Source organism: Bacillus sp. UMB0893, from assembly GCF_002858905.1.
GTDB lineage: Bacteria > Bacillota > Bacilli > Bacillales > Bacillaceae > Bacillus_P.
Window position 1 is genome coordinate 102310 of the sequence record NZ_PKLB01000001.1, and the last position, 44924, is coordinate 147233.

General features: G+C 40.4%; 48 protein-coding genes, 1 pseudogene and 2 riboswitches. Of the genes and pseudogenes, 32 read left to right on the plus strand and 17 right to left on the minus strand.

Annotation, left to right across the window (positions count from 1 at the left end; all coding sequences use genetic code 11):
* The coding region (locus tag CYJ36_RS00465) for a CYTH domain-containing protein (RefSeq protein ID WP_101563772.1) at nt 1-580 on the minus strand (580 nt) is incomplete at its 3' end.
* Between the two features lie 403 nt (nt 581-983).
* Here CYJ36_RS00465 and CYJ36_RS00470 point away from each other — a divergent pair.
* Genes CYJ36_RS00470 through CYJ36_RS00485 form a run of 4 tightly spaced genes read left to right on the plus strand, consistent with a single transcriptional unit; the run spans nt 984 to nt 3778 of the window.
* Entirely contained in the window at nt 984-1367 is a 384-nt protein-coding gene (locus CYJ36_RS00470) for a hypothetical protein (RefSeq protein ID WP_101563773.1), read from the plus strand.
* A gap of 40 nt (nt 1368-1407) precedes the next feature.
* Nucleotides 1408-2043 carry a GTP pyrophosphokinase gene (locus tag CYJ36_RS00475; protein ID WP_101563776.1) on the plus strand — a complete coding sequence of 212 codons (636 nt, stop codon included), beginning with the start codon at nt 1408-1410 and terminating at the stop codon, nt 2041-2043.
* Between the two features lie 21 nt (nt 2044-2064).
* Entirely contained in the window at nt 2065-2859 is a 795-nt protein-coding gene (locus CYJ36_RS00480; protein ID WP_101563778.1) for an NAD kinase, read from the plus strand.
* 28 nt (nt 2860-2887) lie between these two features.
* Nucleotides 2888-3778: an RluA family pseudouridine synthase gene (locus CYJ36_RS00485; RefSeq protein ID WP_180849974.1), complete on the plus strand. Its 891-nt coding sequence runs from the start codon at nt 2888-2890 to the stop codon at nt 3776-3778.
* 24 nt (nt 3779-3802) lie between these two features.
* Here the strand turns inward: CYJ36_RS00485 and prpE are convergent, their stop codons facing one another.
* Together prpE and CYJ36_RS00495 are read right to left on the minus strand one after the other, a co-directional pair.
* Complete coding sequence (gene prpE / locus CYJ36_RS00490; protein WP_101565561.1) at nt 3803-4540, minus strand: bis(5'-nucleosyl)-tetraphosphatase PrpE; 738 nt, start codon at nt 4538-4540, stop codon at nt 3803-3805.
* Between the two features lie 683 nt (nt 4541-5223).
* Nucleotides 5224-6399 (minus strand): FtsW/RodA/SpoVE family cell cycle protein, encoded by a 1176-nt coding sequence (locus tag CYJ36_RS00495; RefSeq protein ID WP_101563782.1) that lies wholly within the window; start codon nt 6397-6399, stop codon nt 5224-5226.
* A gap of 256 nt (nt 6400-6655) precedes the next feature.
* On the opposite strand from CYJ36_RS00495, the gene mgtE reads away from it, so the two are divergent.
* The 12 genes from mgtE (at nt 6656) to CYJ36_RS00555 (ending at nt 17864) form a co-directional block, all read left to right on the plus strand.
* Entirely contained in the window at nt 6656-8023 is a 1368-nt protein-coding gene (mgtE, locus tag CYJ36_RS00500; RefSeq protein ID WP_101563784.1) for a magnesium transporter, read from the plus strand.
* A 19-nt stretch (nt 8024-8042) separates the two neighbouring features.
* Nucleotides 8043-9899: a monovalent cation:proton antiporter family protein gene (locus CYJ36_RS00505; RefSeq protein ID WP_224773448.1), complete on the plus strand. Its 1857-nt coding sequence runs from the start codon at nt 8043-8045 to the stop codon at nt 9897-9899.
* Between the two features lie 67 nt (nt 9900-9966).
* Nucleotides 9967-10076, plus strand: a riboswitch (TPP riboswitch).
* A 71-nt stretch (nt 10077-10147) separates the two neighbouring features.
* On the plus strand, nt 10148-10834 hold the full coding sequence (gene tenA, locus CYJ36_RS00510; RefSeq protein ID WP_101563786.1) for a thiaminase II: 687 nt from the start codon (nt 10148-10150) through the stop codon (nt 10832-10834).
* Complete coding sequence (tenI, locus tag CYJ36_RS00515; RefSeq protein ID WP_101563787.1) at nt 10798-11430, plus strand: thiazole tautomerase TenI; 633 nt, start codon at nt 10798-10800, stop codon at nt 11428-11430. The genes tenA and tenI overlap by 37 nt, the downstream gene beginning before the upstream one ends.
* Before the next feature lie 3 nt (nt 11431-11433).
* Entirely contained in the window at nt 11434-12540 is a 1107-nt protein-coding gene (thiO, locus tag CYJ36_RS00520; protein WP_101563788.1) for a glycine oxidase ThiO, read from the plus strand.
* 4 nt (nt 12541-12544) lie between these two features.
* Nucleotides 12545-12748, plus strand: a complete 204-nt coding sequence (gene thiS / locus CYJ36_RS00525) for a sulfur carrier protein ThiS (RefSeq protein WP_101563789.1) — start codon at nt 12545-12547, stop codon at nt 12746-12748.
* A 3-nt stretch (nt 12749-12751) separates the two neighbouring features.
* Entirely contained in the window at nt 12752-13519 is a 768-nt protein-coding gene (locus CYJ36_RS00530) for a thiazole synthase (RefSeq protein WP_101563791.1), read from the plus strand.
* A complete protein-coding gene (locus CYJ36_RS00535; RefSeq protein WP_101563793.1) occupies nt 13520-14536 on the plus strand; it encodes a thiazole biosynthesis adenylyltransferase ThiF in 1017 nt (338 codons plus the stop codon).
* Nucleotides 14537-14668: 132 nt separating this feature from the next.
* Entirely contained in the window at nt 14669-15904 is a 1236-nt protein-coding gene (locus CYJ36_RS00540; RefSeq protein WP_101563794.1) for a DUF445 domain-containing protein, read from the plus strand.
* A gap of 108 nt (nt 15905-16012) precedes the next feature.
* Nucleotides 16013-16786 carry an enoyl-ACP reductase FabI gene (fabI, locus tag CYJ36_RS00545; RefSeq protein WP_101563796.1) on the plus strand — a complete coding sequence of 258 codons (774 nt, stop codon included), beginning with the start codon at nt 16013-16015 and terminating at the stop codon, nt 16784-16786.
* 154 nt (nt 16787-16940) lie between these two features.
* On the plus strand, nt 16941-17393 hold the full coding sequence (locus tag CYJ36_RS00550) for an SRPBCC family protein (RefSeq protein ID WP_101563797.1): 453 nt from the start codon (nt 16941-16943) through the stop codon (nt 17391-17393).
* A gap of 57 nt (nt 17394-17450) precedes the next feature.
* Nucleotides 17451-17864: a CotO family spore coat protein gene (locus tag CYJ36_RS00555; protein ID WP_101563799.1), complete on the plus strand. Its 414-nt coding sequence runs from the start codon at nt 17451-17453 to the stop codon at nt 17862-17864.
* A gap of 215 nt (nt 17865-18079) precedes the next feature.
* Here the strand turns inward: CYJ36_RS00555 and CYJ36_RS00560 are convergent, their stop codons facing one another.
* Nucleotides 18080-19336: a CotS family spore coat protein gene (locus CYJ36_RS00560; protein WP_257962349.1), complete on the minus strand. Its 1257-nt coding sequence runs from the start codon at nt 19334-19336 to the stop codon at nt 18080-18082.
* Nucleotides 19337-19504: 168 nt separating this feature from the next.
* Here CYJ36_RS00560 and CYJ36_RS00565 point away from each other — a divergent pair, with 168 nt between their 5' ends.
* From CYJ36_RS00565 to CYJ36_RS00575, 3 genes are read left to right on the plus strand one after another with little or no spacing between them, the layout of a single operon-like run.
* Nucleotides 19505-20638 carry a glycosyltransferase family 4 protein gene (locus CYJ36_RS00565; RefSeq protein WP_101563801.1) on the plus strand — a complete coding sequence of 378 codons (1134 nt, stop codon included), beginning with the start codon at nt 19505-19507 and terminating at the stop codon, nt 20636-20638.
* 48 nt (nt 20639-20686) lie between these two features.
* Nucleotides 20687-21754 carry a CotS family spore coat protein gene (locus CYJ36_RS00570; protein ID WP_101565566.1) on the plus strand — a complete coding sequence of 356 codons (1068 nt, stop codon included), beginning with the start codon at nt 20687-20689 and terminating at the stop codon, nt 21752-21754.
* A gap of 15 nt (nt 21755-21769) precedes the next feature.
* Nucleotides 21770-22288, plus strand: a complete 519-nt coding sequence (locus tag CYJ36_RS00575; RefSeq protein WP_101563803.1) for a hypothetical protein — start codon at nt 21770-21772, stop codon at nt 22286-22288.
* A gap of 133 nt (nt 22289-22421) precedes the next feature.
* On the opposite strand, the gene CYJ36_RS00580 is transcribed toward CYJ36_RS00575, so the two are convergent.
* The 3 genes and pseudogenes from CYJ36_RS00580 to CYJ36_RS00590 form a co-directional block, all read right to left on the minus strand.
* Nucleotides 22422-23552: a glycosyltransferase family 4 protein gene (locus CYJ36_RS00580; RefSeq protein WP_101563805.1), complete on the minus strand. Its 1131-nt coding sequence runs from the start codon at nt 23550-23552 to the stop codon at nt 22422-22424.
* Nucleotides 23549-24505, minus strand: a complete 957-nt coding sequence (locus CYJ36_RS00585; RefSeq protein ID WP_101563807.1) for an NAD-dependent epimerase/dehydratase family protein — start codon at nt 24503-24505, stop codon at nt 23549-23551. The genes CYJ36_RS00580 and CYJ36_RS00585 overlap by 4 nt, the downstream gene beginning before the upstream one ends.
* Nucleotides 24502-25791, minus strand: a pseudogene (locus CYJ36_RS00590) (UDP-glucose dehydrogenase family protein); the annotation flags it as partial. The gene CYJ36_RS00585 and the pseudogene CYJ36_RS00590, both read right to left, overlap by 4 nt.
* Before the next feature lie 208 nt (nt 25792-25999).
* Here CYJ36_RS00590 and CYJ36_RS00595 point away from each other — a divergent pair.
* The gene (locus CYJ36_RS00595; protein WP_257962350.1) at nt 26000-27100 is read left to right on the plus strand and encodes a glycosyltransferase; all 1101 of its coding nucleotides are present in this window, start codon (nt 26000-26002) and stop codon (nt 27098-27100) included.
* 25 nt (nt 27101-27125) lie between these two features.
* Here CYJ36_RS00595 and CYJ36_RS23945 read toward each other — a convergent pair whose 3' ends face one another.
* The 3 genes from CYJ36_RS23945 to CYJ36_RS00605 form a co-directional block, all read right to left on the minus strand.
* Nucleotides 27126-27290, minus strand: a complete 165-nt coding sequence (locus CYJ36_RS23945; RefSeq protein WP_219621049.1) for a hypothetical protein — start codon at nt 27288-27290, stop codon at nt 27126-27128.
* Nucleotides 27291-27837: 547 nt separating this feature from the next.
* Nucleotides 27838-28629 (minus strand): HipA family kinase, encoded by a 792-nt coding sequence (locus CYJ36_RS00600; RefSeq protein ID WP_101563811.1) that lies wholly within the window; start codon nt 28627-28629, stop codon nt 27838-27840.
* A gap of 47 nt (nt 28630-28676) precedes the next feature.
* Complete coding sequence (locus CYJ36_RS00605; RefSeq protein ID WP_101563813.1) at nt 28677-28949, minus strand: hypothetical protein; 273 nt, start codon at nt 28947-28949, stop codon at nt 28677-28679.
* A 137-nt stretch (nt 28950-29086) separates the two neighbouring features.
* On the opposite strand from CYJ36_RS00605, the gene CYJ36_RS00610 reads away from it, so the two are divergent.
* The gene (locus tag CYJ36_RS00610; protein ID WP_374702775.1) at nt 29087-29443 is read left to right on the plus strand and encodes a DUF1360 domain-containing protein; all 357 of its coding nucleotides are present in this window, start codon (nt 29087-29089) and stop codon (nt 29441-29443) included.
* A gap of 198 nt (nt 29444-29641) precedes the next feature.
* Here CYJ36_RS00610 and CYJ36_RS00615 read toward each other — a convergent pair whose 3' ends face one another.
* Both CYJ36_RS00615 and CYJ36_RS00620 read right to left on the minus strand, forming a co-directional pair.
* The gene (locus CYJ36_RS00615) at nt 29642-30439 is read right to left on the minus strand and encodes a hypothetical protein (RefSeq protein ID WP_101563817.1); all 798 of its coding nucleotides are present in this window, start codon (nt 30437-30439) and stop codon (nt 29642-29644) included.
* A gap of 128 nt (nt 30440-30567) precedes the next feature.
* A complete protein-coding gene (locus CYJ36_RS00620; RefSeq protein ID WP_224773334.1) occupies nt 30568-31281 on the minus strand; it encodes a hypothetical protein in 714 nt (237 codons plus the stop codon).
* 214 nt (nt 31282-31495) lie between these two features.
* On the opposite strand from CYJ36_RS00620, the gene CYJ36_RS00625 reads away from it, so the two are divergent.
* The 5 genes from CYJ36_RS00625 (at nt 31496) to CYJ36_RS00640 (ending at nt 33348) form a co-directional block, all read left to right on the plus strand.
* Nucleotides 31496-31819 carry a hypothetical protein gene (locus CYJ36_RS00625; protein ID WP_101563819.1) on the plus strand — a complete coding sequence of 108 codons (324 nt, stop codon included), beginning with the start codon at nt 31496-31498 and terminating at the stop codon, nt 31817-31819.
* A gap of 272 nt (nt 31820-32091) precedes the next feature.
* A complete protein-coding gene (locus CYJ36_RS23470) occupies nt 32092-32232 on the plus strand; it encodes a hypothetical protein (protein ID WP_180849976.1) in 141 nt (46 codons plus the stop codon).
* A 205-nt stretch (nt 32233-32437) separates the two neighbouring features.
* Entirely contained in the window at nt 32438-32650 is a 213-nt protein-coding gene (locus tag CYJ36_RS00630) for a hypothetical protein (protein ID WP_101563821.1), read from the plus strand.
* 93 nt (nt 32651-32743) lie between these two features.
* Nucleotides 32744-32872 (plus strand): YjcZ family sporulation protein, encoded by a 129-nt coding sequence (locus tag CYJ36_RS00635; protein ID WP_101563823.1) that lies wholly within the window; start codon nt 32744-32746, stop codon nt 32870-32872.
* A gap of 221 nt (nt 32873-33093) precedes the next feature.
* Nucleotides 33094-33348 (plus strand): stage VI sporulation protein F, encoded by a 255-nt coding sequence (locus CYJ36_RS00640; protein ID WP_101563825.1) that lies wholly within the window; start codon nt 33094-33096, stop codon nt 33346-33348.
* 50 nt (nt 33349-33398) lie between these two features.
* Here CYJ36_RS00640 and CYJ36_RS00645 read toward each other — a convergent pair whose 3' ends face one another.
* Complete coding sequence (locus CYJ36_RS00645; RefSeq protein ID WP_224773333.1) at nt 33399-35660, minus strand: ATP-dependent helicase; 2262 nt, start codon at nt 35658-35660, stop codon at nt 33399-33401.
* Between the two features lie 155 nt (nt 35661-35815).
* On the opposite strand from CYJ36_RS00645, the gene CYJ36_RS00650 reads away from it, so the two are divergent.
* Both CYJ36_RS00650 and CYJ36_RS00655 read left to right on the plus strand, forming a co-directional pair.
* Nucleotides 35816-36058, plus strand: coding sequence for a hypothetical protein (locus CYJ36_RS00650; RefSeq protein ID WP_101563829.1), 243 nt, complete (start codon nt 35816-35818; stop codon nt 36056-36058).
* A 246-nt stretch (nt 36059-36304) separates the two neighbouring features.
* Nucleotides 36305-37192, plus strand: coding sequence for an MBL fold metallo-hydrolase (locus CYJ36_RS00655; protein WP_101563831.1), 888 nt, complete (start codon nt 36305-36307; stop codon nt 37190-37192).
* Here CYJ36_RS00655 and CYJ36_RS00660 read toward each other — a convergent pair.
* Nucleotides 37189-37866, minus strand: coding sequence for a DUF421 domain-containing protein (locus CYJ36_RS00660; RefSeq protein ID WP_101563833.1), 678 nt, complete (start codon nt 37864-37866; stop codon nt 37189-37191). The two genes, CYJ36_RS00655 and CYJ36_RS00660, sit on opposite strands and share 4 nt — an antisense overlap.
* 287 nt (nt 37867-38153) lie before the next feature.
* Here CYJ36_RS00660 and CYJ36_RS23950 point away from each other — a divergent pair, with 287 nt between their 5' ends.
* Complete coding sequence (locus tag CYJ36_RS23950) at nt 38154-38453, plus strand: hypothetical protein (protein WP_219621050.1); 300 nt, start codon at nt 38154-38156, stop codon at nt 38451-38453.
* A 7-nt stretch (nt 38454-38460) separates the two neighbouring features.
* On the opposite strand, the gene CYJ36_RS00670 is transcribed toward CYJ36_RS23950, so the two are convergent.
* The 3 genes from CYJ36_RS00670 to CYJ36_RS00680 all read right to left on the minus strand — a co-directional run bounded on the left by CYJ36_RS00670 (nt 38461) and on the right by CYJ36_RS00680 (nt 40205).
* Nucleotides 38461-38889 (minus strand): GNAT family N-acetyltransferase, encoded by a 429-nt coding sequence (locus tag CYJ36_RS00670; protein WP_101563837.1) that lies wholly within the window; start codon nt 38887-38889, stop codon nt 38461-38463.
* Nucleotides 38890-39411 carry a YjcG family protein gene (locus CYJ36_RS00675; protein ID WP_101563839.1) on the minus strand — a complete coding sequence of 174 codons (522 nt, stop codon included), beginning with the start codon at nt 39409-39411 and terminating at the stop codon, nt 38890-38892.
* Between the two features lie 71 nt (nt 39412-39482).
* Nucleotides 39483-40205 (minus strand): alpha/beta hydrolase, encoded by a 723-nt coding sequence (locus CYJ36_RS00680; protein ID WP_101563842.1) that lies wholly within the window; start codon nt 40203-40205, stop codon nt 39483-39485.
* Between the two features lie 222 nt (nt 40206-40427).
* Between CYJ36_RS00680 and CYJ36_RS00685 the strand changes: the two genes are divergently transcribed.
* The 3 genes from CYJ36_RS00685 to metC all read left to right on the plus strand — a co-directional run bounded on the left by CYJ36_RS00685 (nt 40428) and on the right by metC (nt 43940).
* Entirely contained in the window at nt 40428-41321 is an 894-nt protein-coding gene (locus tag CYJ36_RS00685; RefSeq protein ID WP_101563844.1) for a DMT family transporter, read from the plus strand.
* Nucleotides 41322-41391: 70 nt separating this feature from the next.
* Nucleotides 41392-41519: riboswitch (SAM riboswitch) on the plus strand.
* A 125-nt stretch (nt 41520-41644) separates the two neighbouring features.
* Nucleotides 41645-42769 carry a methionine biosynthesis PLP-dependent protein gene (locus tag CYJ36_RS00690; protein ID WP_101563845.1) on the plus strand — a complete coding sequence of 375 codons (1125 nt, stop codon included), beginning with the start codon at nt 41645-41647 and terminating at the stop codon, nt 42767-42769.
* Complete coding sequence (metC, locus tag CYJ36_RS00695) at nt 42756-43940, plus strand: cystathionine beta-lyase (RefSeq protein WP_101563846.1); 1185 nt, start codon at nt 42756-42758, stop codon at nt 43938-43940. The genes CYJ36_RS00690 and metC overlap by 14 nt, the downstream gene beginning before the upstream one ends.
* Nucleotides 43941-44924: the final 984 nt, after the last annotated feature.

A 44924-nucleotide genomic window follows, 5' to 3' on the forward strand; every position in this document is an offset into this window, starting at 1 on the left:
TGCATTTATATTTTTGATTATAAAAACGCTTGATTTTGTTTGGTGTTTCACGTATAGGAATGTGGAGGGCCGAGAGCAGCTCATGAAAGATCGCTAAGCCTGATTCAGCATTTGAAACCTCATATTCGATCTCATAATCCTCCCTGTTTAAATATCGGCTATGATCAAGAACAATTAACCCTTCTTTGTATTTTTTTTCTGAGCGATTTGTAGATAATGTTCCAAAGAAGGTGATGCTTTCACCGTCAATGCCAAGTGATTGTAAACGGTCCATAATTTGTCCTGCTGGAATGCAGGCAGCAGAAGACAGAATTTGATCTGCATGTTTCCTGTTTAATATCTGATGCGTTTCTAATAGTCCAACAGGTGCAGGTTCTTTTAATGTCAAAATATATTGATTGTTTTTATTCCGAATCCTCAATGCTGAACCCATTTCTTTTAATTGAAAGTCCGGTGTATCAAAGTAGTGATTCTCTTGGAGGCTGAAATCATCTTTTGTTATATGAAAGAAGCCGGCAAGTCGCAGAAATTCTTCTTCCGTCAGCAAATTTTTAAATTCTATTTCAATTTCTTGAGTCATTTTTTAAAAAATCCTTTCAGAATTACAAGATGGCTATTTATAATTTATTGGGCACCACGTTTCTTGTTGTCCCGCTGAAGCACCTGGCTCACTGTGAAAAAGACAATTTCCCAGAAAAGGCAAAAAGCGCCTTCCCTGTGAAATTCCTATTTTCTTCGCAGCTGACCGAGGCGCTTCCGCATTTCTTATTGTCCCGCTGCAGCGCCTAGCTCACTGTGAAAAAGACAATTTCCCAGAGAAGGCAAAAAGCGCCTTCCCTGTGAAATTCCTATTTTCTTCGCGAGCTGACCGAGGCGCTTCCGCATTTCTTATTATCTCTTGTTAAAAAGCAGATTTCAATGTTTATCATGAAGCGATCTTATATGATAAAATAGACGGGGAATTGATTTGGAAGGAGCTTACTATGAAACGAAGAATTGAAGTAAAAGAAGCAGTACTTGAGAAGGGCCGCCTCATATTAAAAGCGCAGCCATTTGAAGATGACAATTTAAAAGACATACAAGCAAAGGGCCAAATGCTGGTAGATTCTGATCAGATGGCGTTTATTTACATAATGGATCTTAACGAAGATTTCGTATACACGAATTTGCCATCAGAAGTTTGGCCTCAGCTAAAAACTGGACTCGATAAGCAATTGCCAATCGATTTAAGTGTAAATGGCATAATAGTTGAACTAATTGATATTCATGATGAGCTTTCATATTTGCTTGAGAATATTAAAGATAACGCAAATTATGGCGAAGCAATGGAAAAGAAAGTCGTTGAGGCCTTTAACTTAAATGACTAATACATAATCATAAGTTTGTTTACGGACGGGGTGTAAGGCTATGATCGGCAGGAAGTGGGAAGTGTTTTTGGCCCCTTATCGGCAGGCAGTTGATGAGCTGAAAGTGAAGCTCAGAGGGACAAGGGCACAATACGAATTAGAAAATACACATTCTCCAATTGAATTTGTAACTGGAAGAGTAAAACCAATTGCAAGTATTCTTGATAAAGCAAGACGAAAAAAAATTGCGCTCGATGCATTGGAAACAGAAATGCAAGACATCGCAGGAATTCGTATGATGTGTCAATTTGTTGATGATATTATGCTTGTGGTAGAAATGCTGAGACAGCGCAATGATTTCGAAATACTGGAAGAACGCGATTACATTACGCAAAAAAAAGCGAGCGGATACAGATCATATCATGTTGTTGCAAAATATCCGGTGCAAACGGTATCTGGTGAAAAAATCATTCTCGTAGAGATCCAAATTCGAACTTTGGCCATGAACTTTTGGGCAACAGTTGAACACTCGCTTAATTATAAATACAGCGGCAATTTCCCGGAAGACATTAAAATCAGGCTGAAGAGAGCAGCAGAAGCGGCTTTTCTTTTAGATGAAGAAATGTCACAGATACGCGGAGAAATCAGGGATGCACAAGTCATTTTTTCAAGGAAAACAGAAGCACAAGATAAATGATGAATAGAGGGGCATGCTGTTATGAAATTTGCGGTTACATCTAAAGGAGATACAGTTTCAAATACGTTAATGCACAAGATGAAGGCATATTTGATGGACTTTCAGCTGGAGTATGATGAGGATAAGCCGGATATCGTAATTTCTGTCGGAGGAGATGGAACGCTGTTATATGCATTCCATCGCTATCGCAGCAGACTTGATAAAACAGCGTTTGTAGGAGTGCATACAGGGCATCTTGGATTTTATGCAGACTGGGTGCCTGATGAAATCGAGAAGTTAGTGATTGCCATTGCAAAAACACCCTATCAAGTTGTTGAATATCCTTTGCTTGAAGTGATCATCAGACATAATCACGGAGGAAGGGAAGCGCGTTATCTTGCCTTGAATGAATGTACGGTTAAAGCGATTGAAGGTTCTCTTGTAATGGATGTTGAAATCAAAGGCCAAATTTTTGAAACGTTCCGAGGTGATGGCCTCTGCATGTCTACACCATCAGGCAGTACTGCTTATAACAAGGCTTTGGGCGGTGCGATTCTGCATCCCTCCATTCCAGCTATACAGGTTGCAGAAATGGCCTCCATCAATAACCGGGTATTTCGTACAGTCGGTTCACCGCTTGTTTTGCCAGACCATCATACGTGTTTGTTAAAACCTGTGAACGATGTTGATTTTCAGATCACAATCGATCACTTAACGTTACTGCATAAAGATGTAAAATCGATTCAATGCAGGGTTGCCAATGAAAAAATCAGATTTGCAAGATTCCGCCCATTTCCTTTTTGGAAGAGGGTTCGTGACTCTTTTATTGCCGAGTAGGTACGGGAACACTGAAAGGAAGATTGTGTTGAATACATTTCAGCTGAAATGGGCAATTCTAGAAACAGAAGATGGGATGCTTTTACGTGATTTTCTTAAAGAAAAGAAAATTTCAAAACGGGCATTAACAGATATTAAATTTGGCGGCGGGCGTATTTTAGTAAATGATGAACATGCAACGGTCAGGTGCACATTAAAAACTGGAGACGCAGTTGTGGTTATCTTTCCTTCAGAAAAGCCAAGTGAAGGAATGCTTCCGCAAAAAATCGATTTAGAAATCGTATATGAGGATGACTGGTGTCTAGTCATCAATAAACCGCCTTTTATTCCAGTTATTCCGTCACGCGAGCATCCTGAAGGGACACTGGCAAATGGGCTGCTTGAGTATTATTTAGAAAAAGGGATTGCTGCAACAATACACATTGTCAATCGTTTGGACAAAGATACATCAGGATTGATGCTTGTTGCTAAGCACCGTTTTGCTCATTCTTTATTTTCAGCACTGCAAAAACAGAGTGGAATTCACCGCACTTACTATGCATTAGTTGAAGGAGCTGTAAATGAGCCGCAGGGAGTCATAAATGCACCAATAGGCAGGAAAGATGACAGCATTATTGAACGCACTGTCAGGGAAGATGGACAGATGGCAGTCACTCATTTTCATGTGGTTAAATCTTTTAAAGATAATACTCTTGTTTCTTTAAAGCTTGAAACAGGCAGAACCCATCAAATTCGTGTGCACATGGCTTATATCGGCCATCCCCTTTGCGGAGACAGTCTCTATGGAGGCAGTCACAAGCTGTTAAGCAGACAAGCCTTGCACAGTTCTGAGCTGTCTTTCGTGCATCCGTTTCTCGAAAAAGAAATGCATTTTGCCATTGCACTGCCGCCAGATATGAAATCAATCGTAGAAGAGTAAAACTCATGCTGTCACGCATGAGTTTTATTCAATTTCACGAAACCTTGATTCATCAAGAGGCATCGAAGATTTAACAGATACAATCTCTTTTTCAGGATATCTGAGTGCTGTTAAATGACCTCCGAAAACGGCTCCTGTATCAATATTAACTGTATTGCCGACAAAGCGGGCTTCACGCACAGGAGTATGTCCGTACACAATGAATGCTTTTCCGTTATAAAATTTGGCCCAATCGCGCCTTACCGGTGTTCCATCAGGATTTGTCTGGCCTGTTATATCTCCATACAACACAAATTCTTTCACCTTTTTATGGGTTTTTCCTATGTAATCTTCACGGATTCCAGCATGTGCAATCACAAGGCGGCCCTGATCGAGAACATGGTAAAGGGGAGATTGATCGTAAAGCTCCATGAAGCGTTCATAGAGGCGGCGGCGCTGATCTTCGTCTAATGATTCAAGTTCAGCAGCTGTCGTTTCTAATCCGTGTGCCACCTGCACCTTGTTTCCAAGCATGTAACGATAAAGTTTGTTGCAGTGATTGCCCGGGACATAGTAACCAGCTTTATTTTCGATGGTTTTAATAACTGCTTCAATGACTTTAATAGATTGTGGCCCGCGGTCAGCCAAGTCTCCAACAAAAGCAAGCTTCCGATTGCTGCGATGAATCGGATATCCGTTATGCCATTCATAATCGAGCTTCTGAGTTAAGTCATAAAATTCCTGAAAACAGCCGTGGATATCTCCTATAACATCAATTTTCATCATACTCGTCCTCATTTATCTCTTTTTATATGGCTATTTTCTAATACTTTGTTGTTTCTGCAATTGTAATTAGATCCTCTAATCGATATGCAAGGGTGCTTTTATTAGAAAAGAGCACGAAACCCTGATAACAAACGTGAATGAGTTCTAATACGAAAAACAACAATGCGATCACAGCCTTTTATAAGATGATAGCAGAAATATCCTCAGAATCAAAAAGTTCAATTTTCCTTGTTTATATGTAGGATCGAATAGCGCTTATTTAGTAAAGCAGCTCTTTCATAGTTTTCCGGTTTTTAAATTGGGAGAGTGCTCAAAAAATGCACGAAAAAAACCGTTCACTTTTAAAGGAACGGTCTTTCTAATTTAGATAAGCGAGTATAAAACCTTGTGTATTGGTGTCTGGAGCTCCATTACCCAGAACAAATCTGTCATGCCTGAACTAGTGTTTGCGCTTTTCTTATCGTTTAGGAAAATATAAAAGGTAATAGGTTGAAGATTATGAAATAAAGTTATCTACGGCAAGCTCCGGTGCCTAGCTCACTGTGAAAAAGACAATTGCTCAGGAGAAGGCAAAAAGCGCCTTCTCCGGTTTAATGACACTTGATTCTCAGGTGCGTCATTTAACCCGGGTCAATTCCTATTTTCTTCGCGAGCTGACCAAGGCGCCTGCGCTTTTGTTCTTAATCAAACATATATTTTCTTGTTCTAGACCTGACATTTAGGACAATTCCGATCGCAATCATATAGGTTGCAAGTGAACTACCTCCATAACTGATGAAAGGAAGAGGGAGGCCGGTGATCGGCAGTAATCCGACAGTCATGCCTACATTTTGAAATACCTGAAAAGTAATCATGCCAATGACTCCTGCACAAAGGAAGCTTCCAAATGGATCATTGCTTTCAAGGGCAATGTGAATCATTCGGTAAATAAGCAGGAAAAACAATGAAATAACAACACTTCCGCCTATAAAACCAAATTGTTCAGAAATGATGGCGAAGATAAAGTCGGTATGTCCCTCAGGCAAATAGACCTCAAGCTGCTGATATCCTTTTCCATAAAGCTCGCCTGATCCGATTGCCAAGAGTGATTTAATCAGCTGGAACCCTTGTTCACTTGAATACTCATATGGATTCAGCCAACCGTAAAAACGATCTAGCTTATAAGAGGAAGAATCCATAATGTATTTGCTGAAGAAATCCGGAAATGCGAAAAAGGTAAATACGATTACCGACGCAGCCAGCAGTCCGCTTAGAACGAAACTCGCTATAATTTTCCATTTCACTCCTGATACAATGATAAGGGATCCGATAATGGCACAAAACACCATTGTCATCCCTGTATCAGGCTGTCTCAGCAAGAGGAGTATGGGAGGCGCCGAGGCTGCAAATACTTTACCTAGCAGGAAAAGATCGTCTCGAACTGTGTTATTTACATACTTTTCACGATGATCGGTTATGATTTTGCTTAGCACGATAATCATAAATATTTTCATAAGTTCTGATGGCTGGAAATTTCCGATTCCAGGCAGACTATACCAGCTTGTCGCACCCTTAATGGGTTCAACAATTGGCGGCGGAATGACCTCAAGTCCCAATAACAAAACCATTCCAAATCCATATAAATACCATGAGAGCTGTTTAAAACGGTCAAAATCAATGACCATTGTTCCAATAACCGCAATTATACCAATGATGTACCACCTTAGCTGGAGGAAGGCAAAGTTTATATTCTGCAATTTTTCGGGTAGAGTAGGTTGGGCGCTGCTTATCGCAATGGCACTGGTCAGCGCCATTAAAAACATGATAAAGATAAGTGTGTAGTCTAACTGCTGATGTGGGGATTTATCTGTATTCATTGTGTATCCCTTTCTATTAGAAAACTAAATGTGTAAACAAAATTCATCTTTATCAATCTTAGCGAAATTTGATGAATTTGCAAAGGATTCATTTGTAAATCAACGCAAAACATGCTACCTTATCACAAGGAAAATGTGAACAAATGCTATTCTAATGCATGTTTTTCGCATCTTATATAAAATGTATCACAATTTGATGACATTTTGATGACTGGAAGAAATTACAGTAACTTTCTTGGGGGAAGGAGGAGACTCAATGATAGATGAAAGAGAAAAAATAGAAATTGAAACAGAAAAGCTGTTAAATGCTTTAGAGAGAGAAGATTTCGACGAGTTTCGCTCTATGTTTTTGGAGCAGCATCCGTATGATCAGGCTAAAATCTTTGTGAAATTAGAACAAGAGGATCGAACGAAACTTTATCATTATTTGTCTCCTGAAGAGATGGCGGCTCTTTTTGAAAATATTGAAGACGATGAAGACAATTACGAAACATTTTTATCAGAAATGGATCCTCGCTTTGCATCACAAATGCTTGAGCAAATGTATGCGGACGATGCAGTAGACGTTCTGAATGAATTAGATAAAGATCAGGTGGCAAGCTACTTAACGATCATGAACGATGAAGCAGCGCAGGAAATCCGTGAGCTTCTTCACTATGAGGAATTCACGGCAGGAAGCATTATGACGACAGAGTTCATTGCGATCATTGCCAATCAAACTGTGAAGTCCGCCATGCATATTTTAAAACATGAGGCACCTGATGCTGAAACGATTTATTATCTTTATGTGATTGATGAAGAAAAGCAGCTGGTTGGCGTCATTTCGCTTCGCGATTTGATTGTGAGTGATGATGATCTGATGATTGGCGAAATCATGAGCGAAAGAGTCTTTTCCGTTTCCGTTAGTGAAGATCAGGAAGAGGTTGCAAGGAAAATGAGAGATTACAATTTCCTTGCCCTGCCTGTCGTTGATTTTCAAAATCACCTGCTTGGTATTATTACAGTTGATGATATTGTAGATGTTATCGATGAGGAAGCATCTGATGATTATTCAAAGCTTGCAGCGGTATCAGATGTAGATTCTATCGACAGGGGACCGTTGTCAGCAGCTAAAAAGAGATTGCCCTGGTTAGTCATTCTTCTCTTTCTTGGAATGATGACCGCAAGTTTAATAGGTCGTTTTGAAGAGACGCTTGATAAAGTGGCGATTCTTGCAGTATTTATTCCGCTGATTGCCGGAATGGCCGGGAATACAGGGACACAGGCTTTGGCTGTTGCTGTTAGAAGGATTGCAATGGGGGATCTGGAAGAAGGCGGAAACTGGAAAATTATCGTAAGAGAAGCGGGCACAGGCCTTATAAATGGAGCGGTCTGCGGTGTGTTAGTAACCGGTATTGTCTATTTTTGGCAGCATGATTTGTTTTTGGGGCTTCTAGTGGGTATTTCCGTTCTTGCAACGCTTACCGTTGCAACGATAGCAGGTGCTTTTGTTCCGCTTGTGATGCATCGTCTGAAGGTAGATCCTGCAGTTGCTTCAGGTCCATTTATCACCACAATTAACGACATTATTTCGATTCTTATTTACTTTGGAATGGCCACTTTATTCATGCAATATTTAATCTAGAATCAGAAATGGAGGAACTATTGTGCATGGAGCTTCCTTTTCATCACTTGTCATTGTTTTATTAGCAGCATTTATCACTCCGATCTTGCTTCATCGCCTGAAAATAAAAGTGATGCCTGTCGTAGTGGCAGAAATCATAATGGGAATTATTATTGGGAAAAGCGGGTTCAACCTTGTTCAGGAAGATATGTGGCTTGAAACGCTTTCCCTGTTAGGCTTTATCTTTCTCATGTTTTTAAGCGGACTTGAAATTGATTTCACGGCTTTTATTGGGGGAAAGAAAAAAGAAATTCTCCCAAGCGGAAAAGAAGCTCCAAATACTTTTGTTGTTTCTTTTCTGATCTTTATAGGGATTTTCATTTTATCTTTGCTTCTTTCCTATTTGTTTGTGCTGTTAGGTTTTATCGAGAATGTGTTTTTAATGACCTTGATTATTTCCACCATCTCGCTCGGAGTTGTCGTTCCTACTCTAAAAGATGCAGGCATTATGAAATCGAATATTGGGCAAATCATCTTACTTGTCGCAGTTATTGCGGATTTGGTGACGATGATTCTGCTTGCTGTGTTTGCTTCAATTTATGGAGGAGAAAATACAAATACGTGGCTGTTGCTTCTATTATTCGGCGCTGGTGTATGCTTATATTTCCTAGGAAAAACATTCCAAAGCAGGTCGTTTATTGAGACGATGTCCAAAGGGACGATCCAAATTGGGACAAGGGCTATATTTACATTAATCATCGTCTTAGTGGCGCTCTCAGAAACGATTGGCGCTGAAAATATATTAGGCGCATTTTTAGCGGGAGTTCTCGTATCTTTGTTATCTCCCAACAAGGAAATGGTTCAAAAAATGGATTCGTTTGGCTACGGCTTCTTGATTCCGATCTTCTTCGTTATGGTAGGAGTTGATCTCGATGTATGGTCGCTGTTTAAAGATCCGAAAATCTTAATGCTGATTCCATTGTTGTTTATTGCTCTGCTTATTTCAAAAATAGTGCCGATTTACTTGCTGAAAAGATGGTATGACACAAAAACGACTCTCGCTGCAGGTTTTCTTTTAACCTCAACACTCTCGCTTGTCATTGCTGCAGCAACCATTGGAGAAAGAGTCAATGTGATTGACGCCCAGATGTCTGGCGCTCTCATTTTGACTGCTGTCTTAACCAGTATTTTCACACCTATTGGGTTTAAGAAATTATTTCCTGAGCAGCTATCTTCGCAGAAGAAGCTAAAAGTGGCATTTATCGGTGCCAATCAGATGACGCTGCCTGTCACTCGTGAATTAAATACTAGGCTGTATGATACAACCGTGTATCATACGCATGTTGATAAAAATGAGCAGCAGATTGCCGAATCTCTGTTTCAAATACAGGAACTTGATGATTATTCACTTGATACGCTTCAGTCTAAGGGTGTATTTGAGGCAGACATCCTGATTGTTGCTACTGGAGACGAGGATACAAATGCCGAAATCGCATTATTTGCACAAGAGCTGGAAGTTGACCGTGTCATTGCGGCAATCTCTTCGCCGCTGTTAGATGAGCAGCTAAGGGCGAAGAATATCGATGTATTTTCAGTCCTGCTCTCTACAAAAACCATGCTCAGAGCACTAATAGAAGCACCAGGCATTATGAAAATACTGACGAACAACGATTCAGCGCTTTATCAGATAAAAATGAACAATAGGCGCTACGACGGCATGATGCTCCGCAGCTTTCCTTTCACAGGAGATGTCATCTTTGTGCGTATTTTCAGAGAAAATGAGTCGATCGTTCCTCATGGAGATACAGAGCTGAAAAGGGGAGACTTGCTGATATTGACTGGATCAGAAGAATATGTCGATGAACTTAGGCAAGAGCTGGAGTTTCATAAAAGCTGAAAATTGCGGCTTGAAAGATTTTCACAGCATGTTATGATAAAAGTGTAAAATTTAAAAAATTCATATTAATAACCGCTAGGGGAGCCCTTATAGAAGGGCTGAGATTGAAGTTTGCCTTCAAGACCCTCAGAACCTGATCTGGCTAAAACCAGCGTAGGGAAGTGGTGTACAGGTCTATTCATACACCACTTTTCTATGCGAAAAGTGGTTTTTTGCGTTTTGATTTTACTAAAAGGGAGGAAACAAACATGTCATTTTCAAAAGAATGCCGAGAATATGCAAACAAATGGTGGGAGGGAAGCTTTGAGCACCCTTTCGTAAAAGGTATTGGCGAAGGCAGTCTTTCAAAGGATAAATTTAAATATTATGTAATGCAGGATTCATATTATTTAACACACTTTGCAAAAGTGCAGTCTTTCGCAGGGGCAATGGCTCCTGATTTGCACACGACATACCGGATGGCCGTTCATTCGCAAGGGACATATGAAGCGGAACTTTCACTTCATCAGCAATTTTCGGTTATGCTCGGCATCACGGATGAGGAACGCAAGATGTTTAAGCCTGCTCCAACTGCCTATGCCTATACATCACACATGTACCGCTCTGTCGCAACTGGAAATATTGGTGAAGTCATTGCTGCATTACTGCCTTGTTATTGGCTTTACTATGAAGTTGGCGAGCATTTGAAAGAGTGCAAGCCAGGGGATGAAGTATATGAAAAATGGATTGCGACTTATCATGGTGACTGGTTTAAAGAACTGGTTGAGGAACAAATCAATCGACTGGATGAAATCGCTGCCCGTTCAAGTGAGCGCGAGAGAAAAATGATGAAAGAAAACTTCCTCATTAGCTCGATGTACGAATACCGTTTTTGGGAAATGGCAGAGACAATGGAGGCATGGGAACAAAACGAATCCATACTGATCCAAAAATGAAATTGCACCTCATAACTGATGGAGAAAAGAGCATTGCAGAGCTCGTTCGAGTGATTACGAATGTACATACAGCAGCTGATGCGATCCATATTAGAGAAAAAAAGAAAACGGCAGGGGAACTTGTCGTATTAATTGAAGAGCTGCATCAAAACGGAGTGCCCAAATCAAAGCTGATCATCAATGATCGTATTGACGCAGCCATTATGACGGGTGTGAATCAAGTCCAGCTTCCAGCCCATAGTTTTGATGTGAAGCTTGTTAAACAGCATTTCCCGGAGCTTGAAGTCGGCTGTTCCATTCATTCAGCAGCTGAAGCGGTAATTTGTGAAGAAAATGGAGCAGACCGCTTGCTGTACGGGCATGTGTTTCAAACGTCTTCAAAACCAGGCTTAAAAGCAAGGGGAGTTCAGGAAGCTTGGGAAATTGCAGGATCTGTGAGAATTCCTGTTTTTGTTATTGGAGGAATTGTTCCATCTTCTATCTCTGAAATAAGACATTTGAAAATAGATGGAGTCGCTGTTATGTCATATGTATTTTCAGCAGAAGACCCGCTCCAGGCTGTACTGGAATTAACAAAACAGTTAAAAGGGGTGTAAGCTATGAAACCATTATATGACGCGGGAATTATCGGCGGAGGAGTGATTGGGCTTTCCACTGCCTACTATTTATCGAAGTCTGGTCTGAGGGTGGCCGTCTTTGAAAGCGGAAAGACTGGCAGCGGTTCATCAAGAGCGGCGGCTGGCATGCTGGGTGCTCATACAGAAACTGAAGAAAATGATGCTTTTTTTAATTTTGCAAAAGAAAGTCAGGCCCTCTACCCAGAGTTAGCTCAAGATTTACTTTTGGAAAGCGGCATAGATATTCAGCTTCAATACAATGGGATGTACAAACTGGCGATGACAGCTGAGGAGGCGATGTCTTTGAAAAAAAGAGCAGAGCTGGAACCTGATGTTGAATGGCACTCCAAAGAATACGTGCTCAAAAATGAGCCTGATTTAAATGCAACCATTCATGGAGCTCTTAGGATTGATAAAGATGGCCAGGTTTCGCCTGTTTTATTATGTGAGGCTCTCAAACAAGCAATTCTGCAAATGAATGGAAAAATCTATGAAAATACACCTGTATACAAAATAAACCGTTTTAATATATCTAACTATGAAATTAAAACGGCTCAAGGTGATTATTTATGCGAATCTCTTGTTCTTGCAAATGGGGCTTGGAGCAGCTGCATTTTAGATGATTTCGCGCGAAATGCTGCTGTTCATCCTGTAAAAGGAGAGTGTCTTTCTGTTTCGTTGCAGGGAAGCAAGCTTTCATCTACTGTTTTTCATGAGTCCTGTTATCTTGTTCCAAAGCTTGATGGGAAAATCGTTATTGGCGCAACAATGGAAAATGGAAATTGGAATCAGGAGCCCACAATAAAAGGCATTTCGGCTCTCATGGAAAAAGCGAAAAAAATCATGCCTGTGATCGAACATGCCCATTTTCATAAAGCATGGGCTGGATTGAGACCTGGTTCCATTGATGGAAAACCGTATATTGGCAGACTTTCATCCATGCCGAATCTTTTTGTGGCTGCCGGGCATTATCGGAATGGCATTCTGCTTGCTCCAAGAACGGGTGTTATGATTCGAGATTTATTTTTAAATAGAACGATAGACTCCGAGTTTATCCATGCGTTTCAAATAAACCGTTCAGAGAGGTGAGACCTTGAGAGTAAAAGTGAATGGCAGCAGCATCGATATGCAGTCTTCTGTAAAAACAGTTGAAGACATGCTGGCTTTTTATGAAGTAAGCACCAAAATCGTCATCGTCGAGCGTAATTCTGAAATAATCGCTAAAGAAAATTACGGGAAAACAGCGATCTCAAATGGTGATGTTTTTGAGATTGTCCATTTTGTAGGAGGAGGCTGAAACATGTTAACAATTGCCGGAATATCATTTCAATCGAGACTGCTGCTTGGGACTGGCAAGTATCCTTCTTTTGAGATTCAAAAAGAAGCGGTACATGCTGCTGAAGCAGACATTTTGACATTTGCTGTGAGAAGGATGAATATTTTTGAACCCTCTTTGCCTAATTTTCTTGAGCAGCTTGATCTTGAACGCTACACATTGCTGCCAAATACAGCGGGAGCGAAAACGGCTGAAGAAGCAGTCAGAATTGCAAGGCTGGCTAAAGCTTCCGGGTTATGTGATATGATAAAAGTAGAAGTTATCGGATGCGCTAAAACGCTGCTTCCAGATCCTATTGAAACGTTAAAAGCAAGTGAGGAGCTTGTTAAGGAAGGATTCATTGTTCTTCCTTACACGTCTGATGATGTTGTGCTGGCAAGAAGACTTGAAGAAGCAGGGGTTCATGCCATCATGCCTGGTGCTTCACCGATTGGATCAGGACGAGGAATAATCAACCCTCTGAATCTCTCATTTATTATTGAACAAACAAATTTACCGGTTATTATCGATGCTGGAATCGGATCAGCTGCAGATGCAGCAAAAGCGATGGAGCTAGGTGCAGACGGCGTGCTGTTAAACACAGCTGTCTCATCAGCAGACAATCCGGTCAAAATGGCAGAGGCAATGAAGCTTGCAATAGAAGCAGGAAGACTAAGCTATGAAGCAGGCAGAATTCCAGTAAAAGCGTATGCTTCTGCAAGCAGCCCGGAAGAAGGAATGATCACATCCTAAATGGAACGCTACTCTAGACAAATTTTATTTTCTCCTATTGGAGAAGCTGGACAGAAGAAAATCCGGAATGGTCATGTATTAATTATCGGTGCTGGTGCTCTGGGGACCGCAAATGCAGAGATGCTCGTACGTGCTGGAGTTGGCACGCTGACAATTGTGGACCGTGATTACGTAGAATGGAGCAATTTGCAGCGTCAGCAGCTATACACTGAAGAAGATGCAAAACAGCGGCTGCCTAAAGCTGTTGCTTCGAAACAGAGACTTGGTGAAATTAATCACGAGGTTAAAGTGAACGCAATGATCGAAGATGTGACCGCTGAAAATATTTGCGATTTTTCAAAACTTGCAGACGTCATTGTTGACGCTACAGATAATTTTGAAACAAGGCTTGTTATAAATGATGCAGCACTTAAACAAAAGATTCCTTGGATATATGGGGCATGTGTCGGCAGCTACGGCCTGACTTATACTGTAATACCTGGACTGACGCCTTGTTTGAATTGTCTGCTGAAGCAAATTCCAATGGAAGGCCAAACGTGTGATACAGTTGGAATTATCAGTCCTGCGGTACAAATGGTAGCATCTTACCAAACAGGTGAAGTGCTCAAGCTGCTGACCGGGGCAGAGGATCAAGTACGGAAAGAACTGCTCTCTTTTGATATTTGGCGGAATCAATTTTCTCAAATAAAAGTCAATGCCTTAAAAAATACAGGCTGTCCATCATGCGGCGATCACCCAATCTATCCTTTTTTATCTCAGGACAATAGTGTTAAAACGTCGGTTCTTTGCGGCAGAGATACTGTTCAAATCAGGCCTGCTGTATCGAAGGAAATGAATTTTAAGGAGCTTGCTAAAACACTGGGCAGAGCTGTTGATGAGATTACAGCAAATCCGTATCTGCTCTCTTTTCAAACTGGCCATCACAGAATTGTTGTATTCCGGGACGGGCGCGCTTTGATTCATGGGACGAAAGATATGGCAGAAGCAAAGGGGATTTATCAGCGTTATTTGGGATAAAATACAGTAAATAAAACTGGCCGTGAAATCGGCCGGTTTTTTTCTGTGAAATAATTGGATTTATTTCTCTTTTTAGACTAGCATTAATAAAAAGAAACATATTTTTAAATTTAGAAAGATTGAGGGTTCGTCATGTCTAATAAATCAAAACATTTAGCTGGGATTTCACTTGCTGTTATGGGAACGGGGTTTGCAGCAACGATCCCTTTTCAAGGAACAATTGCCGGAGAATTTCTGCAAGGAGGATTTGAAGCAGGGCTTGTTGGGGGGTTGGCAGATTGGTTTGCCGTGACTGCGTTATTCAGACACCCATTTGGCATTCCTATTCCCCATACAGCTTTACTTCCTAAAAATCGGAGCAGAATGATAAAAGCTCTCGTTCATACAATAGAAAATGATTGGCTGTCAAAGGAGAGCATTCAAACAAAATTAACACAAATAAATATGACAGAAAAACTGATGCCTATACTAGAAAAAGAACTGCAGTCCGATTCTTTCAAAAAAACAATGAAATCGCTCATCATCCAAATGATCGAAAGTGTGGATTTGGAAAAACTGGCTCCTCTTATCCAGAAGCAGCTAAAAGGATATCTAACGGCTGATGAAATAATGAAACTGCTTCAAGCTCTCATTAAGCAAGTGCTTGAGCGAAAGTATGATGAAAAGAGCTTTGATTATCTGCTTGTTAAGATTGAGGAATGGGCATCAAGACATGATCAAAGAGAGGAATTTGGCAGATTCGCCATGCGGGCAATCGATAATGGCGAGGCAGATGGGTTTTTACAATTTGCGATAAAATCCTTTCGAAATATGATAAATGAAGAAAAACTTGGAAAGATTCTTCAAGATATTATTCTTAACGTTATTCGCGGTTTGCGAAGACCTGATAGTGAATATCGTCAGGCAATCCTTGGCCGCATTCGAAAAGAATTGCTCGGGATCCAGGAAAATCATGCTTTATTAGAGGAAATAGACCGCTTGATTTTAGAGTGGGACCCTTCTGAAAAACTCATGACAATCTTAAAGAAAACACAAGATAAAGCTTTAGCCTACGTTGAAGAAGGTACAGTTATTGATGATCATCTAATGCCTTTTGCCGCCAGGTTCCTTGAAAATATCAGGAGAGATCAGGAAAAAACAGATGCAATCGAGAATAAAATACAAGAACAAATTGCTCTTTTTATTGAAAAAAACCATTCGAAAATCGGAAAACTTGTAGAAGAGAATTTAAACAAGCTTGATGATGAAAAATTAATTGATATGATTGAAAATAATGTAGGGAAAGATTTACAGTGGATACGGGTGAACGGAGCCGTGTGCGGCTTTTTCATTGGTATCGTCTTAACTGGAGTTAAAATGCTCTTTTAATTTGCATGCAGCATACTTGAAAATGGGATGCAGTCTAGAAAAACAGAAAAGAGCGTGCTATAATTATAACCAGGTACTAATAACATGTATTAATTAGGAGGATTCCATATGAATTTATCATTAGCTGGGCGCAATGTAGTCGTGATGGGCGTCGCAAATAAACGAAGCATTGCCTGGGGAATAGCCCGTTCTCTTCATGATGCCGGAGCACGTCTTATATTTACATACGCAGGGGAACGTCTTGAAAAATCAGTCCGTGACCTAGTTGAAACGCTTGATCGCAATGATTCAATCGTTCTTCCTTGTGACGTAACAAATGATGTTGAAATCGATACTTGTTTTGAAGCCATTAAAAACGAAGTTGGCATCATTCATGGCGTTGCCCATTGCATCGCTTTTGCACATAAAGAAGAATTGAGCGGAGAGTACTTAAATACGACACGTGACGGATTCTTGCTAGCGCACAATATCAGCTCTTATTCACTGACAGCTGTCGCAAAAGCTGCAAGAGGATTAATGACAGAGGGCGGAAGCATTGTCACTCTTACGTATCTTGGCGGTGAAAGAGTTCTTCCGAATTACAATGTAATGGGAGTTGCAAAAGCTTCACTTGATGCAAGTGTCAGATATTTGGCAAGCGATTTAGGAAAAGACGGGATTCGGGTCAACTCTATTTCAGCAGGTCCGATTCGTACACTATCTGCTAAAGGAATCAGCGATTTCAACTCTATCTTAAAGGATATCGAAGAACGCGCACCGCTGCGCCGTACGACAACTCCTGAAGAAGTGGGAGATACAGCCTTATTCTTATTCAGCGATCTTGCAAGAGGAATGACTGGAGAGAATCTGCATGTAGACTCTGGATATCATATTTTAGGTTAAAAATGGATTGCCGGCTCTTAACCAGAGCCGGTTTTTTTATGAGGCCAGAAAATTTTTCTATTATGATAAATAGGTTTTGATTTTGATAAAATAAATACAAGCTCTTTTTTTGCTGCCAAACAGCAGAGCATAAAGATTGAAAGGGGATTGGAAGATGAGTGAATTTCAAGATCAAGTCACTGTAGATGTACCCATTCAAGAAGCGTTTCAATTTGCATCAACGGTAGAAAACGCACCTCTTTTTATGAAAAATGTGAAAAAGGTTGAGAAATTGACAGAAGGACCTGTAGGAGCTGGAACGAAATACAAGGAAACACGTGAGATTAGGGGAAGAGAGGCTTCAGCTGTTATTGAATTCATTGATTATGTACCAAATGCAAAATACTCTGTAAAAAGTGAAATGAAAGGAATGGAAGCCATTTATCATTATTCCTTTACATCCTCAGGGAGCCAGACAAATATCCATTTCGAATGCGAAATTATCGCTCATAAATTCTCAATGAAAATCATAAAACCTGTTTTTGTGAAAATCATGAAAAAGGAAGATGGCGATCATCTTCATCATATGAAGGAAGCTTTGGAAAAGCACGCTTCTTTGAACTCATAAATCTATTTTAAAGGGCATATACTTCCTTGTAGATATTTGATATGAGGAGGGACTTCTGTGAAAAAACATCAATCTGTCAAAAATCCTCCGCTGCTGTATATCGTTCAGCCGGATTTTGAACCTGTCTTAACGTCGATGCAGAAAACCTATATTGTGAGAAGAGATCAGTCCGCTCAAGCAGCAGCATTACCGGAAGAACCAGTTTTAAGCGAAGAGGTAAAGCAGGATTCCCTGCAAAAAGAACCGAAATTAACCAAACCGCTCCATTCATTCAATGATTTATCCATTCCTGAAAAAATTCAGCTCCTGTTGAATTTACCCGAGCGGCTCTCCAGTTTAAACTGCAGTATTTCTACCAATGTTAAAACGCACATTGGAAAAATAGCTGAATTTAAGGAAGATTGTATCACAATCAACGGTGAAAAAGTTCCGCTAAAAGAAATCCAGGCTATTTCATTAAAAGGCTTATGAAAAGTGTCCGTGAAGGGCACTTTTTTATTTAAATAAATACAGTAAACGATGTTAGGCTGCGCTGGTCATATTTACATCGAATTAAATTAGAATGACCGCATATTAAATTAGAAAGCTCGTCAATTTTTTCCATAAGGCCGCGAATTAAATTGATAAGCGCGCGGAGTATCTAAGAAACGAAAAAACCCATACACTGTATGAGTTTTCTCTAAATATTATTTGGATTTAATCATGGAATTTAATTTAGCTTCTTTGATTCTTTCATATTCAAACGCCTGTGCCAGTTCTTCGGCAAACATATCTGTTTTGCGGACAAATTTTTCGCGGGCGATATCATACATTTCATAAGGGAAGAGCATATCGATATACATCACTTCTTTTTGTTCTGGAGTTAATGGATTGATGCTTTCATACGAATTCATCATTAATTGGAATCTGGCTTCATCCCATTCTCCGGTTGTATCCAATAAAGGAATGATCATTTTGCGCAAATCACGGATCGGCAAGTCATATGAGACAGTATCTAAGTCAATGACCCATATCTTTCCATCGTTTCCGAGCACTGTATTTCCAGCCCCATAATCTTGATGACAAAGCGTAGGATTAGCAGACTGTGCTTCAACCCATGGTACATATTGCGATTGCATCAGCCGATCAAGCGTTTGCCGGCCCTGCTCAATAAAATAATCGATTTCCTGTAAATACAATTGGGAAAACGGGTTATCAGGTGTGCTTTGTGCTATAAGCTTCCAAGATTCCATTTGCTGACAGCGCTTTATATAGTGGTTAGGCCAGCGCCCCAATTTTTTGAAAACAGGAATTCCTTCTGGCGGATGATAGCCTTCAGACCAGAGGTGGAATTCCGCGAGCCCTTTCATGACAAATTCAAGATCTGGATCAACGGCTAAATCAAACACGCCCCCTTCAATCCAATCGTAGAGCACGAATAAAAAAGGCCCTTGTTTTGTAAATAGATCATTGTTTTTGTTTCGAAGAATTCCTGGTACTCTTCCGCCTTTTTCTGCTAAGTAATTTTGGGCATTGATGGAGAACAGAGCTTTCTTCTCAGGTCGGTGAATCCTTTTTAAGCAAACGGGCCCATTGTTTGTGTGTATTTTCCAGACGAGTGCCATTTGTCCGCCTTGAATGACTTCAATGCGTTCTACAGCAATATCCCAGCTAGTGATAATGTATTCAGCAAGCTTCACGAGCTTTGCTTCTTCTTCAGGTGTAAGCACAAATCCAATTTCTTCTTCATTATCTTCTTTTTTTTCTTCTTTAGCCTTTTTTTCAACTTTAGCCTTTTTTTTAACTTTCTTTTTTTCTCTCAGAAAATCATATTTATTTGGTGTTTTCTGTTCCTTAAGTGCTGGGGTTTCAATAAATTCTGTTTCCATCTCGTCTGCAGAATCGAAGGAACTGAAGATTATTTTTCCGGCCAATATCGTCACCATCCCATCCTTTTTCTTCATAGATTATGAAAATAGGTTGTTTTTTGTCCTAGAATAATGCAAGTCGAGGGAAAAAAGATGACAATTAATGAATTCGCCTTTTTTTAAATAGTTTCTATAGTGAAAGCACACCATTCCGCTTTTTACCGTATTTTAAGTAAAGGCTTTATAGACGAATGGAGGTAACGTATGAAGATTGCATTAATAGCAACAGAAAAACTGCCTGTTCCCGCAATTAAAGGAGGAGCCATCCAAATTTATCTTGATTCAATTGCACCCCTTCTTGCACAAAAGCACGAAGTGACCATCCTCTCTATTCAGCATCCGGATCTCCCTGAGACAGAAACTCGGAATGGCGTTCATTATATTCGATTTGCAGTTAGCGACTATCTTTCACTATTGGCTGAGCATATAAAAAATACACAGTATGATGTGATTCACCTGTGCAACAGACCTGCATGGATTCCTCCTCTGCATGCACATTCTCCAAATTCAAGATGGATTTTGAGCGTTCATAATGAGATGTTCGCCAACGATAAAATGACGAATGAAGAGGGCAGAGCATGCATCGCAGCTGTGGCTCAGATCGTAACGGTCAGCGATTTTATCGGCCGAACCATTACTGACAGATTCCCTGAGGCACGCGATAAAGTGAGGACGGTTTATTCAGGTGTAGACCTGCAAACTTATTTTCCTGACTGGACTTCAGAGGGAAAACAGCTAAAAGAACGTGTACGTTCAGAGTTAAATTTAAAAAATCAAAAGGTTATTTTATTTGTTGGCCGTTTAAGTAAAGTGAAAGGCCCTCATATTCTCCTGCAGGCGATGCCTGAAATTCTGGAAAGACATCCTGATACAGTCATGGTTTTTATTGGGTCAAAATGGTTTGGGGACAATGAAGTCAACAACTATGTCAGACATTTATATACTCTTGGTGCGATGTATCCAGATAACGTTCAGTTCATTCAATTCGTTCAGCCGAAAAATATTCCTACGCTTTATGCCATGTCAGACATTTTCGTATGTTCATCACAATGGCAAGAACCTCTGGCACGTGTTCATTACGAAGCGATGGCTTGCGGGCTTCCGATTATCACAAGCAACCGCGGCGGAAATCCGGAAGTCATTGATGAGGGCAGAAATGGAAGAGTCATCAAAAATTTTGAAGATCCGCTTGCTTATGCGGAAGCCATCAACTCAATGCTTGACAGCTCAGGAAAACGAGAAGAAATGGGCAGATACGGAAGATCCAAAGCAGAGCGTGAATTCAGCTGGAATACTGTTGCCGGAAATCTGCTTAGAGTGTATGAAAATGGAAGATAGAGAGGGTGAAGCATTTTGGAAACAGAACTAAGACAGCATGAACTTCAGATGAATATTTTAAGCTTGTACCCATTTGATGTGCAGTCAATAACCCTTTTAACAAATAAAAGCGGAAGAACGACTTGGCGTGTAGAAACGGATCAAGGCGTAAAAATTTTAAAAAGAGTGGTTATGAAGCCTTCGAGAATGCTGCTGATTGCAGAAGGACATGAGCATTTGCAGGTAAACGGCCTGCCAATTGCAGACATTCATCGCACAAAATCAGGTGCAATTTGTGTGGGAGCTGATCACTCAGCCTATGTCTTGTATGATCTCCAAGAGGGAAAAGAAGTTCTCTACTATAATAAAAAGCAGCTGCTGCAGATTATGGAGTACATTGGTAAATTTCATCAGCTCTCAGCTGGGTATATGCCTGACGAAATGAGCAAAAAAAGAAGCCGTCTTGGCAAATGGCATAAATTATTCCGCTGGAAACTGCAGGAGCTTGAAGGAAATAAAATGCTTGCTTTGAAATCGAATAAAGAAAATAACCTGCCAGCTCCAGCTGTTATTGATCCCGATATGGAACCAACCTGGATGAAGGACCAATTTGCAAAAATGGTCATTGATTCGATTGATGAAATGATTCTCCGCGGAAAGCAAGCTTTGGCAGAATTAGATGAAGGGCATTATGAGAATTGGACACTTCAATGCCTGGACTCCAGAATGTTTTGTCAGCAGGACTTTACACTGGCACGTTTTATTGAGACTGAAGATGGGCTTGCTATGAAAGAGCTGCATTCCATTACATCCGATCTGCCTTCCAGGGATTTGAGGGTTATTTTAAATAAAGTGATGAAAAAAATGTCAGTCTGGGATAATGATCTTGTCATCGAACTTTTAAAGACTTATGACAAAACGAATCCTCTTACAAAAGATCAATACCGAGTTTTATGGACAGATTTGAAGTTTCCTCATCTATTTTGTTCGATCGTCCATAAATACTTTCTGGGCCAAAAAGTCTCATGGTCAGATGAAAAATACATTTGGGCATTACAAAACATTATTGCGGTAGAACAATCGAAGCAGAAATTTTTAACTGATTTTGAAGAGTTTTATTCTAAAATAAAAGGATAAGGGAGGGAGTACAAGATGAGTGAATCAAAAAAAGAATTTAATGAGATTCCTATTGTAAAGTTAACAAATTATTCTTTTTCTCCCCCTGGACCAATGGGGTGGAGCTCTGCAGAATATACGGCAATGCTTGAGGATCCTGAAGCTTTCCTGTCATCATACAAAATAAAGCATCCTGAACCACAGCTTGAAAACGTTACGCTGATTGAATTGCCTGTAAAAAACCGCCGTCATTTGGAAATGAATCAATCTGTAAAGAATGTTGTTAAAAGGGAAATTGCTGCAGAAGAAAAGAAACCTGTTGCAGAAGAAAAGAAACCTCTTTTAGAAGCCGCTCCAATTATGAGGGCTGAACTTGAGCCTGCTCCAATAGAAGCTGTCCAGGATGATCATTTTGAAGATAATTATGATAAATCGATGGATCATTTTCTTGATAGCGATGCTGATATACATGAAACAGATATTTTTATAGGGGGAAGAAAGAGGAAATCGGAAACGTATTCTTCAAAACGCTCAAACCGGGTTATTTTTTACTAGCTAATCATACTATTTTCGGAGACCACAGCTATTGCGGCTGTGGTTTTTTCGATGTCTGTATCCCGAGTGAGAGTGACCAATGTATTCGAAATCATTGAAAAGTCCGGCGTTATGCATCAGCCAGCCGGTCTTTTCAAGAGTTTAAATGGATGTGTTCAAGTGTCTTAGCAGTATTCAAGAATGAAAAGTTTTTTTCTGCATATCTTCTTCCTTGTCTTCCCAGCTTTGCAGCAAGGCTCTCATCTTGCAGAAGACGGATAATGTAGGCAATGAACACGTCTCTCTGATCATACTCTTTTATGACATAGCCATTTAGGTCATTAAAAATGACTTCAGCGTTTCCTCCTCGATCGGTGGTAAGGATGGGCAAACCTGCTGCCATGGCTTCGTAATGAATTCGGGCGAGCGGCTCATGCCATTGTGAACTGCAAACGAGAAGGTCCCCCATCAGCAGGATTTTTGGAATTTCAGGTGCAGGGATATATTTTGTGAATATGACTCTGTTTTTAAGGGGCTCTGCTGTATCGTACAGGTGTCTGACATAATCATTCAAACCGTCTTCACTGAACCATTTTCCCCCAACGATAACCAAAGTGGCATTTGGTTCGTGTTTGATGATATCGTGCATGGCTTTTATCAGCAGGTCAGGGCCTTTTGTTTTGCTTAACCTGCCAATAAAAAGAATGACTTTATTATGCTTCAATCCGTACTTTTCTTTCCACTGAGCTCTTATTTCCTGTCCCTTTGGTGACCAGATTGGGTGAAATTTAGTGAAGTCTACCCCAGAGTATAAGACGTGGGTTTTTGCTTCAGCTTGAGGATATCGTATGGTAACGGTGCGTTTAATGTATTCACTTACTGTTGTGATGCTATCGCAGCAATTAATGATTTCACAAGCTTCATCGCGGCTCAGCTTTCTCGTTGTAAACATATCATTGTGAAGACTTAAAATAATTTTGCTTTCAGGTGCAGCTTGTTTGTATCTGCATACTTCATTTGGACGATTGAAAATATGGATGTGAGTGAAAGATTTGTCCTTTATATCCATAGCGACGTTCTCTGAAAATCCAATTCTCGGAAAGCGGATGTAGGTAATTCCATTTTCTATGTTTCTCTCTGGCAGAATGGGATCGGTAATCGAATAGACGGTTACATGATGATTCCGGCTGAAGTAAGGAGAGATTCCATCAAGCATAAGCTGAATGGCTCCGCCTTTTACAGCAGGCGCCGGCAATTTTTCGGTGCAGATAAAAGCGAGATTCATATTGATTCTCCTTTTAGAATGACCTTCATATATTCAATCTCTTTTTTCAGTCCATCGTCAAGGGAGATGTCTGGTGAATAGCCTAACAGTTCCTGTGCAAGCGAAATATCAGCATGTGTATGCTTCGGTTCGCCAGTCGCTGCATCCAAGTAGTGAATTACGGCTTTCTTGCCTGTAAGCTGTTCAAGTTTTCTAATAATCTCATTGATGGCTGCTCTTTCTTTTCCGCCAATATTGAATACTTTCCCTGCCGTATTTTTTGCATGAATAACAGATGCCGTTCCCTTCACACAATCGTCTATATACGTAAAGTCACGGGATTGAGTGCCATCTCCAAACAAAGTAAGCGGCTGATCAAGAAGAATTTGTTTAATAAAACGGTGAAAAGCCATATCTGGCCTTTGTCTTGGACCATACACTGTAAAATAGCGCAAAATTGTGACAGGGACATCAAAATTTTTATGATAAACAGCGCATAAATGCTCCCCTGCAAGCTTTGTAACCCCATAAGGCGAAAGGGGTTCAGGCATAGCACCTTCTGAGACCATTCCGTGTTTATACCCATAAATTGAAGAAGTTGAAGCGTAAATAAATTTTGTTAATTTGGCAGATTTGGCTGCTTCCAGCAGACGCTGTGTTGCAAGAATATTATTCTCTGTATATGGGAGAAAATCCTTTCCCCAGCTTGCTCTGACGCCGGGTATGCCTGCGAGGTGGTATACGACATCTGCCTTTTGCAAAAGCTTTTCACAGTCCATATTCATTAAACTTTCCTGCAGCAGCTGAAAGCGGGGATGCTGAAGCAATTTTTTCAGGTTTTGCCTTTTTAATAAAGGAGAAGTTGGCCCGATAAAACAATCGACGCCGATGATTTCGTTTTCCTCCTGCTGCAATAATTTTTCACACAAATGAGAGCCAATAAAACCAGCACATCCTGTTACAATAATCCTCATAGGCGGCCAACCCCAATGTAATCCAAACCTGCGGTTCTAATTTTGTTTTGATCAAGGCAATTTCTTGCGTCAATCACAGTGCGCCCTCTCATGAGCCGGTGCACCTGACTCCAGTCCAGGTCAATCATTTCTTTCCAATCTGTTGTAATGATTGTTATATCTGCTTCATTCAATGCATCATAAGGATTTTCAGACTGTTCGATCATTTCCAGCTCAGCTGGTAAAAATGCTTTTGGATCAAAAGCACGCATCGAACATCCGAAATCATTAAGTTTCTTAATTAAAGCAACTGCAGGAGATTCACGGATATCGTCTGTATTCGGTTTAAATGCAATGCCAAGCACTGCAATTTTCATAGATGATAGATTAGGAAATAGCGTTTTAATTTTTTCAAAATAGATGTCGATTTGTGAGGTGTTGACAGATTGCACAGCATCTAATAAGTGAGGCTTCAATCCTTTTTCTTTGGCTGAAAAACTTAGTGATTTTAAGTCTTTCGGAAAACATGATCCTCCGTATCCAAGCCCAGCCTGCAAAAATGCCTTCCCAATTCGCGAATCTGTTCCGATTCCCTTTGCAACATGAGTAATATCCGCATCGAAAAACTCACAGATACGTGCCATTTCATTAATAAAGCTGATTTTAGCTGCTAAAAAAGCATTTGAAGCGTATTTAATCAGCTCTGCACCTGCATAATTTGTCACGATAACAGGAGCTTCAATACCTCTGTATAATTCATTCAGTTTAATAAGCAATGCTTTATTTTCATTTTCTAGACCATACACGATGCGATCAGGGTGCTTCATATCATAAAGGGCTGATCCCTCCCGTAAAAATTCCGGATTTGAAACGAGATCAAATAAAGCAGGCGGATAACCCTTTTCCTTCAGCGATGCCAGGATAGCGCCATTTGTACCTGGTGGAACGGTACTTTTGACCACAATGATTTTATACGATGTAAGCAAATCCATTACATCTGATACCGCTTTATTAAGATAGCTCAAGTTCGAGCTTCCATCTGGCAAGGAAGGCGTGCCTACTGCCAAAATAATGATTTCTGCTGTATTTAAGCCTGAAGAAAGATCGTTTGTAAAGCGGAGCCTGCTTTTATTTTTAGTAATACAATCTTCCAAGTCAGGTTCGAAGATAGGAATAAAGCCGTTCTGCAGCGATTCAATTTTTTTTGTGTCCTGATCGATGCATGTAACGTGATGACCGATTTCTGAGAGGAATGCTGCAGCTGTTAAACCAACATAGCCAGCGCCAATCACGCAAACATTCATAGTGGAAACCCCTTTCTAACACCATCTCCCATAGCCTATTATGAAACAAGTCTGAAAGGTTACAGCTTTTGAAGAAAAACTGGGAAAAAGAACATTTTTCATGGACAAAATGCTTTTATTACATATGATGAATAGGCTAGTGCAGAGAAAATGAACTGATATCAGATGGGTTTTTGGAACCATATTTTATATAGAGGAGTGAATCTTCTCAGTGGAAACAATCGCACATTATTTAATGGAAGATGTAAAAGTAAATCAGCGGTTTATTTATAATCAAATGATTTATCAAGGCCTTTATCGTACAATTGTCATTGGTCCATTTCAAAAAAAATCAGATACTGATTTTCCTTTTGAATCGTTTTATAATATGAACGAAATTACAGACCTGGATGCCTTTTTTAAAGAGCAAAATGTCGCAGCAATCCATGCACATCACGGAAAGCATGCGATTGATATCTTTCCAATTGCTATGCAGCATAAAATTCCCTTTATTGTGAGCATTCGAGGTTCAGATGGATCCGCTCAAAGTGAAATCCTGTATAATAAGAATTTTTCCCGTTATCGGTCTATTGTGAATCATGAAAGCCTCTTTGTTCCAGTTTGTCACTTTTTAGGGAGCGAACTGTTAAAACTGGGAGTACCTAAAGAAAAGATCAGCGTCCTGCATGGAGGAATTGACTTAAACGTTTTCCCTTTTCAAGAGCGGCAAGCACCGCAAAATGGAGAGTGTGTCATCATATCAGTCGGCAGACTCGTTCAGAAAAAAGGACACGAAACACTGATTCATGCTTTTAAATCCGTACAAAAAAAGCATCCTGGAATTATGCTGAAAATCATTGGAGGCGGGAAAGAGAGGATCAATCTCCAAAGATTAATTGATGAGCTGGAACTCACGCATTCTGTTTTTTTATTAGGGAAGATGAGCTTGTTTGACATTGCAGAAGAACTGAAAAAAGCACATCTCTTTTGTTTGCCGAGCGAAACAGCGCAAAATGGAGATGTAGAAGGAATCCCAAATGCATTGAAAGAAGCGATGGCAATCGGGCTTCCTGTCATCTCAACCAGACATGCGGGCATCCCAGAGCTGATTACCCATTTACGCACAGGGTATTTAATTGAAGAAGGAAATATTCAGCAGCTGGAAGACTGCATAGAATCCTTTCTTCGTTCTCCAGAAGCATGGAGGGAGTTCTCACAAGCTGCAAGATATGTAATTGAAGACAAATTTGATCTGGAAAAGCAGCTGAGAAAGCAGCATGAGCTGTATGACAGGTTTGTAAAAAATCAGCTGAAAATAGGGCAATCGGAATAAAACGCAGAGCAGAGCCTGCGTTTTCTTAGGTTTTGTAGCTGTTTTTTTCCGGTTCATGGAAGCGAAACTTCGGTTTATTTACCTCTTTTTCAAAAGATTCCTCTTTCTTTGATGGTGATAGACTTGATTCATTGGTTTGACCGCTCAGGCCCCGTTTCTGACCGCTTGGCCCAAATTTATGACCGTTCATTCGTGTTACTGACCGCACAACTACATTTGTGACCGGTCAGACAATTACTGTCAGATTTTCATACATTATTCAGTAATGTAGACAATCTTCCAACCACAAATACCTCGTTTTCTAGCAATATAGCACTCCTCATTTCACTGTGATAGCAGGAATTCATTGGTTTGACCCCTCAAGCCCCGTTTCTGACCGTTCAGACAATTATTGTCAGGTTTTTACGTTTTCAGCGCTGCATTCCCTTTTTCCAACCACAAATACCTCTTTTTCTAGCAAAAGAACACTCTATTCTATATTTGTTCGATTTAGCAATGTGTTTTTTCCTCTGATTTGGTGTCAGATATGCTTTCCTCTAAATTTGTGTTCGCTCAGTACTGTTCTGCGCAATCATCCAATTTTATGTGCGATCTTCTATTTCCTTTCCTATTCGCACCTGTTTATGCCTACTTAGTTATCACGGTTGACCATTTTAGAGCTTCTATCCCCGCTTCAAATCACAACGCGCCCTAATCAACGACTCAACAATCCGAAAACCAGCAATTCAAAAAGCACCTCAAAAGCTGCTGAGGTGCTGGTTGTTTGCATCGATCACTAGTTTAGGAAGTTCATGCAATCGGTCTCTTTTTAAAAATGCGAGTAATTTTTCTTTCTCTGCTTGTGTAACTTGCCAATCTTCAGGAATTTGCTTTAAGAGTAACCAAATCAGATCGGAACTGACATTCATGATTTTTTCACAGTACGTGTAGAGAGGATCAGGACCATCTAAGAGAGAACATGCCCATTTATAGACAGGCATGTCGACTCTGTAAACAGGTTCCTGTTCTAAAGTTTCAGCGTTCCACTCGTAGGTTCCTGGGAAGCATCTGCCGTGATCAATCATCCAAAAATAATACTTCCCGTCTTCTTTCTCTTCAAATAGGATATTTGTGCGGCTTCTGTCATTATTATTAATCCATTGATCGAACAAAAGCATACCTGCCAATTGTTCATGATTGATCAGACTGCTTTTTTCTAAAGGTTCATGAAGCTCCAAATAGGATTTCACATGTGGAAGAAAAGGTATGGCAAGATGTTTCCCGGATTTATAAGAAGAATTGCGATAGACGGGTATATCCGTGAGGGAAACATCTGGCATATAGACAATATTCGTGGTCAACGCAGGCAGTTCAAGCAGCCGGGCAAGATTGCCTGCAAGCCATTCGTTTACAACCTCGCGCTTACGGTATTTTCGGACACGCTGAAACTTTACTACATATTCTTTTCCATCATTGAATAAATACAGATGAGCATAATTTCCTTCTAGTGTTTTTAAGTATTGAATGGGTTTTATCTCTTTTTTTAACAACCATCGATTCCCCCTGTCATGCGCAAAAAGCTTGCTGAATCCGCTCTTTATTCCTCTTCTCCTTCAATGTTTTTTTCAGTAACCGGCAGATCAAGATCTGTTATTTCATCGAATGATAAGGTAATTTTTTTTCCGCCATGATTGTAAAACCGATCAATGATGAAGTCGGCTGTTCCTTTTTCGAAATCTGCTTTTTTAAAAGATGCTTCATAATAAATCTTTTCACCAACATGAACATTCACTTCCGTTTCCTTTGTCAGACGAGCCAGTTTTTCTTGGATAGGCTGGGATTGCCCATCATCAAAATATACCTTACTCATAATATCCTCCTTCATAATGTTTTAATAAACAGTATATGTAACAAAACGCTATAAAGTGATATTTGACCAGTAAATCAACTTCGGTCTTAAATACTGCATCCCGTCATAAGATATATCATGATTAACGAGAGAAGGAGATACATATGATTGGATGGATTGATTTTATCTTATTGTTTATAGCGAGTTTCAGACTTACAAGATTACTTGTTTATGATAAAATAACTGCTTTTATTAGGAGACCTTTCCATAGAGAGGCAGAGGAGGTTTTGCCTGACGGAAGTACTCTTTCATATATTGAAATAAAAGGCACTGGATTGCAGAAATGGATAGGAGAACTGCTGAGCTGCTATTGGTGCACTGGAATTTGGTGCTCTGGCTTTCTTTTTCTTATTTACGAGTATATGAATGAGCTTTCAGAACCGCTTATTCTTATTCTGGCAATTGCTGGATGTGCAGCGATCATAGAGGCGATTATTGAGAAATTGATCTTTTGAAAAGTATCCGGATTTCTATTTTAATGAAGTCTGGTAAATAGCTGCATCCGCTATGGTTTAGCGGGTGCGTTTTTCGTGTTCTGAAAGAATGGAAACAGTATTTATAAGGAGGCCGAACTGAATTCTATCAGTGAAAAAACATTTCTATCAGTTTCAATAGAAAAAACAGAAAGACTTCATAAAGTCTTTCCGCTTTTTTCATTGTATCGAGATGTGATTAAGTGAGGGAACACCTTTCGGCAGTTCTTTCGAATAGACAAATCCCTTTACCTGTATTGGACGTTTGTCGGGCTTAGGAAACGAGATTTCGAAACCGGAGAAAACAAGAAGCTCGTTTGGTTTTACCTCTGATTCATTTAAGGGCTGCAGCCAGTATCGATTTTCACTGCGGATTCTTTCGCGCCAATCCTCATAAACGTATTTCCAATGGTTGTTTGCCGCATCTTCGTATATTTTCGTGTCATCCATTTTCCGCTGCATGATAATTTTTCCGCTTAATGATCCAAAGAGCAGCGGAGAAATTTGAATGCAGATCATTGGCTCATGTAAAGGCTGATTTCCTGTATTTTTTATAATAAAGTCTCCAAAAACAGACAGGCTGTCATCTTCGGTTTGAGGAAGAAATATAGAGGCCTGGAAATGTGCGCCTAGTTGAAATAACGGTTCAATGACTGCCGGTTTTGCCTGCTCTTCCTGCATCAGCATTTTCTTTCGGAGTTCTGTAGTCCGTTTTTTTTCTTCTTCAAGTGCCACTTCAAGTTTAAGTACTTTTTTTTCGAGCTGAAACACTTCTTTTTCAAATTGTTCAGTATGAGTGTGAAGAGCTTCATTCAGTTTTTCCTGCAAATACTGATTACGGATGATTTCTTTTTTTACCTGATTTTCTGCATCATTTACCTGCTGCTGCATACGGCTTAGTTCAGAACGGTAATGCAGAATCTGCTGCTGAAGCTGAATGGATCGTTCACCGGAATTTGGACTTTCTTGCTTTTTCATCTTTTGCCGCTCCTTTCTGAACTCCCTAAAGCATATGTATGAGAAAATGCATGAAATCATTTCAACTGATTACCATAAAAAAACAAAAAAATAAGAGGCTGTTGTGGGCAACAGCCATCTTAGAGTGATTAGTGTACTGGGAAGATTTCCGGGCATTGCGGCGGGAAATTGTCGCTGTTATCGCAACCAACATTGATTGCTTCTGTTAATTCATCACGAGGTTTGCAAATTTTAGCTTCCACTTCAAGCTTCACGTTTGCTTCCATTTGAACATCTAAGCAGAATGTAATGGATACATCTAATTGTGAGAAAACGTCTGTGCAAACTAAAGTTGCATCGCACTCAAAGAAGTTAATGTGGCAATCAAGTTCAGTTCCTTCTGGAGCACAAAGGATAAATGTTTGAGCTGTAGCGAATGGAATTGGCTTCGACTCACAAATGACATTGTCGTTCGCGTCTAATACTTCAACTGTGACAAAGCCTTTAACAAGAACTTTCACTTTTTGCAATGTAACTTCATCGCCATTTGGAAGATTAACGGTTACATCATGGCGTTGGTCAACTGGTGAAATTTCTTGGCAAAGAAAAGATTTGCTTTTTGCGTTAGGATCGATTCTGCGGCCTTCTCTATCACTTAGGAAGCAGTTGACTGTTAAGTCGCCTGATTTCACCTTGTTTTTTAAGAATTTACAAAGATCGTCGTATTTATCTCCGCAGTCGAATAACATATCTAATTCTTTGTCATTAACGCTGATTAATGGCAGATCTACCGGACGAGTAACCCAGTCGTATACTTTACGCGTCTTAATACAGACTTTTTCTTTACGAGAATTTTGACTCACTGTTGTTTTCCTCCTATCTTGATTTCTCCCGTCCATTTTAATGAACAGATACATTAGGTGTCGGGACTAATGTATAGTATGTTTTTTCCCAATTTGTGTGCCGTGATATGAGCGGAATTTTAGGTGAATGTCAGTTTCCTGCATAAAAACCTGGGAGCATGAATTTCTTATTAGTAAGGGAATAATTTATTTATATGGATGGGAGCGATGAAGCGTGACAAATCAACAGACAGAGAGCGTAAAGACTCTTAAAGCACGACTTGCCTATTTGCAAAGAGAGCTTTCACATACGAAAGCACAGCTGCTGGATTATGAAGAAAATGGTTCTTACCATGAGCTAAGAAAAGAAAACAAACAATTAAGAGAAAAGCTCAGTCATCTGGAAGGGGAAAATCTCGTTCTATTTGAATTGCTTACAAAAAATAGCCCTGAGAAGGAAAAAGCAGAACCTATCCAGACCGCAGATAAGTTTGACTCATGGTTTATCAGCAATTTGAAAAATCAGGCTGCCAAAGATAGGGATAAACCAAAAGAATAGCGGCTGCAAAGCACAGATCCTTTTCTGCCATGCCTGGGCTAAACAGGCGATTCGGCTTTTCTGTTTGTGGCGTATAAAACTTATTGATTGTTGATATCGTAACTAGGTTAATTTCGTCCAGCTCCGGCGGCCTAGCTCACTGTGAAATTCCTATTTTCTTCGTGAGCTGACCAAGACGCCTGCGCTTTTGTAATCAAACTTAGTTCTTTCGCTGAGGCAAAGCCTTCTTTTTAAACATATATTATGAGGAGGAAAAGAAAGGGAGGATTAGCATGCAATTCAAAAAATCAACGAAATCTGCCAGTTCAAATTCAATGGTTGTGTTTGGCTCTTCCCATTATCAGCAGCAGGCTTCGGGCGGCATGAAGAAAACAGGTTGCGGGTGCGGAAAGAAAAAAATTTTTAAAGGCTAGGTACTCCATTATATAGTAGATGAAAATCCTCTTTTGATAAGAGGATTTTTATTTTTATGGAAAGTATAATGTTTTGCGCATTGAAGTCTGGCTCCAGTGCCTAACTTTTCGATCAAAACGGCTTTGCCATGCCAGAACCAGCGATTTCGCTTTTCGTATAAACAAATGACTGGTGATGTGCATAAGCTATGGGGAGGTGAGTGTGATGGGGAAACTTTCTGGTGTATTTGAAAAATTCATGGAGAACCTGTATGACCGTCACGATGAGATACAGAGAAAACAATCAAAGTGGCTGAACGAAAAAGATAAAGATCTTGGGATTTTGGAATCATCTGCTTCCAAATTTGAAAAACGTATGGACCAAATGGCTGAAGAAGCGGAGAATTTGATGGCTCAAAATGAAAGACATTTAAAGTGAAAATATCCGCAAGAGCCCATCCTTACTGTACAAACAATTCTGTTTCTTTGACATATGCTGTATAGACGAAAGATAGAAGGAGGTGGCTAAGATATGGGATACGGATATGGTTGCGGCGGCTATGGCGGAGGTTACGGCGGAGGCTACTATGGTTCAACATTTGTTTTAATCGTAGTATTGTTCATCTTATTGATCATCGTAGGTGCTTCTTTCTTTCACTAAGCATAACTGATGTGATGAGAAAGGAAGTACGGGCATTATTGTCCGTACTTTCCTTGTTTTAGGGTTTTTTCTAAAAAATTAAATCGTAATTATTATGAGACGATCTCCTAATGGAGATTGTGCAGATACAACAATCCATACGACCATTGCTTTTTTAAGAAAGATAGGCACAACAGGTAAAGAGATTCATAGGATATATCATCGTAAAGGAGGCAACAAACATGGATAATCACTTATTTAAAAATATTGAAAAGAAAACCGGCGTGAATATGAAGGAAGTATTAGACCTCGCCAACTCCCTTCAAAATGCCAATTTCAAAGACGAAAAAACCGTACGCGGTGTAATCCGCCGCGTTTCCCAAATCGCCAACAAACCTGTTAATAAAGAAATGGAAGACAAAATCGTTAATAGTATCGTAAATGGCAAAGAAAAGCTGGACTTTAACACTATCTCCAAGATGATCAATAAGAAATAAAGAACAAAGCGGCCTCTCCTGATTTGGGGAGGCCGTTTCCATTGCTATTATTAAACCATCAAACCTCGAATGAATCGTGAAGGAATCGCCTTTCTTCCTCTCCTGAACTGAGGAACAGAGACAGATAGGGAAGATTTCGCCCTGGTCATGGCTACATACATTAAGCGGCGCTCTTCCTCAATCGGCTTCTCGTCTCCTTTTCGGAACGAATCGAGTGCAAAGTCATGAGGAAGTCCTCCGTCAACAGCTCCTAAAATGTAGACATGCTCATATTCCAGTCCTTTCGCACGATGGACTGTCATGAGCTGAACGGAATGAGGATCCCGCTGCTGCTTCCATTCTTTCGATTTCGCCGTCATATGATCGACGTGCTCGAGAAGTTCGGCAACTGTATCAAATTTATTGGCAAGAACGCGTAAGTCTTTTAAATCGTCAGAGCCTTTTTCAATCGCGTTGCCCTCGTTCCCGCGCTTTTTCAGGAAGTCCGAAAATCCCATATCTTTTTCAATTAGGTCAATCGCGGCGGTTGGCTTCAATGTTTTCAGCTTTGCAAACATTGGAACAATTCGTTTAATCTTTGCCTTTTGAAAGGGCTGCAGAGATTCTAGTTTCGTGAGAGCTTCTACAAATGTACAATCATGTGTAATGGAAAAAGCCTTAAGGTCATTAAGAGCACTCTGTTTAATGAATAGGGCGGTCATCACATGCCCAATAGCGGCTGAATCATCAGGATTCATTCCAAGCCTTAAGTAGGCAAGAACACCTTTGACCATTCTTCTTTCGTAAAAAGAAAGTCCCTCCTGTTCAATCGTAAAAGGAATACTTGATTGAGCGAGACGCTCGAAAATCGCGCGGCCTGCGGTATGGGTCCGATACAAAACAGCAAAATCAGCCGGTTTTGCTCCGTTTTTCAGCTTTTCTTTCATATCAGTTACAACTAATGTCGCTTCCTCTTCTTCATCATGCGGAAAAAAGAAAAGCGGAGGGGCTTCATTTTGATATTGTGCGTTCATCGCTTTTTGATGACGCTGTTTATTTTTTGAAATAACCGAGTTCGCACTCGAAACAATTTCATGGCTGGACCTGTAGTTCTCGGCAAGTGTCACAATTTTAGCATCAGGAAAATCCTGCTTAAAATTCAGAATAAAAGATGGATCGCTTCCCCTGAATGCATAGATAGATTGATCATCGTCTCCAACTACACATAGCTGTTTCGTATGAGAGGAAAGCATTTTTAGAAGCTCATACTGAACTGGATTGATATCCTGAAATTCATCTACGAGAAAATAGTGAAACCGCTCTTGATATTGGGCAAGCAGCTTTGGATTTTCAAGAAGAAGTTCATAGCATTTTATCAGCATATCGTCGAAATCAAACTGATTCTGTGCATTCTTCATTTCTTCATATTTTTCATAAAGAAAAAGTGCTTTTTCTTCCCATTCCGTTTCAGGCTTTATTTTACGCTTGGAGAGAAATGTATTTTTCCAAAAACTAATTTGCTGCAGGGCCTGATCAAATGGAAATTCTTTTTCATCCAGACCGAGCTCACGTCCTGCAGATTTTATGTACTGCTCTTTCTGCCAGTCCCATTTAATTAAATGATGTCCATTCCATCTTTCAGAATCACTGTGCATCAGAATTTTATAAAAGATACTGTGAAACGTTCCGCATACAAGTCTGCCTGCTGCTTGTGACGCTGCATACCCGCTTATCCGATTCTTCATTTCCTGTGCTGCTTTTGAGGTGAACGTGACAAGCATGATGGATCCGGGATTTATATTTTGCTCCTCCATCATGTAAAGAGCGCGTGTGGTCAGAACTCGTGTTTTTCCGCTGCCTGCCCCGGCAAGAACGAGCAAGGGTCCGTCAATTGTTGTTACCGCTTCAAGCTGTGTGTCATCAAGCTTGACTGTCAAAATACTCTTTGCTGCAGCTTTTTCTTTTGCACTCCATGAAGTGTGACCAAGCTTTGCGAGCTGGAATGACTTCCACGACGTTTCTTTTTGCGTCTGATCATCTGTTATTGCCCGCGATGATGGCATCCGAAAACCATTCATTTCTTTATATTCAACTTCTTTTGAAGCGGCAGCCTGCTGAATCGTTTCGCTGTATTGTTCACATTGATTATGAATGGCATGATCAGCGTGATAAAAATAAGGTTTTTGTTTTATGCTTAAGTATAGCTTTAATGGCTGATTGCAGCATGCGCATGTCACTTTTCCATGAAGACTTGCTTCATAGACGTGCTGATACCTCTCTCTGGCCAAATAAGGGAGCTGTATAAATTCATCTTTTAATTTTCCACAAATCAACGGAAGTCCTCCCATAATTTCTCAATAGGGTTCGTATCTTTTAAATAAAGACACAAACTCTATCTTATCAAAAGGAAGCAAAACAAAAAAGAGGAAGTAAGATTCGTTTTAGCGAAAGTATTTATGGGAATAGTCTACTAACAGGGGTGATATAGATGAGTTACGTAGCACCAGTTCAGTTAGATCAGTATGTGCAGTATGCCAATCGGACGGTCAGGCACAAGCAGGATTATGCAGAATTAACAAGTGTCGCGCGAATTGAACTTAACACCAAATCGTTAGAGGAAGAAAAGAAATTTTCTCACATGCTGGAAAAGGTAAAACGCAGCAAGCTGAATCAGGAACTTTATATGAAAAAAATGACTGGAAATGGCCAGCTTTTTAATGAATCTATTTAATGATAGGCTCTTTTCGTAAAGTTGTTGCTTTTGGAAAAAATGGTTAAAACCTTTAGTGGATTGCAGCGGAAAAGCACTTGACTCCTGCGGGAAATAGAAAGGAATGGGAGACCCCACAGGCATAGCCCGATGAGAGGCTCCCATCCCTCACAGCGGAAAGCAAGTGCCTGCAGTGAAAATCCACGGGTACAATTAATAACCAATAACAACAATCGATGCGAAAACAGCCTAAAAAAGAGGTATCTCATGAAATTTATAAAATTAACGGAACAATGCTTCTATTTTCAAGCTGCCGTCAATATCGGCTATATCAAGAGCGGGAGACATGGGATGCTCATTGATGCCGGCCTTGATCAGCAAGCAGCAAAAAAAGTAAGTAAGCAATTAACCGAACACGACTGTCCTTTGACCCATTTATTCATCACCCATGCTCATGCCGATCATTATGGAGGGGCAGCATTTATTCAAGAAAAACATGATGTACATACATTTGCAGCAAAAGAAGAAGCAGCCATTCTTAGGAACCCAATATTGGAACCGCTATACTTATTCCAAGGCAACAAACCCTTACCTGAGCTGCGCAATAAATTTCTAGAAGGGACACCTATTTCCATCAATGAAGAGGTGAAGGAAGGGATTTATCAATGTGGTGATGTTTCGTTTGAATGCATTGCATTTCCAGGTCACAGTCTCATGCAGCTTGGCGTAAAGGCAGATGGAATTTTATTTGCTGCTGACTCGTACTTTGGAATGGAGCAGCTTAGAAAGCATAAAATTCCTTATATCATCGATGCTGATGATACGATAATTTCACTTGAGAAACTATTGACTATTGATTGTAAGGGAGCAGTGCCCGGACATGGAATCTATGAAGAGACATTCCAAGAAACTGTGAGTCAAAATGTAAAATATCATCAGCATGTTCTCTCGGTTCTTTCCCAAATCATTTCTGAAGGACCTATAAGTCAAGAAAAATTAGTTCAAAAAATTTGCCGGCATTTTGACGTAAATCCCCAAACATTGTCCTCATGGCTTTTGTTCAGAACAGCCATTACTGCTTATGTAACCAAGCTTATTAAGGAAAAGAAAGCTCAAATCACAATTGAGGATGCTTCTCTATATTTTAAATGTTAATTCAATTTTTGCAGAAAAAGCCCGTACCCTTCAAGCCACTCAGCATATAAGACATCTTTGTAGCTCTTTATATTGTGTTTTCTAAGTTCTTGCTGCAGCCATTCCTCTGATAAACCTGCTTCACGAACGTTATCTAATAAAACCTCACCGTCAAGAATCATCGAAAAAGGCAGAATAGCGTGTTCCGGATTAAATTGAAAATCACTTCGGGTTGGTGCTTCAAACATTGGTTTTTTTAGGATATTAACTGTACCATCAGTTTCTAATATGGCAAATGCTACCTCCCTGAGTGAAAAGGCGCCTTTTGCTCTGACAAGATGCTGAAGCTGATTTAGATCCAGCTTGCTTTTTCTCAGACTTTCACGGACTATCTTTCCCTGATGAATGATAATCGTTGGTCTGCCTTCTAAAAATCCTCGTGTTCCTTTCCATTTTTGCGTAATGATTTCTATGATGAAAATTAAGCTTCCCCACACAGATATAGCAAACAGAATTTTGAGGATGCCTGTATCATCATCAAATACAGCATTTCCCACGAGCTCTCCAAGTACTAGTGCAGAAATAAAATCAAAGGTCGTAATTTGTGTGATTTGTGTTTTCCCTAAAATCCGTGTTAAAAAAAATAAACCGAAAAATCCAATGACTAAATCGATGCCAGTATGTACAAATTCCATATAAACGTCACCCGTCTCATAATAGATACTTCTAGCATGTGCAGGTTTGGCAGGAATTATAGCGAAAAGAGAAGGGAGAGAATGATATATGAATATGCGCCCTAGAATTTCGTTGCCAATAACAAAAATGGAAAGAATATTTCAAAGCCTCTCGTTTGTGTTATTTAATCGTTGTGATCTTTATTGGGTCAGTTTGGAGCAAAATTCCCAATACAATACCGATTCATTTTAATGTCTAGGGAGAACCAGATGGATGGGGAAGGAAAGGAAACATTTGGTTATTGCCTGTGCTTAGTACATGTCTTCTTGTCATGTTATTCTTTTTGTCAAAGGTTCCTCATCTCTATAATTATCCAATGGAAATAACGGAAAAAAATGCAGAAGAAATGTATAGGTCAGCAAGGAAATTGCTTGCTGTAATCAGTTTTGAAGTTAGTTTCTTTTTAGGAATCGCATCCTGGGGTACCGTACGATCTGCCTTAGGGAAGGATGGACCTGGGTGGTGGTATGTTCCGTTGATCATCGCTTTATTCAGCACCATCTTATTCTATCTGTATAAGATGACGAAAATAAAAAGCAGCTATTAGCTGCTTTTTATTTCATTTCTTTTACCATAGTCACATGCGGAATACCGGCATCTAAAAATGTTTCTTTAGAAATGGTCGAATAGCCGAGCTTTGTATAAAATGGTTCTGCATGTGTTTGTGCGTTCAGCTTTAAGGTTTGCATCTCCTTTGACGCTGCAATTTCTTCAAGCTTTTCCATAATAATTTTACCTGCACCTTTTGATCGGTAATCAGGAAGGACACAAATGCGCTCTATTTTGCCGATGCCGTTCAGGATTCGGAAACGCCCGGCACCTACAGGCTTATCTCCGTCATACAAGACAACATGCGATGCTTCTCTTTCAAATTGATCAATTTCCTCTTCTTCAGGAACTTGCTGCTCTTCTACAAAAACTTTCGTGCGGACATCATATGCGTCCTGCAATTCTTCATCTGACTTTACAATTCTTGCGATCACTTAAAAACCTTCCTTTCCAAGCAGAAATGTTTCATATACGGTCCATGAGCCATTTTCAAGCTGATAAAGCAAATGGAAGCGGTCAATGGTTTCTTCATGCTGAAAGTCTGTCATTTTTAAGCTGCCAAGAACGTCTGAATGTTCATCATCCGATAGCTTTTGGCCAATTGTAATATGCGGCACAAATGCATATTCAGGTTCGATATCTGAAAAATATTCGTCATGGAGAGCTTCGTACAGCTTCATAATTTCCTCTGTTGGCTCAACTTTAAGATAAATGACATTATTCACTGGCGAAAAGGAACTGAACTTTTGTATGGAGATGGTTACCGGCTGCATCCGCTGCGCGATTTGACGAAGCTCTCTTGAAATGTCCCTAACTTGTTCATCCGTCGCTTCAAAAGGCTGTTTCAGCGTTAAATGAGGCGGAATCAAGGCATAATTGGGATCATAGCGCTTTCGATAAGAGTTAGCTGAATCCTGTAATTTTTTTGATGGAAAAATGGCAATTCCGTACTTCATAAGTGTTCCCTCCCATGTATAAAAATGTATTCATAGTATATCAAATTTCATTATTGAAGCATATAAGCCAATCAGAACATTGCTTTTAAGATCTTTTTTAAAGATGGCTGCCAAAATGTCCATTTGTGATCACCTTCAAATTCTTCATACACTGATGGAATTCCTTTTTTGGAAATAGCTTCTTTCAGTTCGCGGTTCGGATTGATGAAATTTTTCACTTCACCATCCGTCGTCTTTACTTCCGTTTCTTCAGTGCCGATTTGATGATAAACCGTTAAAAGGGCTGGCGAGGAAAATTCATCCACCATTTTCAGGACTTTTTCATCTGCATATGGTGATTGCATAATAACCTTGCCGAACGTATTCGGATAAGTCATTGCTGTCATGAAGGATACCGTACCTGCAAGTGAATCCCCAATTAAAGCACGTCCAGCTCCCATTTGGTAGGTTGGAAATTCCTTATCCAAATAGGGAACGACCTCATGAGCTAAAAATCGGATGTATGCTTTTTGCTTCGGTCCATCGGGATGATACTTATCACGGCGATCATGTACATCGCGATATGGAATGCCGACAATAATCACATTTTCAATTTCTCTTTCACTTAAAAGTTCTTCAGTCTGTCTTGAAATACGCCCAAGTCTGAAGTAATCCTGTCCATCCTGTGCAATGATCAGGCTGTACTTATAAAGTGGCGAGTAGTTCTTCGGCAAATAAATAAGGAGCGTTACTTCTTCTTCTAATTCCTTCGAATAAAGCAGCGTCTCTTTTACAATTCCTGCTTTCGCTGTCATCACAATTACCCCCAAAGATGATGGACGCTGTCACATCCACTAAAATGAATAAAAACGCTTCCATCCATTTTATCATGAAATGTGACAAAATTCTTGCATCACATATTATGCATGATTCAGTTTAGCTTTTTAACTGCTCCTGAAGCGGTATATTCCCATGCCAGACCTCATATTCCTTTTTAGAAGACAAGCCTAAAATTAAGCGATTGGAAGTGTGGGTCAATGAGGGTATCAATCAAAATGATCGCAAGTATCTATGCAGCTATCTCCATTTCCTTCTGGGGGATTTCCTTTGTTTCCACTAAAGCCGTGCTGGCTCAGCTTGATCCATTTACCTTGCTCTCAATCAGATTTGGAATTGCTTCTGTCTTTTTATTTTTCCTGCTGCTCATCCTCCGGCAAAATGTAAAAATGAAAATTCTTCACCTGCCACACGTATTCATCTTGGCAACACTGGGGATTTTTGTCCATCAGGTCGTACAGGCAGCCGCGCTTCAATCCATTCAGGCATCACAAGCCGGCTGGATTATTTCTTTTTCCCCTATTTTTACAGCCATCTTGGCATCTCTTTTTTTGAAAGAAGCATTTACCTTATTTAAGGCGATTGGAATGACAATGGCTATTGCAGGCGTTCTATTGATTACTTCTTATGGGCAGGGGGGATCTTTGACGTTTCATGCAAACATTGGATATCTTCTCATGATTTTAAGCACATTGAACTGGGCTGTCTATTCCATTCTTATAAAAAAATTAAGAATTCCCTATCCTGCTTTAACGGTCACTTTTTATACAAGCTTTATCGGATTTTTGATGACAGTGCCTTTCTTTTTAAGAAATAACGGATGGATAAAGATTGCAGCCCTTTCAAATGATACCTGGGCACACTTGCTGTTTCTCGGTATTTTTGTCTCTGCCATTGCCTACTGGTTTTGGGGCAAGGCCCTCGAAGTGATGGAGGCGACAAGAGTATCCTCTTTTTTATATTTCGAACCCCTGGCAACAGTGGCTGCAGCTGCTCTTTTATTGAATGAACCGGTTTTAATAGCAAGTGCAGCAGGGGGATTGCTGATTATAGCTGGTGTGATGATCGTGAATCGCAATAAGCCATTTTTTTAGAAAACCCCTTGCAAATTATATGAGAATGAGATAAGGTTATAAAAACAATTCAAAAAGTTCATACTATTTATTCTTATCCAGAGAGATGGAGGGTTCTGGCCCTGTGAAATCTCAGCAACCGGAAAAGAATGGGGCATATCCTATTCGAACCAAGGTGCTAAATCCAGCAAGCGTACTATGATGCTTGGGAGATAAGGAGAAGCCAGCTTACGATATCAACGTCTTCTTCTTAATGAGGAAGACGTTTTTTATTTTTTTAAAGGCATTTTAAAAGAGTCTTCATGAAAACAGCTTTTTGAAAAAACAATAGGACGGTGTTGGAAATGACAGAACGCATTGAAACAATCTTGGCGCAAATAGGCAATCGAAGTGAGAATACAACGGGAACAGTAAATCCACCCGTCTATTTTTCTACAGCATACCGGCATAATGGAATTGGGGAATCAACTGGATTTGATTACATCCGTACAGGGAATCCAACTCGTGCCATCCTTGAAAAAGCGATAGCTGAACTTGAACACGGAGACCAGGGCTATGCCTTCAGTTCAGGCATGGCAGCTATCCAAACCATTATGGCGCTGTTTAAAAGCGGAGATGAGCTGATTGTCTCTTCTGATTTATATGGCGGAACCTATCGGTTATTTGAAAAAGAGTGGCGGAAATACGGGCTAGTTTTTCATTATGCAGATTTTAAAGACGAGGACTGTACGCAGAAGCTGATCAATGAACGCACAAAGGCTATTTTTCTGGAAACACCGACAAATCCTTTGATGCAGGAAACAGAGGTCAGCGATATTGCCAAAATAGCACGTGAAAATAATGTATTGCTGATTGTCGATAACACATTTTACACACCAATCCTGCAAACGCCGATAGTGGATGGAGCGGATATCGTGATCCATAGTGCCACCAAATATTTAGGCGGCCACAATGATGTACTGGCAGGCTTGGTAGTGGCAAAGGGAAAAGAGCTTTGTGAAGAACTCGCTCAGCATCACAACGCGATTGGAGGAGTGCTCGCTCCTTTTGATTCATGGCTGCTGATTCGCGGAATGAAAACATTGGCTTTGCGGATGAAACAGCATGAGTCCAATGCTCGAAAGCTCGCATCATTTCTTGAAAAGCAGACAGAGGTGTCAGATGTTCTTTATCCGGGCAAAGGAGGAATGCTGTCATTCCGATTGCAGAAGGAAGACTGGGTGAATCCGTTTCTGAAAGCCCTGCAGACGATTACATTTGCTGAAAGCTTAGGCGGAGTGGAAAGCTTTATCACATATCCGGCAACACAGACACATATGGATATTCCTGAAGAGATACGCACGAAGAATGGTGTTTGCAACCGATTATTGCGCTTTTCAGTAGGAATTGAATATGCCGGCGATTTGGAGAAAGACCTTACACAGGCATTTGAGCTAATGAAGGAGGCTGACAAAGTTGAGCAACGATGATTGGAAGTTCGAAACGAAACTGCTTCACAATCGTCAAAAGGTGCAAAAAGAAACGGGAGCGGTGAGCGTTCCAATCCATCATTCCTCTACTTTTCACCAATTTGACTTCGATGATTACGGAAAATTTGATTACAGCAGATCCGGAAACCCAACACGAGAGGCATTGGAAGAAACGATCGCCGAGCTCGAAGGCGGCACAAAAGGCTTTGCCTTTGCATCTGGAATGGCTGCAATCTCAACCTGTTTTCTGCTGCTCTCCAAGGGAGATCACGTCTTAATCACGGAAGACGTATACGGTGGAACGTACCGTATCATTACTGATGTATTGAGCCGATTCGGCATAGAATACAGCTTTGTCGACATGACCGATTTGCATGAAGTAGCATCTCACATCAAAGAGAATACGAAAGTGATTTATGTTGAGACTCCATCAAATCCGCTTTTGAAAATTACCGACATACAGGGTATTACGAAGCTGGCAAAAGCGAATAACTGTTTAACGTTTTTGGATAATACGTTCTTAACTCCGGTCTTGCAGCGACCGCTTGAGCTTGGAGTCGATATCGTGCTTCACAGCGCTACGAAGTTTTTGGCTGGACACAGCGATGTCCTGGCCGGTCTTGCTGTTGTGAAAGGTGATGAGCTCGCGGCCCAAGTTCAAAAGCTGCAAAATGCATTTGGTGCGGTACTCGGCGTACAAGACAGCTGGCTTGTCCTGCGGGGAATCAAGACATTGAACGTCAGACTTCAGCAGTCTTCAGCGTCCGCACGCAAACTCGCAGACTACTTATCTAAACATAAGGCCGTACGCAACGTTTATTACCCAGGTTTAACATTTCATCCTGGCCATTCCATTCAGCGATATCAAGCAGACGGACCAGGTGCTGTGCTATCATTCACATTAGCTGACGAAGACGCCGTCCGCACACTTGTAAAAAACGTAGAATTGCCCGTCTTCGCAGTAAGCCTGGGAGCAGTAGAATCCATTCTATCGTATCCCGCAAGAATGTCCCACGCCGCTATGCCAAAAGAAGAGCGGGAACGCCGCGGAATCTCAGATGGACTATTGCGCATCAGCGTAGGCCTTGAGGATGCAGATGACTTGATCAAAGATTTTGAGCAGGCATTGGCGAAGCTGCCGGCTCATGCTAATAATATGTTGAGAGCTTGATAGATTGAGCGATTCCTTTGTGGGGGGTCGTTTTTTTTGTGGCTTTGGAAGTAATTGTCTGAACGGTCACAAATGAAGCTAAGCGGTCAGAAACAGGCTTGAACAGTCATAAATAAGGCCCGAGCGGTCAGAAACGATGCCTGAGCGGTCAAACCAATGAAACAAGTCTATCCCAGTCAAAGAAGGAGTGCTCTTTTGCTAGAAAAAGAGGTATTTGTGTTTGGAAGATGGCGATCAGCACTGAATAACAAATAGAAATCTGACAGAAATTGTCTGAACGGTCACAAACGAAGTCGAGCGGTCAGAAACAGGATTGAGCGGTCATAAATAAGGCCCGAGCGGTCAGAAACGATGCCTAAGCGGTCAAACCAATGAAACAAGTCTATCCCAGTCAAAGAAGGAGTGCTCTTTTGCTAGAAAAAGAGGTATTTGTGTTTGGAAGAAGGTGATCAGCACTGAATAACAAATAGAAATCTGACAGAAATTGTCTGAACGGTCACAAACCAGGTTGAGCGGTCAGAAAAAGGCTTGAACGGTCATAAATAAGGTCCGAGCGGTCAGAAACGATGCCTGAGCGGTCAAACCAATGAAACAAGTTTATCCCAGTCAAAGAAGGAGTGCTCTTTTGCTAGAAAAAGAGGTATTTGTGATTGGAAGATGGCGATCAGCACTGAATAACAAATAGAAATCTGACAGAAATTGTCTGAACGGTCACAAACGAAGTCGAGCGGTCAGAAACAGGATTGAACGGTCATAAATAAGGCCCGAGCGGTCAGAAACGATGCCTGAGCGGTCAAACCAATGAAACAAGTCTATCCCAGTCAAAGAAGGAGTGCTCTTTTGCTAGAAAAAGAGGTATTTGTGTTTGGAAGATAGTGTTCTGCAACGAATAACGAATGGAAGTCTGACAGTAATTGTCTGAACGGTCACAAACAAAGTCGAGCGGTCAGAAACGATGCCTGAGCGGTCAAACCAATGAAACAA

What these genes read in the sequence shown, in the direction of transcription:
- CYJ36_RS00640 (WP_101563825.1), top strand. Translation starts at nt 33,094, where the DNA reads ATGGATAATCACTTATTTAAAAATATTGAAAAGAAAACCGGCGTGAAT.
- tenA (WP_101563786.1), top strand. Translation starts at nt 10,148, where the DNA reads ATGTCATTTTCAAAAGAATGCCGAGAATATGCAAACAAATGGTGGGAG.
- CYJ36_RS00615 (WP_101563817.1), bottom strand. Translation starts at nt 30,439, where the DNA reads ATGAAAAAGCAAGAAAGTCCAAATTCCGGTGAACGATCCATTCAGCTT.
- CYJ36_RS00685 (WP_101563844.1), top strand. Translation starts at nt 40,428, where the DNA reads ATGAGGGTATCAATCAAAATGATCGCAAGTATCTATGCAGCTATCTCC.
- CYJ36_RS00655 (WP_101563831.1), top strand. Translation starts at nt 36,305, where the DNA reads ATGAAATTTATAAAATTAACGGAACAATGCTTCTATTTTCAAGCTGCC.
- prpE (WP_101565561.1), bottom strand. Translation starts at nt 4,540, where the DNA reads ATGAAAATTGATGTTATAGGAGATATCCACGGCTGTTTTCAGGAATTT.
- CYJ36_RS00480 (WP_101563778.1), top strand. Translation starts at nt 2,065, where the DNA reads ATGAAATTTGCGGTTACATCTAAAGGAGATACAGTTTCAAATACGTTA.
- CYJ36_RS00470 (WP_101563773.1), top strand. Translation starts at nt 984, where the DNA reads ATGAAACGAAGAATTGAAGTAAAAGAAGCAGTACTTGAGAAGGGCCGC.
- CYJ36_RS00635 (WP_101563823.1), top strand. Translation starts at nt 32,744, where the DNA reads ATGGGATACGGATATGGTTGCGGCGGCTATGGCGGAGGTTACGGCGGA.
- CYJ36_RS00550 (WP_101563797.1), top strand. Translation starts at nt 16,941, where the DNA reads ATGAGTGAATTTCAAGATCAAGTCACTGTAGATGTACCCATTCAAGAA.
- CYJ36_RS00680 (WP_101563842.1), bottom strand. Translation starts at nt 40,205, where the DNA reads ATGACAGCGAAAGCAGGAATTGTAAAAGAGACGCTGCTTTATTCGAAG.
- fabI (WP_101563796.1), top strand. Translation starts at nt 16,013, where the DNA reads ATGAATTTATCATTAGCTGGGCGCAATGTAGTCGTGATGGGCGTCGCA.
- CYJ36_RS00580 (WP_101563805.1), bottom strand. Translation starts at nt 23,552, where the DNA reads ATGAATCTCGCTTTTATCTGCACCGAAAAATTGCCGGCGCCTGCTGTA.
- CYJ36_RS00585 (WP_101563807.1), bottom strand. Translation starts at nt 24,505, where the DNA reads ATGAGGATTATTGTAACAGGATGTGCTGGTTTTATTGGCTCTCATTTG.
- CYJ36_RS00650 (WP_101563829.1), top strand. Translation starts at nt 35,816, where the DNA reads ATGAGTTACGTAGCACCAGTTCAGTTAGATCAGTATGTGCAGTATGCC.
- CYJ36_RS00575 (WP_101563803.1), top strand. Translation starts at nt 21,770, where the DNA reads ATGAGTGAATCAAAAAAAGAATTTAATGAGATTCCTATTGTAAAGTTA.
- CYJ36_RS00565 (WP_101563801.1), top strand. Translation starts at nt 19,505, where the DNA reads ATGAAGATTGCATTAATAGCAACAGAAAAACTGCCTGTTCCCGCAATT.
- CYJ36_RS00660 (WP_101563833.1), bottom strand. Translation starts at nt 37,866, where the DNA reads ATGGAATTTGTACATACTGGCATCGATTTAGTCATTGGATTTTTCGGT.
- CYJ36_RS00475 (WP_101563776.1), top strand. Translation starts at nt 1,408, where the DNA reads ATGATCGGCAGGAAGTGGGAAGTGTTTTTGGCCCCTTATCGGCAGGCA.
- CYJ36_RS00630 (WP_101563821.1), top strand. Translation starts at nt 32,438, where the DNA reads ATGGGGAAACTTTCTGGTGTATTTGAAAAATTCATGGAGAACCTGTAT.
- CYJ36_RS00690 (WP_101563845.1), top strand. Translation starts at nt 41,645, where the DNA reads ATGACAGAACGCATTGAAACAATCTTGGCGCAAATAGGCAATCGAAGT.
- CYJ36_RS00570 (WP_101565566.1), top strand. Translation starts at nt 20,687, where the DNA reads ATGAATATTTTAAGCTTGTACCCATTTGATGTGCAGTCAATAACCCTT.
- CYJ36_RS00495 (WP_101563782.1), bottom strand. Translation starts at nt 6,399, where the DNA reads ATGAATACAGATAAATCCCCACATCAGCAGTTAGACTACACACTTATC.
- mgtE (WP_101563784.1), top strand. Translation starts at nt 6,656, where the DNA reads ATGATAGATGAAAGAGAAAAAATAGAAATTGAAACAGAAAAGCTGTTA.
- CYJ36_RS00530 (WP_101563791.1), top strand. Translation starts at nt 12,752, where the DNA reads ATGTTAACAATTGCCGGAATATCATTTCAATCGAGACTGCTGCTTGGG.
- CYJ36_RS23470 (WP_180849976.1), top strand. Translation starts at nt 32,092, where the DNA reads ATGCAATTCAAAAAATCAACGAAATCTGCCAGTTCAAATTCAATGGTT.
- CYJ36_RS00675 (WP_101563839.1), bottom strand. Translation starts at nt 39,411, where the DNA reads ATGAAGTACGGAATTGCCATTTTTCCATCAAAAAAATTACAGGATTCA.
- tenI (WP_101563787.1), top strand. Translation starts at nt 10,798, where the DNA reads ATGGGAACAAAACGAATCCATACTGATCCAAAAATGAAATTGCACCTC.
- CYJ36_RS00605 (WP_101563813.1), bottom strand. Translation starts at nt 28,949, where the DNA reads ATGAGTAAGGTATATTTTGATGATGGGCAATCCCAGCCTATCCAAGAA.
- CYJ36_RS00535 (WP_101563793.1), top strand. Translation starts at nt 13,520, where the DNA reads ATGGAACGCTACTCTAGACAAATTTTATTTTCTCCTATTGGAGAAGCT.
- thiO (WP_101563788.1), top strand. Translation starts at nt 11,434, where the DNA reads ATGAAACCATTATATGACGCGGGAATTATCGGCGGAGGAGTGATTGGG.
- CYJ36_RS23945 (WP_219621049.1), bottom strand. Translation starts at nt 27,290, where the DNA reads ATGAACGGTCATAAATTTGGGCCAAGCGGTCAGAAACGGGGCCTGAGC.
- CYJ36_RS00560 (WP_257962349.1), bottom strand. Translation starts at nt 19,336, where the DNA reads ATGAAGAAAAAGGATGGGATGGTGACGATATTGGCCGGAAAAATAATC.
- CYJ36_RS00540 (WP_101563794.1), top strand. Translation starts at nt 14,669, where the DNA reads ATGTCTAATAAATCAAAACATTTAGCTGGGATTTCACTTGCTGTTATG.